The 57671-nt window shown below is 73.6% G+C and carries 41 protein-coding genes and 1 tRNA gene (1 of these 42 running past the window's edge); 29 read left to right on the forward strand and 13 right to left on the reverse strand.

The window, feature by feature from the left end; genetic code table 11:
* Positions 1–221: 221 nt before the first annotated feature.
* From ACIRS1_RS32150 to ACIRS1_RS32170, 5 genes are all read right to left on the reverse strand, one after another.
* Positions 222–401 (reverse strand): DUF6104 family protein, encoded by a 180-nt coding sequence (locus ACIRS1_RS32150; protein ID WP_360204474.1) that lies wholly within the window; start codon positions 399–401, stop codon positions 222–224.
* 47 nt (positions 402–448) lie between these two features.
* Positions 449–2464, reverse strand: coding sequence for a serine/threonine-protein kinase (locus ACIRS1_RS32155; RefSeq protein ID WP_402845670.1), 2016 nt, complete (start codon positions 2462–2464; stop codon positions 449–451).
* A 261-nt stretch (positions 2465–2725) separates the two neighbouring features.
* Positions 2726–6457 (reverse strand): multifunctional oxoglutarate decarboxylase/oxoglutarate dehydrogenase thiamine pyrophosphate-binding subunit/dihydrolipoyllysine-residue succinyltransferase subunit, encoded by a 3732-nt coding sequence (locus tag ACIRS1_RS32160; RefSeq protein ID WP_402845671.1) that lies wholly within the window; start codon positions 6455–6457, stop codon positions 2726–2728.
* Between the two features lie 318 nt (positions 6458–6775).
* On the reverse strand, positions 6776–7909 hold the full coding sequence (locus ACIRS1_RS32165) for a HAMP domain-containing sensor histidine kinase (protein ID WP_360204482.1): 1134 nt from the start codon (positions 7907–7909) through the stop codon (positions 6776–6778).
* A 93-nt stretch (positions 7910–8002) separates the two neighbouring features.
* The gene (locus tag ACIRS1_RS32170; RefSeq protein WP_360204484.1) at positions 8003–8740 is read right to left on the reverse strand and encodes a response regulator transcription factor; all 738 of its coding nucleotides are present in this window, start codon (positions 8738–8740) and stop codon (positions 8003–8005) included.
* 561 nt (positions 8741–9301) lie between these two features.
* Here ACIRS1_RS32170 and ACIRS1_RS32175 point away from each other — a divergent pair.
* The 5 genes from ACIRS1_RS32175 to ACIRS1_RS32195 all read left to right on the forward strand — a co-directional run bounded on the left by ACIRS1_RS32175 (position 9302) and on the right by ACIRS1_RS32195 (position 16264).
* Positions 9302–10090: a rhomboid-like protein gene (locus ACIRS1_RS32175; RefSeq protein ID WP_360204486.1), complete on the forward strand. Its 789-nt coding sequence runs from the start codon at positions 9302–9304 to the stop codon at positions 10088–10090.
* Between the two features lie 146 nt (positions 10091–10236).
* Positions 10237–12630, forward strand: coding sequence for an endopeptidase La (gene lon, locus ACIRS1_RS32180; protein WP_402845672.1), 2394 nt, complete (start codon positions 10237–10239; stop codon positions 12628–12630).
* 273 nt (positions 12631–12903) lie between these two features.
* Positions 12904–14340 (forward strand): hypothetical protein, encoded by a 1437-nt coding sequence (locus ACIRS1_RS32185; RefSeq protein WP_402845673.1) that lies wholly within the window; start codon positions 12904–12906, stop codon positions 14338–14340.
* Positions 14341–14377: 37 nt separating this feature from the next.
* Positions 14378–14980: a GtrA family protein gene (locus ACIRS1_RS32190; RefSeq protein WP_402845674.1), complete on the forward strand. Its 603-nt coding sequence runs from the start codon at positions 14378–14380 to the stop codon at positions 14978–14980.
* A 51-nt stretch (positions 14981–15031) separates the two neighbouring features.
* Positions 15032–16264: an ROK family protein gene (locus tag ACIRS1_RS32195; RefSeq protein ID WP_402845675.1), complete on the forward strand. Its 1233-nt coding sequence runs from the start codon at positions 15032–15034 to the stop codon at positions 16262–16264.
* 117 nt (positions 16265–16381) lie between these two features.
* Here ACIRS1_RS32195 and ACIRS1_RS32200 read toward each other — a convergent pair whose 3' ends face one another.
* Positions 16382–17419: an ABC transporter permease gene (locus tag ACIRS1_RS32200; protein WP_387902303.1), complete on the reverse strand. Its 1038-nt coding sequence runs from the start codon at positions 17417–17419 to the stop codon at positions 16382–16384.
* Positions 17420–17531: 112 nt separating this feature from the next.
* Here ACIRS1_RS32200 and ACIRS1_RS32205 point away from each other — a divergent pair, with 112 nt between their 5' ends.
* Positions 17532–17981 (forward strand): MarR family transcriptional regulator, encoded by a 450-nt coding sequence (locus tag ACIRS1_RS32205; RefSeq protein ID WP_360204498.1) that lies wholly within the window; start codon positions 17532–17534, stop codon positions 17979–17981.
* Positions 17982–18124: 143 nt separating this feature from the next.
* Positions 18125–19672 (forward strand): MDR family MFS transporter, encoded by a 1548-nt coding sequence (locus tag ACIRS1_RS32210; RefSeq protein ID WP_360204500.1) that lies wholly within the window; start codon positions 18125–18127, stop codon positions 19670–19672.
* Positions 19673–19787: 115 nt separating this feature from the next.
* Here the strand turns inward: ACIRS1_RS32210 and ACIRS1_RS32215 are convergent, their stop codons facing one another.
* The gene (locus ACIRS1_RS32215; RefSeq protein WP_360204502.1) at positions 19788–20036 is read right to left on the reverse strand and encodes a hypothetical protein; all 249 of its coding nucleotides are present in this window, start codon (positions 20034–20036) and stop codon (positions 19788–19790) included.
* 26 nt (positions 20037–20062) lie between these two features.
* On the reverse strand, positions 20063–21238 hold the full coding sequence (locus ACIRS1_RS32220; protein ID WP_402845676.1) for an anion permease: 1176 nt from the start codon (positions 21236–21238) through the stop codon (positions 20063–20065).
* Positions 21239–21571: 333 nt separating this feature from the next.
* Between ACIRS1_RS32220 and ACIRS1_RS32225 the strand changes: the two genes are divergently transcribed.
* Positions 21572–23197, forward strand: coding sequence for a C40 family peptidase (locus ACIRS1_RS32225; protein WP_402845677.1), 1626 nt, complete (start codon positions 21572–21574; stop codon positions 23195–23197).
* A 132-nt stretch (positions 23198–23329) separates the two neighbouring features.
* On the opposite strand, the gene ACIRS1_RS32230 is transcribed toward ACIRS1_RS32225, so the two are convergent.
* Positions 23330–25609, reverse strand: a complete 2280-nt coding sequence (locus ACIRS1_RS32230; RefSeq protein WP_402845678.1) for an FdhF/YdeP family oxidoreductase — start codon at positions 25607–25609, stop codon at positions 23330–23332.
* Positions 25610–25772: 163 nt separating this feature from the next.
* On the opposite strand from ACIRS1_RS32230, the gene ACIRS1_RS32235 reads away from it, so the two are divergent.
* Positions 25773–27716: a protein kinase gene (locus ACIRS1_RS32235; RefSeq protein ID WP_402845679.1), complete on the forward strand. Its 1944-nt coding sequence runs from the start codon at positions 25773–25775 to the stop codon at positions 27714–27716.
* Between the two features lie 35 nt (positions 27717–27751).
* Here ACIRS1_RS32235 and ACIRS1_RS32240 read toward each other — a convergent pair whose 3' ends face one another.
* Together ACIRS1_RS32240 and ACIRS1_RS32245 are read right to left on the reverse strand one after the other, a co-directional pair.
* The gene (locus tag ACIRS1_RS32240) at positions 27752–29671 is read right to left on the reverse strand and encodes an FAD/NAD(P)-binding protein (RefSeq protein ID WP_360204515.1); all 1920 of its coding nucleotides are present in this window, start codon (positions 29669–29671) and stop codon (positions 27752–27754) included.
* Positions 29668–30651: an amino acid ABC transporter permease gene (locus tag ACIRS1_RS32245; protein ID WP_402845680.1), complete on the reverse strand. Its 984-nt coding sequence runs from the start codon at positions 30649–30651 to the stop codon at positions 29668–29670. The genes ACIRS1_RS32240 and ACIRS1_RS32245 overlap by 4 nt, the downstream gene beginning before the upstream one ends.
* A 695-nt stretch (positions 30652–31346) precedes the next feature.
* Here ACIRS1_RS32245 and ACIRS1_RS32250 point away from each other — a divergent pair.
* From ACIRS1_RS32250 to ACIRS1_RS32285, 8 genes are all read left to right on the forward strand, one after another.
* On the forward strand, positions 31347–32519 hold the full coding sequence (locus tag ACIRS1_RS32250; protein WP_360204521.1) for an LLM class flavin-dependent oxidoreductase: 1173 nt from the start codon (positions 31347–31349) through the stop codon (positions 32517–32519).
* Positions 32516–33037 carry a GNAT family N-acetyltransferase gene (locus ACIRS1_RS32255; RefSeq protein ID WP_402845681.1) on the forward strand — a complete coding sequence of 174 codons (522 nt, stop codon included), beginning with the start codon at positions 32516–32518 and terminating at the stop codon, positions 33035–33037. Before ACIRS1_RS32250 ends, ACIRS1_RS32255 begins: the two co-directional genes overlap by 4 nt.
* Positions 33038–33047: 10 nt before the next feature.
* Positions 33048–33992, forward strand: coding sequence for an ABC transporter substrate-binding protein (locus tag ACIRS1_RS32260; protein WP_360204527.1), 945 nt, complete (start codon positions 33048–33050; stop codon positions 33990–33992).
* Positions 33993–34041: 49 nt separating this feature from the next.
* A complete protein-coding gene (locus ACIRS1_RS32265) occupies positions 34042–35115 on the forward strand; it encodes an amino acid ABC transporter permease (RefSeq protein ID WP_402845682.1) in 1074 nt (357 codons plus the stop codon).
* Between the two features lie 62 nt (positions 35116–35177).
* Positions 35178–35930: an amino acid ABC transporter ATP-binding protein gene (locus ACIRS1_RS32270; protein ID WP_360204858.1), complete on the forward strand. Its 753-nt coding sequence runs from the start codon at positions 35178–35180 to the stop codon at positions 35928–35930.
* A 90-nt stretch (positions 35931–36020) separates the two neighbouring features.
* Positions 36021–37007 (forward strand): ABC transporter substrate-binding protein, encoded by a 987-nt coding sequence (locus tag ACIRS1_RS32275; RefSeq protein ID WP_402845683.1) that lies wholly within the window; start codon positions 36021–36023, stop codon positions 37005–37007.
* 84 nt (positions 37008–37091) lie between these two features.
* The gene (locus ACIRS1_RS32280) at positions 37092–38312 is read left to right on the forward strand and encodes a serine/threonine-protein kinase (RefSeq protein WP_360204536.1); all 1221 of its coding nucleotides are present in this window, start codon (positions 37092–37094) and stop codon (positions 38310–38312) included.
* 206 nt (positions 38313–38518) lie between these two features.
* Positions 38519–39370, forward strand: a complete 852-nt coding sequence (locus ACIRS1_RS32285; protein ID WP_402845684.1) for a fumarylacetoacetate hydrolase family protein — start codon at positions 38519–38521, stop codon at positions 39368–39370.
* 244 nt (positions 39371–39614) lie between these two features.
* On the opposite strand, the gene ACIRS1_RS32290 is transcribed toward ACIRS1_RS32285, so the two are convergent.
* Positions 39615–40370, reverse strand: a complete 756-nt coding sequence (locus ACIRS1_RS32290; RefSeq protein WP_402845685.1) for a TetR/AcrR family transcriptional regulator — start codon at positions 40368–40370, stop codon at positions 39615–39617.
* Positions 40371–40533: 163 nt separating this feature from the next.
* Here ACIRS1_RS32290 and ACIRS1_RS32295 point away from each other — a divergent pair, with 163 nt between their 5' ends.
* From ACIRS1_RS32295 to ACIRS1_RS32310, 4 genes are all read left to right on the forward strand, one after another.
* Positions 40534–42240 carry a DUF885 domain-containing protein gene (locus ACIRS1_RS32295; RefSeq protein ID WP_360204545.1) on the forward strand — a complete coding sequence of 569 codons (1707 nt, stop codon included), beginning with the start codon at positions 40534–40536 and terminating at the stop codon, positions 42238–42240.
* Positions 42241–42434: 194 nt separating this feature from the next.
* Positions 42435–44021: an MFS transporter gene (locus tag ACIRS1_RS32300; RefSeq protein ID WP_387902273.1), complete on the forward strand. Its 1587-nt coding sequence runs from the start codon at positions 42435–42437 to the stop codon at positions 44019–44021.
* Between the two features lie 79 nt (positions 44022–44100).
* The gene (locus ACIRS1_RS32305) at positions 44101–45009 is read left to right on the forward strand and encodes a carbohydrate kinase family protein (RefSeq protein WP_402845686.1); all 909 of its coding nucleotides are present in this window, start codon (positions 44101–44103) and stop codon (positions 45007–45009) included.
* 104 nt (positions 45010–45113) lie between these two features.
* Complete coding sequence (locus ACIRS1_RS32310) at positions 45114–46166, forward strand: trypsin-like serine protease (RefSeq protein ID WP_402845687.1); 1053 nt, start codon at positions 45114–45116, stop codon at positions 46164–46166.
* Positions 46167–46297: 131 nt separating this feature from the next.
* Here the strand turns inward: ACIRS1_RS32310 and ACIRS1_RS32315 are convergent.
* Positions 46298–46369, reverse strand: a tRNA-Arg gene (locus ACIRS1_RS32315).
* 199 nt (positions 46370–46568) lie between these two features.
* Between ACIRS1_RS32315 and ACIRS1_RS32320 the strand changes: the two genes are divergently transcribed.
* From ACIRS1_RS32320 to ACIRS1_RS32355, 8 genes are all read left to right on the forward strand, one after another.
* The gene (locus tag ACIRS1_RS32320) at positions 46569–46988 is read left to right on the forward strand and encodes a response regulator (protein WP_402845702.1); all 420 of its coding nucleotides are present in this window, start codon (positions 46569–46571) and stop codon (positions 46986–46988) included.
* Between the two features lie 84 nt (positions 46989–47072).
* Positions 47073–48734 (forward strand): arginine--tRNA ligase, encoded by a 1662-nt coding sequence (gene argS / locus ACIRS1_RS32325; protein WP_360204560.1) that lies wholly within the window; start codon positions 47073–47075, stop codon positions 48732–48734.
* Positions 48735–48820: 86 nt separating this feature from the next.
* The gene (gene lysA / locus ACIRS1_RS32330; RefSeq protein WP_402845688.1) at positions 48821–50212 is read left to right on the forward strand and encodes a diaminopimelate decarboxylase; all 1392 of its coding nucleotides are present in this window, start codon (positions 48821–48823) and stop codon (positions 50210–50212) included.
* A 138-nt stretch (positions 50213–50350) separates the two neighbouring features.
* Positions 50351–51643 (forward strand): homoserine dehydrogenase, encoded by a 1293-nt coding sequence (locus ACIRS1_RS32335; protein WP_360204566.1) that lies wholly within the window; start codon positions 50351–50353, stop codon positions 51641–51643.
* A 9-nt stretch (positions 51644–51652) separates the two neighbouring features.
* Complete coding sequence (thrC, locus tag ACIRS1_RS32340) at positions 51653–52750, forward strand: threonine synthase (RefSeq protein ID WP_387902265.1); 1098 nt, start codon at positions 51653–51655, stop codon at positions 52748–52750.
* 361 nt (positions 52751–53111) lie between these two features.
* A complete protein-coding gene (gene thrB / locus ACIRS1_RS32345) occupies positions 53112–54050 on the forward strand; it encodes a homoserine kinase (RefSeq protein WP_360204572.1) in 939 nt (312 codons plus the stop codon).
* A 593-nt stretch (positions 54051–54643) separates the two neighbouring features.
* Positions 54644–56734: a transcription termination factor Rho gene (gene rho / locus ACIRS1_RS32350; RefSeq protein ID WP_360204575.1), complete on the forward strand. Its 2091-nt coding sequence runs from the start codon at positions 54644–54646 to the stop codon at positions 56732–56734.
* A gap of 140 nt (positions 56735–56874) precedes the next feature.
* Positions 56875–57671, forward strand: partial view of an LCP family protein gene (locus ACIRS1_RS32355; RefSeq protein ID WP_402845689.1) — the 5' portion only. Its footprint extends 313 nt past the window's final position; the window shows 797 of its 1110 coding nt (coding positions 1–797); the start codon lies at positions 56875–56877; its stop codon lies beyond the right edge, outside the window.

A 57671-nucleotide genomic window follows, 5' to 3' on the forward strand; every position in this document is an offset into this window, starting at 1 on the left:
TCGCGAGGGAGTCCAGATCAGGCGTCACAACCGATCTTTGGACTCCCTCGCTTCATGTCATGCGCGCCAGCGAGCCCTTGGCATCAATCATCTAGGGCCCGGGGCCCGGGAGCCGCCGGCAGGGAGCCGCCGGGCGGACCCCGGGCGGGAACGCCGGAGGCCCGGGAGGCGGTTGCCTCCCGGGCCTCTCGGCTCCGGCCACGGGTCGTCGCGTCAGCCGGTCAGTCGTCGTCCTCGTCGTCGAGCCGGGCCAGCCAGGTGGCCAGCCGCTCGACCGGGATCTCGAAGTCCGGGTTGAGGTCGACGAACTCGCGCAGGCGCTCGGCCAGCCACTCGAAGGTGACCTCCTCGTCGCCGCGCCGGTTCTGCAGCTCCTCGATGCCGCGGTCGGTGAAGTACACGGTTCGCTCCGGTCAGATGGGGATTGACCCGGTCAGGATAGTCCGGGTCAGCTGGCCCGCCAGGTGCTGACGGTGAGCTTGGCGGCTCCGGTGGTCGGGTCCGCGGTCTCGATCGCGGCGACGGCGATGTTCCGGGTGACCCGGTCGCGGACGCAGAGCAGGCGGCCGGGGGCGACCCGGTTGTAGGAGAGGTCGGTGTCCGGCCGGGAGTCGATCGCGGCGGCGCACTGCTCGGCGGTCACCGAGGACTCGGTGATCACCGCGAAGTCCGAACGGTTGTCGCCATAGCTGGTGAAGGCGTTGGCCTTGCTGCTGCCGCCGCCGACGTTGGTGACCCCGAGCCCCCACTTCAGGTCGTTGGAGCGCGGCACCACGGTGCCCGAGTCCAGGTCGATCCGGTAGGCGTCGGAGGAGTAGTCGGCGCCGGGGATGGCCAGCGACTTCTTGTCGAGCATCGGGGTGTAGCCGGCCGGCCGGGCCGGGGCCGAGACGGTGCCCTGGGCGGACTTCGAGGGGGCGGCCGTCACCGGCGCGCTGGAGGCGGTGGCGCCCGACCCGGTGCTCGACCCGGTACCCGCGGCGGCGCTCGGGGAGGTGCCGCCGGTGGTGGCCGGCTGGGGAGCGGGCTGGGCCGGGGGCTGCTGGGAGGCGGTCGCGGCGGAGTCCTTCTTCTTGCCGTCGTCCAGCTTCTTCATCAGCACCACGCCGCCCGCCGTGCCGCCGACCGCCATCACCAGGGCGACGGTGAGCAGCACCTTCCAGGACACCCCGCCCTTGCGCCGGGGCGCGGGCTCCGGCTCGGCGGCCGGCGGGTCCGTGAAGGCGGGCGCGGGCGGCGGGGTGTCGTGGCCCGCGGGCTCCTGGCGCAGCTGCACGGTGGGCGGCGCGGACAGCACCGGGGCGGTCGGCGTCTCGGTGGGCTGCTGCGGGGCGCCGTAAGCCCCGAGCGGGGGCGGCGCGAAGCCCGGCGGGGGGCCGGCCGGCTGCTGCGGCGAGGGCGGCGGGGTCAGGGTGAGCGCGGTCGCCGGGTGGGTCGGCGCGCCGAGCGGCGGCGGGGGCGCGGTGGGCGCCGCGGCCGGTGCGGGCGGCGGGGTGGCGGGCGCGGCCGGCAGCGGGGTGGGCGGGGTCTTCGGGAGGTCCGAGCGGCGGGTGATCTCGGTGTTGACCTGCCGCGGCAGCCAGTCGTCGCCGAACCGGAGCTGGCCGCCGACCTCCGGGTGGTTGCGGGCGACCTGGATGATCTCGGCGGGCGTCGGGCGGTCCTCCGGGGACTTCGCCAGGCAGCGCTGGACCAGCTCGCGCAGGTCCGCGGGGACGCCCGACAGGTCGGCCTCCTCGTGCACCACCCGGTAGAGCACCGCGGTGTCCGGGCCGTCGCCGAAGGGCGCGGTGCCGCCGGCCACGTACGCGGCCAGCGCGCCGAGCGCGAAGACGTCGGTGGCGGGGGTCACCGCGCCGCCCTGGGCCTGCTCGGGGGACATGAAGGCGGGGGAGCCGATCCGGTAGCCGGTACCGGTCAGCGCGGTGGCGTCGGCGGCCCGGGCGATGCCGAAGTCGATCACCCGCGGGCCGTCGCCGGCGACCAGCACGTTGGCGGGCTTGAGGTCGCGGTGGACCACCTCGACGCTGTGGATCGCCTGCAGCGCCTCGGCGATGCCGCCCATCAGCAGCAGCACGGTGCGGACCGGCAGCGCGCCGTTCTCCCGGACCACCTGCTGCAGGGACGGGCCCGGGACGTAGGCGGTGACCAGCCAGGGGGCGTCCGAGTCCAGCCCGCCGGAGTCGATCACCTGCGCGGTGTAGAGGCCGTGGATCCGCTGCGCGTTGCTGACCTCCTGCGCGAAGCGGCGGCGGAACTCGCCGTCCTCGGCGAACTCCGGGCGGACGACCTTGAGCGCGACCGGGCGCCCGCCCGGCGTGTAGGACAGGTAGACCCGGCCCATGCCGCCGGCGCCGAGCCGGGCGAACAGCCGGTAGCCGCCGACCTCCCGGGGGTCGTCGGGGAGGAGGGGCTGGAAGACCGGCGGGAGCTTGCTGGCGTCCCGCGGCGTGTCGGCGGTCATGTGGTGATCCCCCTGGGAGTGCGGTGAGGTCGTACGGCCGGTGCCGGGGGCGCGGACGGGCGCCCGGGCGGCGGACCGGCGAGGCATAACCTATCGATCCGTCAGGTGGGCGTGCAGCGAGGCCCCGGATTGGTTGCAGAGCTGCGACCTTGACATGGCACCACCGTGAACCCGGGGCGGCCGGGAACGCCCGCGGCCCCCGTCCTCCGGTGGGGAGGGCGGGGGCCGCGGGCGTCAGGCGTCAGGGCCTCGACCGGTCGCTCAGAGCGAGTAGACCTCTTCGATCAGGGCCTGCTGCTCGGCGGCGTGCCGCTTGGCCGAGCCGACCGCCGGGGACGAGGCCGTCGTGCGGGCGACGCGGCGCAGGCGGGAGCCGCCGGCGCTGCGGCCGATGACGACCTGCAGGTGGTCGACCAGGTTCATCGCGATGAACGGCCAGGCACCCTGGTTGTCCGGCTCCTCCTGCGCCCAGACGAACTGGACGTCGTCGCCGTAGCGGGCCAGCTCCTCCTGGAGCTCGGCCACCGGCAGCGGGTAGAGCCGCTCGACCCGGACGATCGCGGTGTCGGTGACGCCGCGCTCGGTGCGGGCCGCCTCCAGGTCGTAGTAGAACTTGCCGGCCGTGATGACGACCTTGCGGACCTGCGCCGGGTCGACGGTGGTGTCGCCGATGACCGGGCGGAACGAGCCGGACAGGAACTCCTCGGTGGCACTCGCCGCGGCCTTGAGACGCAGCATCGACTTCGGGGTGAAGACGACCAGCGGCTTGTGGTGCGGGTTGTGCGCCTGCCAGCGCAGCAGGTGGAAGTAGTTCGACGGCAGGGTCGGCATGGCGACCGTCATGTTGTTCTGCGCGCACAGCTGCAGGAAGCGCTCCGGGCGGGCGGACGAGTGGTCCGGGCCCTGGCCCTCGTAGCCGTGCGGCAGCAGCAGGGTGACGCCGGAGTGCTGGCCCCACTTCTGCTCGGCGGAGGCGATGTACTCGTCCACCATGGTCTGCGCGCCGTTGACGAAGTCGCCGAACTGCGCCTCCCACATGACCAGCGCGTTCGGGCGGGTCAGCGAGTAGCCGTACTCGAAGCCCATGGCCGCGTACTCCGACAGCAGGCTGTCGTAGACGGTGTAGCGGGCCTGGTCCTCGGTGAGGTACTGCAGCGGGGTGTAGTCCTCGCCGGTCTTGCGGTCGATCAGGACGGCGTGCCGCTGGCCGAAGGTGCCGCGGCGGCTGTCCTGGCCGGCCAGGCGGACCGGGTGGCCCTCCATGAGCAGCGAGCCGATGGCGAGGGTCTCGCCCGTCGCCCAGTCGATGGTGTTGTCCTCGACCGAGCTGGCGCGGCGCTGCAGCTGCGGCAGCAGGCGCGGGTGGACGGTCAGCCAGTCCGGCAGGTTGACCTGGGAGGCGGCGATCCGCTTGACCATCTCCTGGGAGATGCCGGTCTGGATGTTGACCGGGAAGTCGGCGACGGGCTTGCCGTTGGTGGTGTCGGCCGGCGCCTGGGCCGCGTCGCGGACCTCGGCGAAGACCTTCTCCAGCTGGCCCTGGAAGTCCTGGAGCGCCTGCTCCGCCTCTTCCATGGTGATGTCGCCGCGACCGATCAGGCCCTCGGTGTACAGCTTGCGCACCGAGCGCTTCTTGTCGATCAGGTCGTACATCAGCGGCTGGGTGAACGACGGGTTGTCGGCCTCGTTGTGACCGCGGCGGCGGTAGCAGATGAGGTCGATCACCACGTCCTTGTGGAACTCCTGGCGGAACTCGAAGGCGAGCCGCGCGACGCGGACCACGGCCTCCGGGTCGTCGCCGTTCACGTGGAAGATCGGGGCCTCGATCATGCGGGCCACGTCGGTGCAGTACATCGAGGAGCGCGAGGACGCCGGGGCGGCGGTGAAGCCGACCTGGTTGTTCACCACGACGTGCACGGTGCCGCCGGTGCGGTAGCCGCGCAGCTGCGACATGTTCAGGGTCTCCGCGACGACGCCCTGGCCGGCGAAGGCCGCGTCGCCGTGGATCTGGATCGGCAGCACCGGGAAGGTGGTGCCGCCCTGGTCCAGGATGTCCTGCTTGGCGCGGGCGATGCCCTCGACGACCGGGTCCACGGCCTCCAGGTGGGAGGGGTTCGCGGCGAGCGAGACCTTGATGGTCTCGCCGTCCAAGCCGGTGAAGGTGCCCTCGGCGCCCAGGTGGTACTTGACGTCGCCGGAGCCGTGCATCGACTTCGGGTCGAGGTTGCCCTCGAACTCGCCGAAGATCTTGCCGTACGGCTTGCCGACGATGTTGGCCAGCACGTTGAGGCGGCCGCGGTGGGCCATGCCGATGACGGCCTCGTCGAGGCGGTGCTCGGCGGCGGAGTCGATGGTCGCGTCCAGCAGCGCGATCAGCGACTCACCGCCCTCCAGGGAGAAGCGCTTCTGCCCGACGTACTTCGTCTGCAGGAAGGTCTCGAAGGCCTCGGCGGAGTTCAGGCGGCGGAGGATCCGCAGCTGCTCCTCGCGCTCGGGCTTGGCGTACGGCTTCTCCAGGCGGTCCTGCAGCCACTTGCGCTGCTTCGGGTCCTGGATGTGCATGTACTCGATGCCGACCGTGCGGCAGTAGGTGTTGCGCAGCAGGCCGAGGATGTCGCGGAGCTTCATCATCTTCTGGCCGCCGAAGCCGCCGACCGCGAACTCGCGCTCCAGGTCCCACAGGGTGAGGCCGTGCTGGACGACGTCCAGGTCGGGGTGCTTGCGCTGCTTGTACTCCAGCGGGTCGGTGTCGGCCATGAGGTGGCCGCGGACCCGGTAGGAGTGGATCAGCTCCATGACGCGCGCGGTCTTGTTGACCTCGTCGTCGTGGGTGGTGGCGACGTCGGTGGCCCAGCGGACGGGCTCGTACGGGATCCGCAGCGACTCGAAGATCTCGTCGTAGAAGCCGTTCTCGCCGAGCAGCAGGCGGTGGATCTCGCGCAGGAACTCGCCGGACGCCGCACCCTGGATGACGCGGTGGTCGTAGGTCGAGGTCAGCGTCATGATCTTGGAGACGCCGAGGCGGGCCAGGGTCTCCGGGGCGGAGCCCTGGAACTCGGCCGGGTACTCCATGGCGCCGACGCCGACGATGGTGCCCTGGTTCTGCATCAGGCGCGGCACGGAGTGCACGGTGCCGATGCCGCCGGGGTTGGTCAGCGAGACCGTGACGCCGGTGAAGTCGTCCATGGTCAGCTTGTTGGCGCGGGCCCGGCGGACGATGTCCTCGTAGGCCTGCCAGAAGCCGAAGAAGTCGAGGGTCTCGGCCTTCTTGATGGCCGCGACGACGAGCTGGCGGTCGCCGTTCGGCTTGACCAGGTCGATGGCCAGGCCGAGGTTGATGTGCTCGGGCTTGACCAGGTAGGCCTTGCCGTCCTCCACCTTGTAGCTGTGGTTCATCCCCGGGCTGGCCTTGATGGCCTGGACCAGGGCGTAGCCGATCAGGTGGGTGAAGGAGACCTTGCCGCCGCGGGCGCGCTGCAGGTGGTTGTTGATGACGATGCGGTTGTCGATCAACAGCTTCGCGGGCACCGCGCGGACCGAGGTCGCGGTCGGCACCTCCAGCGAGGCGTCCATGTTGGTGGCGACGGCCTTCGCCGGGCCGCGCAGCTGGACGAGCTCGGGGCCGGCCGGCGCGGCCGCGGCGGGCGCGGCCGGGGCGGCCTTGGGGGCCGGCGGCGCGGCGGGGGCCGCGGCGAGCGGCACGGGGGCCGGGGCCGGCGCGGCCGGAGCGGCGGCGGGTGCGGCCGGTGCGGCAGCAGCGGGCGCGGGGGCAGCGGCAGGGGTCGGCGTGGGGCCGGCCTGGGTCGCGGCCTGGGTCACTGGGGTCACCTCGGTACCGGGCTTGTAGTCGGCGAAAAAGTCCCACCAGGCTCGGTCGACCGAGTTCGGGTCCTGGAGGTACTGCTGGTAGATCTCATCGACGAGCCACTCATTGGGGCCGAAGCCAGTGGAGCTTGCCGAGCTATTGGGGGTTTCAGGGGACTGTGGCGACACGGCGGCAACCGCCCTCTTCCGCTTCCTTTTGGGATGTTTGGACAGCGGGGATTAAGGCTACGCCCCTGACCGGTGATCGCGCAGTCCCCGGGGCTCAGGCGTCGCCCAGATCACAGTCCTGACCTGCAGATTGGCTGAAAATGTGCGTTAGAAAGCCATATCTGAGGGGAACTGACCGCCCCGTGCGGGACTCATACCCGGACGAAACCGGACAAACCCCTGTTCGGATCATCGAACGATCTTCGTGTACGTCTGTGTCGCTTCTGTGACACAACGGCCCCCGTCGGGGCGCTGGAGGATCCGACGAAGCGGCCCGGCTCAGCGCTGCCCCGGCAGCCGGACCTCGATCCGGCAGCCGCGCGGCGACTCGGCGACCGCGATCCGCCCGCCGTGCAGGTCCACCGCCCACCGGGCGATGGCCAGCCCGAGGCCGGTGCCGCCGTCCGAACCGGGCCCCTGGGCGGTCGCGGTGCCGCTGCGGCTGAACCGCTCGAACACCCGGCTGCGGTCGGCCGGCGGGATGCCCGGGCCCTCGTCCTCGACCTCCAGCAGCAGGCCGCCGGGCTCGCCGTCGGGCCGCGCGCGCACCGTGACGGTGCCGCCGGGCGGGGAGTGCTTGCAGGCGTTGTCGACCAGGTTGGCGACCACCTGGTGGAGCCGTTCCGGGTCCGCCACGCCGGTCAGGCCGGTCGGGCTGACCTCCAGGGCCAGCCGGACGTCGCCGCGCCGGGAGAACGCCCCGCCGGCCGTCGCGCCGTCCACGGTGACCCCGCGCAGCACGCCGTCCAGGAACTCGCGCACCTCGAAGGGGCGGGCGTCCAGGTCGACCACGCCGTCGTCGATCTTGGAGAGGTCCAGCAGGTGGGTGACCAGGCGACCGAGCCGCTCGGTCTGCTCCAGGGCGGCCCCGAGGGTCGCCGGGTTGGGCTGGACGACGCCGTCCACCACGTTCTCCAGCACGGCGCGCAACGCGGCGATCGGCGTGCGCAGCTCGTGAGAGACGTTGGCGACCAGCTCGCGACGGTGCCGGTCGGCGGCGCCCAGGTCGGCCGCCATCTGGTTGAAGGCGGCCGCCAGCTCGCCGATCTCGTCGCGCGAGTTGACCTCGACCCGGCGGCTGTAGTCGCCGGAGGCCATCGCGCGGGCGGCGGCCGTCATCTCGCGCAGGGGGGCGGTCAGCCCGTGCGCGAGGAACTGCATGAAGAGCAGCGAGGCGATCATGGAGAAGACCATGATGATCCGGATCTGGGTCTCGGACCGGATCGCCACGACCACCATGCCGGTGGCCAGGAAGACGGAGACGATCACCAGCAGGGCGAGTTTGCCCTTGATCGAGCGGACCGGGTCGAGCGGCCGGATGTCGGCCCAGACCCGGCGGGCGGCGCGGACGGCCAGCGTCTGTGGCCGCGTGCCGTCGGTGTCCCCGTTGTTGCGTTGCTGCGGAAAGGTCATTGGTTTTTCCTGTGATCCCCGCGTACGTCCCGCGCGTGCCTGCGCGGCGGTCCGGGACACGGGCCCCCCGGAGGCCCGTCGCCCGAGGCGCCGCTAGGAGAGCGGGGCCTCCAGCGCGTACCCGACGCCGTGGACGGTGCGGATCCAGCTCGCGCCGATCTTCCGGCGCAGGGCCTTCACGTGGCTGTCCACGGTGCGGGTGCCGGACGCGTCGGTCCAGTCCCAGACCTCGGCCAGCAACTGCTCACGGGTCAGCACCGCGCGCGGCTGGGCGGCCAGGCAGGCGAGCAGGTCGAACTCGGTGGGCGTCAGGTGGACGTCCCCCGAGGCCAGCCGGACCCGGCGCTGCACGTGGTCGATCTCCAGCTCGCCGAAGCGCAGCGAGCCGAGCGCGGGCGTGCGGGCGGCCTGCTGGGCGCGCTCGACGCGGCGCAGCAGCACGTTGACCCGGGCGGCCAGTTCGCGCATCGAGAAGGGTTTCGTCATGTAGTCGTCCGCGCCCACGCCGAGGCCGACCAGCAGGTCCGTCTCGTCGTCGCGCGCGGTCAGCATCAGCACCGGCACCGGGCGCTGCGCCTGGATCCGGCGGCACACCTCGAGGCCGTCGAATCCGGGCAGCATGATGTCGAGGACGACCAGGTCGGGCTGCCAGGTGTGGAAGCCGTCGACCGCTCCCGGTCCGTCGTGGGCCACGGCGACCTTGAAGCCCTCCGCGCCCAAGCGGGCCGCGATCGACTCCGCGATCGTGGGCTCGTCCTCCACCACCAGCACTCTGCGCTGGCTGCTCACCGTGCCGCCGCTGTTGTTGTGGTCCTGCTGAAGTTCTGTCACGGTCACGCCACCGCCCCCAGGGCTGCGGGCCGGCCACCTGTGGGGATGGCGGGGCTCCGCTCGTAGTCTTGTTCCGTCGTGGACTGTGCCGGGTCCGCCGTCCCGTCGCGCTCGGATCGGAGGACGGACTGTAGGCCACCCACCCGCTCCCGCGCACCTCGCAGCGTACGGACAGTGGGTGCTTCCCGGCAGGCGGACCGGACGTTTCCGGCCCGTGGGCCGGCTGTCCGCCGCCCTCTGAACCCACTGCACGAGTGGGCACGGGCCGATACCTTACCCGCCGAATTTTCACTGCGTAACGGTACGTATGCAGTCGAGTTGACGCCAAGTCGCCGGTCAGAGGGCCTACTGACGCGTTAATCGGAAGTAGGTCTGGACCAATGCCGGGAAATCCGGTCGGCCGGTTTACCGATGGTCTTCACGGGCAATTCCCAGCTGCCTCTCAGAACCCCGACGTAACGTGGCCACGACAACACCCTGCCGGGCGGGATTCACCGCGCGCGCCGGTACGTTGGGCACCTGTGACGGGCCGGTGGCTGCGGGTGTGGAGCGGGAGGCGTCATGGCTGGAGTGCGGCGCGGGGCCGGACGGGTCGGGCCGCCGCCGACGGGCGTGCCGTACGGGATGCTCCGGTTCGGCCTGCGCGCGAGCGCCGTCGACCGGCTGCTCGCCCTGGTGCCGACGCCCCGGCGCACCCCTTTCACCCTCGGCTACCTCGCCGTGGTCGGCGCCACCACCACGTTCGCCAAGCTCGCCGATCCGGAACTCGTGCAGCGGTTGCAGGAGGCTTCCAGTTCCGACGGCCACAACCTCCTGCAGCATCCCCTGCGCGCTCTGCTGCTGAGTGGTTTCTGGGTGGCCGGTGACGTGTGGATGCCCTACCTGTGGGGATTCGCCGTCACCCTCGCGCCGCTGGAGCGGCGGATCGGCCCCGCCCGCGCGGCCGCGGTGTTCGCGACCGGCCACGTCGTCGCCACCCTGCTCTCCCAGGGTGTGGTGATCGCGGCGGTGGAGACGGGGCGGATGGAGCCCGGGGCGCTGGACTACCTGGACATCGGCGTCAGCTACGGCGTGCTCGCCTGCCTGGGCGCGGTGGCCGGGCTGCTGCCGCTGCGCGGGCGGGTGGTCGCGCTCGGCGGCGCCGGGCTGCTGATCGCCGAGCAGATCCTCACCGAGCGGGACGTGGTCACCGCGGTGGGCCACCCGGCGGCGGTGCTGACCGGCGTGGCGCTGTGGCGCTGGGCGCGGCGCGTCCGGGCGAGCCGGCCCGGGCCGGCCCCGCGCCGGGCCGAGGCGGTGGCCGGCGGTGCGCCCGCGACGGGTGGCGCCCGGGTCCTGGACGCCCGCTGACACCTTCGGGTGCATCTTCCGGACGGGTTTTGACGGACCCCGCGCGGCCCCACGGTGTTCGCTCATGGCGAACAAGACGCCGGGAACATCCGGCGTCCGCCGAGCCTTAGTCAGGTCGGCTCAACTTCACTGACTGGGGAGAGATCATGGCATCGACGTCCACACCGCTCACCCTGCCCGTGCTGCCGCTCGACGACGAGGTCGTCCTGCCGGGCATGGTCGTCCCGCTGGACCTGAAGGACACCGAGGTGCGCGCCGCCGTCGAGGCCGCCCGCGCCGCGGCCACCGGCGCCGGCAAGCCGCAGGTCCTGCTCGTCCCGCGGGTGGACGGCTCGTACGCGGCGGTCGGCACGCTGGCCACCGTGGAACAGGTCGGCCGGCTGGCCGACGGCGATCCGGCCGCGCTGGTCCGCGCCGTGCGCCGGGTCCGGATCGGGGTCGGCACCACCGGCCCCGGCGCCGCCCTCTGGGTGGAGACCACGCCGTTCCGGGAGTCCTCGGTGGGCACCCCGGTCGCCGGCCGGGCCGCCGAGCTGGTCAAGGAGTACAAGGCGCTGTCCACCCAGTGGCTGCGCCGGCGCGGCGCGTGGCAGATCGTCGACCGGGTGGCGCAGATCGAGGGCGTCGGCGAGCTCGCCGACAACATCGGCTATGCGTCCTTCGTCACCGCCGAGCAGAAGCTCAAGGTGCTGCTGGAGGCCGACCAGGTCGCCCGCCTGGAGTACGCGCTGACCCTGCTGCGCGACCACCTCGCCGAGGAGGAGGTCAACGACACCATCCGCAAGGACGTCGAGGAGGGCGTGGCCAAGCAGCAGAAGGAGTTCCTGCTCCGCCGCCAGCTGGAGGCCGTCCGCAAGGAACTGGCCGAGCTGAACGGCGACCCGGCCGACGAGGAGGGCGACTACCGGGCCCGGGTCGAGGCCGCCGACCTGCCCGAGAAGGTCCGCGAGGCCGCGCTCAAGGAGGTGGACAAGCTCGAACGCGCCTCCGACCAGTCGCCCGAGGGCTCCTGGATCCGCACCTGGCTGGACACCGTCCTGGAACTGCCCTGGAACGAGCGCAGCGAGGACACCTACGACATCGCCGGCGCCCGCGCGGTGCTGGACGCCGACCACGCGGGCCTGGCGGACGTGAAGGACCGCATCGTCGAGTACCTCGCGGTGCGCAAGCGCCGCGCCGACCAGGGGCTCGGACTCGTCGGCGGGCGGCGCGGCGGAGCGGTGCTGGCGCTGGTCGGCCCGCCCGGGGTGGGCAAGACCTCGCTCGGCGAGTCGGTGGCCCGCGCCATGGGCCGCAGCTTCGTCCGGGTCGCCCTCGGCGGCGTCCGGGACGAGGCCGAGATCCGCGGCCACCGGCGCACCTACGTCGGCGCGCAGCCCGGCCGGCTGGTGCGGGCGATCAAGGAGGCCGGCTCGATGAACCCGGTCGTCCTGCTCGACGAGATCGACAAGGTCGGCTCCGACTACCGCGGGGACCCGGCCGCCGCCCTGCTGGAGGTGCTGGACCCGGCGCAGAACCACACCTTCCGGGACCACTACCTGGAGGTCGAGCTCGACCTCTCCGACGTGGTCTTCCTCGCCACCGCCAACGTGCTGGAGGCCATCCCCGAGCCGCTGCTCGACCGGATGGAGCTCGTCCGGCTGGACGGCTACACCGAGGACGAGAAGGTCCTCATCGCCCGCGACCACCTGCTCCCGCGCCAGCTCGAGAAGGCCGGACTGGGCGACGGCCTGGTCTCCGTCGACGAGCCGGCGCTGCGCCGGCTGGCCGGTGAGTACACCCGGGAGGCCGGGGTGCGGACCCTGGAGCGTTCGATCGCCCGGGTGCTGCGCAGGATCGCCGCGCAGGCCGAGCTCGGCGAGCGCGAACTCCCCGTCACCATCGGCGCGGACGACCTGCGCGCCCTGATCGGCCGCCCGCACCACGTGCCGGAGGCCGCGCAGGAGCCGGCCGAGCGGCGCACCGCCGTGCCCGGGGTGGCCACCGGCCTCGCGGTGACCGGCGCGGGCGGCGACGTCCTCTACATCGAGGCCTCGCTCGCCGACTCCGAGACCGGCGGGACGGGCCTCACCCTCACCGGGCAGCTGGGCGACGTGATGAAGGAGTCCGCGCACATCGCGCTCTCCTTCCTGCGCTCGCGCGGCGCCGAGCTGGAGCTGCCGGTCACCTCGCTGCGGGACCGCGGCGTGCACCTGCACGTCCCGGCCGGGGCCGTCCCCAAGGACGGGCCGAGCGCCGGCATCACCATGACCACGGCGCTGGCCTCGCTGCTGTCGGGGCGCCGGGTGCGCACCGACGTGGCGATGACCGGCGAGGTGTCGCTGACCGGCCGGGTGCTGCCGATCGGCGGGGTGAAGCAGAAGCTGCTCGCCGCCGACCGGGCCGGGGTCACCACGGTGATCATCCCCAAGCGCAACGAGGCCGACCTGGACGACGTCCCGGCCGAGGTGCTGGAGCGGCTCACCGTCCACCCGGTGGCGGACGTGCGCGAAGTGCTGAAGCTGGCGCTGGAGCCGGCGGAGGTGCTGGTCGCCGCCTGACGGGCGGTCACCCGGAGGGGTGCGGGGCCGGATCGGCGGCCCCGCACCCCTCCGGGCCTTGTGCAACAAACTGTCAGTAGGCCATGCTGGCCCCATGCATCGCCACGCGTACCTGAGCCGTCGACTCGACGTCGACCTGGCGTACGCCTGCTCCGCGATCTGTCACCGCGCGCTCTGACGCGGTGATCCGCCCGGCCGCCCCCTGCCGGGAACCCCCTCCGGGTGGAGTGCACCGCCACGCCGTCCACTCCTGCCACCGATGGGGACTCCTCCATGCGCTTCGCCCTGACCTCCCGCGCCGCGGCCCTCGCCGCCGCCGCCCTGCTCGCCCTGGCGGCCCCCGCCCAGGCCGACACCCCGTACGGGCCGCTGCCGCCGCACAACCCGTACGCCGGGCCCGACGGCACCGCCACGATGCACGGCGACACCGGCTCCTCCGACGCCACGCCACTGCCGGGGCCGGGGGCCGGCGCGCTCGACTCCGAGCGGATCGCCCTGCAGTCCGCCTGCCCGACCGTGCTGGTCGGCTCCGACGGCCGGCCCGTCGCGCTCTGCACCACGATCTTCGGACTCACCCCGACCGTCCACCTGCTGGACCCGGCCGACGGCGGCTCGGTCGCCGAACTCCCGCTGGCCAAGGGCTCCCTGCTCGGCGGCGTGTACGCCTACCTGGACCAGGACGACCGGCTGGTGGTGGTGGACGGCAACCGCGACCTGCTGCGGATCGGCCACCACCGCACCGCCGCCGGCGCCTGGGCGCTCACCGTCGACAGCCGCCTGCCGCTGGCCGGCGCGGTGCCCGAGGGCGACGCCGTCACCGGGCTGTCCCCCGACTGGCAGGGCCGGGTCTGGTTCGCCACCGGCGGCGGTGTGGTCGGCACCGCCGACGACCGCACCGGCGCCGTCCGCGCGCTCACCCTCCCGACCGGCGAACGGATCGCCAACTCGATCTCCACCGCCCCCGCCGGGACGGCCGTCGCCACCACCCACGCGAGCTACCTGCTCACCGCCGCCGCCGACGGCACCCCGCGGATCGCCTGGCGGCAGCCCTACGACCGCGGCCCCGGGCGCAAGCCCGGCCAGCTCAGCTGGGGCACCGGATCCACGCCCACCTTCTTCGGACCGCGCACCGGCACCGACTACCTGACCATCGTCGACAACGCCGCGCCGACCGTGAACCTGCTGGTCTACCGGACCTCCGACGGCTCCCCGGTCTGCGCCGTCCCGGTCCTCCGGGCCGGCGGCAGCGGCAGCGAGAACTCGCCGGTCGCGGCCGGCAACGCGGTCTTCGTCGCCAGCACCTACGGCTACCCGTACCCCAAGCTGCCCGCCGACGCCGGGCCCGCCGTGCCCGCCTCGGACCGGTTCCGGGGCGGGCTCAGCCGGGTCGACGTCCGGCCCGACGGCTCCGGCTGCGACCTCGTCTGGGACACCACCGTGCGCTCCGCCGCCGTCCCGCGGCTCTCCACCGGCGACGGGCTGATCCACACCGTGCTGCGCCGCCCGGTCATCCCCGGCACCTCGGCCACCTCGGTCCTCGACCCCTACTACTACGCCGAGATCGACCCGCGCACCGGTGATGTCACCCGAACCGCCTACCTGGGCGCCGGGTTCCTCTTCGACACGCTGCAGATGGTCGGGTCCATCGCCCCCGGCGGGGTGGTCTACCAGGGCACCACCACCGGGATCCTGCGGATCACCGCGCAGTGAACGGGAGGGACGGCACCGCCCGTGCGAGACTGCGGAGATGCCGTCCCCCACGCAGCGCGCCCTGGCCCGGGTGCCGGTCCGGCTGCGGCCGTTCCTGGTCCGGCACCGCAGGCTGGTGAAGTTCCTGCTGGTCGGCGGCCTCTGCTTCGTGCTCACCCTGGTGGTCGACGTCCAGCTGAAGGCCACCGTGCTGGAGCACAAGCCGGTGGTCGCGCTGACCGTCGCCACGGTGATCGGCACCGCCGTCTCCTACGTGCTGAACCGCTGCTGGTCCTTCCGGGCCGACGGGCACCGGCGCGAGGCGCTGCTGTTCCTCCTGGTCAGCGCGGTGGCGATCGCGGTGAACGACGTGCCGCTGGTGGTCTCGCGCTACGTCCTGGACCTGCGCGAGCCCTTCGTGGGCCCGGTCGCCCAGGAGGCCGCCGACTTCCTCAGCGGGATGGTCCTCGGGACCTTCGTCGCCATGCTGTTCCGGTACTGGGCGATGCGCCGGTGGGTCTTCACCCGGCCCGCCGCGCGCCCCGGTGCCGGCCCGGCCGCCGCCCCGACGGCCGGCTCCGCCCTGCTCAGGACGCCGCCCCCGGAACCCGGTTACCCTGCAACGGAGGTGCCCCGCGGGATGCCACCGGACATGCCGTAGCCCGGCGACGGACCCGGCGGCGCCCGTCGGCACGCAGGCGGGAGTGGGTGCATGAGCGCGAGTGCGATGCGCGAGCCGGAGGGCGTCCTGCCCGGGCCCGCCAGCCAGCGCGGGATGCGCCGCGCCAACCTGGCCCTGGTGCTCGGGGTGATCGCGCTCGCCCCGCGCTCGCGCGCCGAGGTGGCCGCCGAGACCGGCCTGACCAGGGCCGCCGTCTCCTCGCTCGCCGAACAGCTGATCGCCGCCGGCCTGGTCGTCGAGGCGGGACCGGCCGCCCCCAGCGGGAAGGTCGGCCGCCCCGGCACCGCACTCGGGCTCAACCCGCTCGGGCCGGGCGGCCTCGGCGCCGAGATCGGCGTCGAACACCTCGGGGCCTGCGTGGTCGACCTGCGCGGCGAGGTCCGGGCCTGGCGCCGCCGGGAGGTCCGCAACCGCGGCCGCCGGCCCGCCGCCGTGATGGCCGACCTCGCCGAGCTGCTCGGCTCGGCCGTCGCCGAGTCGGGCCTGCGACCGGCCGGGATCACGCTGGCCGTCCCCGGGCTGGTCGGCATCTCCGGCGGGGTGCTCCAGCGGGCCGCCAACCTGGGCTGGGAGGACGTGCCGCTGGCGGCGGGGCTGCGCCCCGAGCTGCGCGCGGCCGGCGCGGCGGACCTCGCCGAACTGCCGGTTGAGGCGGACAACGAGGCCAATCTGGGCGGCCTCGCCGAGCGCTGGCTGGGGGAGGGGCCGGAGCACTTCCTGTACGTCTCCGCCGAGGCCGGCGTCGGTGCGGCGATCGTCGTCGGCGGGCGGCTGCTGCGCGGGGCGCGCGGCTACGCGGGCGAGTTCGGCCACCTGCCGGTCCACCCGGACGGCCCCCGCTGCGCCTGCGGCGCGAACGGCTGCCTGGAGCAGTACGCCGGCGAGGCCGCGGTGCTGCGGGCGGCCGGGCTGACCGGGCTGCCCGGCGACTGGGTGGCGCTGCTCGCGGAGCGCGCCGAGGCCGGGCGGGAGAGGGTGCTGGCGGCGCTGGCCGGGGCCGGTACGGCGCTCGGCACCGCGGCCGCCGGGGCGGTCAACCTGCTGGACCCGGAGCGGGTGGTGCTCGGCGGGGGCTACGCCCGGCTGGCGCCCTGGCTGCTGCCGGCGATGCAGGCCGAGCTGGCCGCCCGGGTGACGGTGCGCCCCTGGTCGGACGCTCGGCTGACGGTCTCCCGGCTCGGCCGGCGCGGGCCGCTGCTGGGCGCCGCGGTGGGCGTGGTGCGCGCCGTCGTCGCCGATCCGGGGAGGCTGGCGGCCGGCTGACGGATTGGCCGGAAGCTGGCCCTGAGGCGTGGTGCGGGCCGCGCACGGCGACGCCCGTGCGCCGGCCGGGAGGGCCGGGGCACGGGCGTGGGGGCCGGAACGGCGGGGCCGGGAGGCTCAGGCCTGGTCGACCAGCTCGCGGCCGACGGTGCGCGGGCGGCGCAGGACGGCCAGGAAGGTGACGGCGACGCCGAGCACCGCCCAGACCAGCAGCACCACGATCGGCAGCAGCAGGTTGGTGGAGCCGAAGTAGGCGATCGAGCGGGCGGCCGAGGTGCCGGCACCGTTCGGGATCCAGGAGCCGATGGCCCGCCAGAACGGCGGCATCATCGGCGGCGGGTAGACGCCGCCGGCGCTCGGGTTGCCCAGCACGACGAAGACCAGCACCGCGACGCCGATGCCGACGATGTCGAACAGGCACTGCAGCGCCATGGTGAACGCGCCGACCGTGAACACCACCAGGGCGCCGAGGGCGGACAGGCCGAGGATCGAGCCGGGCAGCGCGTCCAGGACGGGCCCGGCGATCACCGTGCCTCCGATGCCGGCCGCGATCGAGTACAGCGCCAGCACGCCGAGCCGGATCGTCGCCCGCTGGGCGTTGGCGGGCTTGGAGCCGGCGCTGATGCCGAGGATCGAGGCGACCAGGTAGCCGCCGACGCACCAGCCGATGACCAGGTAGAAGCCGGAGAGGCCGTTGGTGTCGCCCTTGGCGAGCGGCACGACGTCCTCGACCTTGACCGTGCGGTTCTGGGACTTCTCCAGCGCCGTGGTGATGCTCTCGGCGGCCTTGGCGGCGGACGGGCCGCGGGCGCCGCCGACCAGCAGGGTGTCCTCGGTGCCGGCGGTGTTCACCACCAGCGCGGCGTAGATCTTCTGGTCCTTGATCTGCTGGGTGGCGGTCTCGGCGTCGGGGGCGGTGACGGCCTTGACGGCGTCGTCCGGGACCGACTCCAGCGCCTGGACGAACTTGGGGGAGACCTGCGGCGGGGCGACCACCGCGATCGACAGGTCGTGCGGGGCCGGGTGGTGCAGCGCCCCGACGTACGAGGTGATGAAACCGAGTTGGAGCAGCAGTACGGCGATCACGAGCAGCGCGGCGCGCGGGGTGACCGCTCCCTTCAGTTCGGCGACGAAACCCTGCCCCGGGGCGGCCATCCACATCTCCTTGCGTATAGGGGAAAAACGGATACTTCATACCATGAAGTAGTTGGGTTGTCGTACCCCACGCGCCGCATTCCGGCCGGTGCGGCTGCGGGATACTGGCGCCGTGAGTGACGAGGACGCCCTGCTGGCGGTGGAACGCGAGGTCGCGCTGATGTTCCGGCGGGGCCGGGCCAGAGTGGCGGAGCTCTCACGCCGGGTGCACCCCGAGCTGGAGGGTGCGGCGTACAGCATGCTCGGCTACATCGAGCAGGCCGGGCGGGTGCGGGTGACGGACGTCGGCGCCCACTTCACGGTGGGCAAGGCGACGGTGAGCCGGCAGATCCGGGCGCTGGAGGAGCTGGGTCTGGTGTCCCGGGAGGCGGACCCGCTGGACCGGCGGGCTGCGCTGGTCTCGCTGACCGCGGACGGGCGCCGGCGCTACCTGGCCGCCCGGGACGTCCGGATGCGGCGGGTGAGCGAGCTGCTGGGCGACTGGTCCCGGGAGGACGTCGACCGTTTCGCGGAACTGCTGCACCGCTTCAACGACGTGCTCGACGAGCCCACGGTGGAGTGACCCGGCCGCGGCCGGAGCGGTGGTGAGCCCGGCGGGCCCGCAGGAGGCGGGTTCCGGCCGGGCTTTACTTGTCCTTGAAGAAAGTTGCCTTAGTCAACCATTAGCCCTATGGTTGCTTAAGGCAACGATATTTAAGGATCCAGATGACCATGACCACCGAGGCCGCGACCGGCGCCGCCGCCGTCGACGACCGACCGATGACCCACCGGCAGGTGATGGAGGCGCTGTCCGGCCTGCTGCTCGGCCTCTTCGTGGCCGTGCTCTCGTCGACCGTCGTCTCCAACGCCCTGCCCCACATCCTCACCGACCTGCACGGCGGCCAGTCCGCGTACACCTGGGTGATCACCGCGACGCTGCTCACCCTCACCGCCTCCACCCCGATCTGGGGCAAGCTGTCCGACCTCGCCAGCAAGAAGCTGCTGCTGCAGATCGCCCTGGTGATCTACATCGCCTCCTCGGCGCTGGCCGGCCTCTCCCAGAACACCGGCCAGCTGATCGCCTGCCGCGCCCTCCAGGGCATCGGCGCCGGCGGTGTCACCGCGCTGGCGCAGATCTGCCTGGCCGCGATGGTCCCGCCGCGCGAGCGCGGCCGCTACAGCGGCTACTTCGGCGCGGTCTTCGCGCTGGCCACCATCGGCGGCCCGCTCATCGGCGGCGTCATCGTGGACACCTCCTGGCTGGGCTGGCGCTGGTGCTTCTACGTCGGCATCCCGTTCGCGATCGCCGCGATCCTGGTGGTCCAGCGGACCCTCAAGCTGCCGGTGGTCCGGCGCAAGGTCAGGATCGACTACCTCGGCGCGCTGGTCATCACCGCCGCGGTCAGCCTGCTGATGATCTGGATCACGCTGGCCGGCAAGAACTACGACTGGGTGTCCTGGCAGACCGCCGCGATGGTCGGCGGCGGCCTGCTGCTGGGCGCGCTCGCCGTGGTGATCGAGCGCCGCGCCGCCGAGCCGATCATCCCGCCGGACCTCTTCCGCTACCGCACCGTCACCCTCGCCGCGCTCGCCAGCGTGCTGGTCGGCGTCGGGATGTACGGCGCGACCACCTTCCTCAGCCAGTACTTCCAGCTGGCCCGCGCCAAGTCCCCGACCATGGCCGGCCTGATGACCCTGCCGATGATCCTCGGCCTGGCGCTCTCCTCCACCGTCGCCGGCCGGCTGATCACCAAGTACGGCAAGTGGAAGGCCTACCTGGTCTCCGGCACCTTCCTGCTCGCCGTCGGCTTCGGCCTGCTCGGCACCGCCCGGGTCGACACGAGCTACGGGCTGCTCTCCGTCTACATGGCGATCACCGGTGTCGGCCTCGGCCTGACCATGCAGAACCTGGTGCTCGCGGTGCAGAACACCGTGCCCCGCCACGAGCTCGGCGCGGCCAGCTCGGTGGTCACCTTCTTCCGCACCATGGGCGGTGCGATGGGCGTCTCCGCGCTCGGCGCGCTGATGAACAACAAGGTGACGCACTACCTGGCGGAGAACCTCGCCGCCGCGCACGTCCCGGCCGGGCCCGCGGCCGGCGGCGGGGGCATCCCGGACCTGCACCGGCTGCCGGCCCCGGTCGTCCCGCTGGTGACGGACGCCTTCGGGCACGGCGTCGGCGACGTCTTCCTGGTGGCCGCGCCCTTCTCGCTGCTGGCCTTCGTCACCGTCCTGTTCATCCGGGAGACCGCGCTGAAGACCCGACAGGGCTGACCGGCGGCGCCCACGCACGCGAACGGGCCGGGGAGTGTCGATGCACTCCCCGGCCCGTTCGGGCTCACCCGGCGGTCACGTCCCGCCGGTCACGCGGTCGGTCGGGTCCCGCCGGTCACTTCCCGGCGATCAGCGTCAGCCCGTAGACGACGGCCGCGGCGCAGAGGCCGAAGCAGGCGTAGGCGCCGACCAGGGCGAGCCGGCCGCCGCCCGGGCCGCCGGAGGCCTCGCCCTCGCGGGCGGCCAGGGTGGCCTCGCGGCGGGACAGGGCCAGGATGCCGAGCGCGAAGACCGCGACCACGGCGACGGTGATCCCGAAGCTGGCACCGGCGGTCTGGGCCAGGGCGTTCCACTTGATGTGCATGGCGTGTGCTCCTCAGCCTGCGGCGCTCAGGCCGCGACCGTGGTCGAGGCGGGGGTGGGGGCGTTGGCGGTGGGGACGGCCTGCGGGACCTCCACCGGGGCGGCGTCGTTGACGTTGTCCGCGCCGACGGGCTGGCGGCGGGAGATCAGCCACATCGCACCCGAACCGGCCACCAGCACGGCGCCGACCAGGACGACGCCCCAGGTGCCCTGGCGCGCCAGCAGCGCGGCGCCGCCGGAGACCAGCGCGGCGGCCGGCAGGGTCAGCGCCCAGGTGTAGACCATGCGGCGCACCATGCTCCAGCGCAGCTGGGCCTTCGGGCCGCCGAGGCCGGCGCCCATGATGCCGCCGGAGCAGACCTGGGTGGTGGAGAGGCCGAAGCCCATGTGCGAGGAGGTCAGGATGACGGTCGCGGCGGCCGACTCGGAGGCGAAGCCCTGCGGCGCCTGGATGTCCGCCAGGCCCTTGCCCATCGAGCGGATGATCCGCCACCCGCCCATGTAGGTGCCGAGCGCGATCGCGGCACCGGCCGAGACGATCACCCAGGTGGGGGGCAGCGCGCCCTTGGGCAGGGCGCCGACCGAGACCAGGGTCAGGGTGATGATGCCCATCGTCTTCTGGGCGTCGTTGGTGCCGTGCGCCAGCGAGATCAGCGAGGACGAGAAGATCTGGCCGGTCTTGAAGCCCTTGGTGGCGATCTCGGAGTCGCCCTTGCGGGTGATCGCGTAGGCCAGCTTGGTGGCGCCCCAGGAGGCGAGGCCGGCGACCAGCGGCGAGGCGATCGCCGGGATGAGGATCTTCGACACGACGGTGTCGAAGTTGACGCCGTTCATGCCGACCCCGACGACGGTGGCGCCGATCAGACCGCCGTACAGCGCGTGCGAGGAGCTGGACGGCAGGCCGCGCAGCCAGGTCAGCAGGTTCCACAGGATCGCGCCCGCCAGTGCGGCGAAGATGATCTCGGGGTGGACACCCGTCTTCTCGTTGACGATGCCGCCGGAGATGGTGGTGGCGACCTTCACGGACAGGAACGCGCCCGCGAAGTTGAGGACGGCCGCGATGGTGACCGCGACCTTCGGCCGGAGGGCTCCCGTCGCGATGGAGGTGGCCATCGCGTTGGCGGTGTCGTGGAACCCGTTGGTGAAGTCGAAGGCGAGCGCCGTGATGATCACAACGGCCACCAGGAACGAGATGTGTTCCATACCCAAACAATCGTCGTAGTTGTCGCACGGACGTTGGTGTCGTCGCGACCGTAGGTCGGCTTGGTAAACGGAAGGTGAACTGGACCGGGAATCGTGGTTCCGATGGTGGCCCCGCGGTGTCCAGCAGCTTTCGTGAGGGTGTCCCGGGCCGTGCTGAGCTGGGCATCGGCGAAGAACGCCCCGGTTCGCTCCGGTTTGCTGAGACCTGTCTCACACATCAATCGAGAATTAACCTCCCAGTCCGGGTGCGCCCTGTTTCCGGCGAGTAACCCGTGGGAGGATCGGCGGGATCCGGGGAACCCGGGGCACGGGCGGGGCGGGGAGGACGAACCCATGGGCGGGGCTGCACAGCGCACGGAGTCGGCGGGCGTACGGCCCTGGGTGCGGGCGGCACTGCGCTGCGGAGCGGCCCTGGCCGCGGCCGCGCTCGCGCTCCCGTTCGCCGCGCAGGCCGCGTACGCCGCCCCCGACCCGGGCGCGCCGGTCATCGCGGCCAGCCCCGGCGAGGACCCGCTGGCCGCCGCCAAGGCCACCCTCGGCCCGCTGCTCGACAAGCTGCACGGGCTCTACCAGAGCGCCGAGGCCGCCACCGAGCAGTACAACGGCGCCGTGGCCAAGGTCGCCGAACAGCAGGCCGCGCTCACCGACCTCCAGGGCCGCCTCGACCGCCAGCAGAAGCAGGTCGACGCCGGCACCGACATCGCCTCCCAGCTCGCCGCCGCCCAGTACCGCAACGGCGCCAGCTCCGCCTACGCCGAACTGCTGCTGTCCAAGGACCCGTACGAGGCCGTCACCATCGCCGAGCTGCTCGCCGCCGCCAGCCGCTCCCAGTCCGAGTTCCTCGACCGGCTGAAGAGCGACCGCGAGGCCCTCACCGGCCTGAAGCAGCAGACCGAGGAGGCCCTCAAGACCTCCCAGACGCTCGTCTCCGAGCAGGACGCCGCCAAGGCCAAGGTCGCCGCCGACCTCGCCTCGGTCGAGCAGCTGGTCTCCTCGCTCACCGGCGCCCAGCGCACCGAACTGGAGAAGCTGGAGAAGGAGAAGGCCGACGAGGCCCAGCTCGCCTTCCTCGCCTCCGGCGCCCTCGGCCAGGGCGAGCGCACCCCCTCGCTGGAGGGACGCGCCGCCGTCGCCTTCGCCCTCGCCCAGCTGAACAAGCCCTACCTGTGGGGCGGGACGGGCCCGGAGGCCTACGACTGCTCGGGCCTCACCTCGCAGGCCTGGCTGCACGCCGGCCGCCCGATCCCGCGCACCAGCCAGGAGCAGTGGGCCCAGCTCCCGCACATCCCGCTGAACCAGCTGCGCCCCGGCGACCTGATCATCTACTTCGAGGGCGCCACCCACGTGGCGATGTACATCGGCGGCGGCCTGGTCGTCCAGGCGCCCCGGCCGGGCGCCGTCATCAAGGTGTCGCCGATCGGCTCGATGCCGATCCTCGGGGCCGTCCGGCCCGACCCGTCCGGCGCGGCGGACGAGGCCGGCGGCGCCTGGAAGGTGCCCGCCCTGCCCGCCGGCTGGGACGCCGTCACCCCGATCGCGCCCAGCCCGGCCAACCAGGCCCCGGTGACCCCGGCCTCCGGCACGCCCGCCACCCCGCCCGGCGCCACCCCGGGCACGCCGTCCACCGGCCCGGGCACGCCCACCGGCACCGGCACGCCGTCGGGCACGGGGACGCCCACCGACCCGGGCACGCCGAGCGGCACCGGGACCACCACGCCCACCCAGACGCCCACCGGAACGCCGACCACCACGCCCACCCAGAGCCCGACCGGCACACCGACCACGACGCCGACCGGCACCCCGACGCCCACCGGCACGGGCACGCCGACGCCCACCGGGACGCCGACCGGCACCGGGACCGGCGCCCCGAGCTCCACCGGCACCGCCACCACCAGCGGCTCGGCCAGCGCCCCGGCCCCGGGCAGCGCCAGCGCGACGCTCCCGCTCGGCGGCCACTGAGCTCGGCGGCCACTGAGCACGGTGGTCCACCGGCGGGACGGTCCGGGGAACGGGACGCTTCGAGGAACGGGACGGCCGCCCGGCGCAGCGTGCGCCGGGCGGCCGTCCCGTTCCGTTCCGGGGCCTGCGCCGCTACTCCCCGCTGTCGGGCTCGAAGCGGACGACCACGGCCTTGGACGTCGGGGTGTTGCTGATGTCGGCCGTGGAGTCCAGCGGGACGAGCACGTTGGTCTCCGGGTAGTAGGCCGCCGCACCGCCGCGCGCGACGGGGTAGTGGACGACCCGGAAGTGCGGGGCGCGGCGCTCGACGCCGTCCTTCCACTCGCTCACCAGGTCCACGAACGCGCCCTCGGTCAGCCCCAGTTCGGCGGCGTCGGCCGGGTTCACCAGGACCACCCGGCGGCCTCCCTTGATGCCGCGGTAGCGGTCGTCCAGGCCGTAGATCGTGGTGTTGTACTGGTCGTGCGAGCGCAGCGTCTGGAGCAGCAGCCGGCCCTGCGGGACCTCGGGGGCGGTGAGCGGGTTGACGGTGAAGTTGGCCTTGCCGGTGGCGGTGGGGAAGCTCCGGGAGTCGCGCGGGCCGTGCGGGAGGGTGAAGCCGCCGGGGCGGCGCACCTTCTCGTTGAAGTCCTCGAAGCCCGGCACCACCCGGGCGATCCGGGCCCGCAGCGTGTCGTAGTCCGTCGCGAAGTCCTCCCACGGCAGGCTGTCCTGCGGGCCCAGCACGGCGCGGGCCAGCCGGCAGACGATCGCCGTCTCGGAGAGCAGGCCCGGCGCGGGCGGGCGCAGGCCGCCGCGCGAGGAGTGCACCTGGCCCATCGAGTCCTCGACGCTGACGAACTGGGCGCCGGCGCTGGTGACGTCCCGGTCGGTGCGGCCCAGCGTGGGCAGGATCAGCGCGCGGGCGCCGGTCACCACGTGCGAGCGGTTGAGCTTGGTGGACACGTGCACGGTGAGCCGGCAGCGGCGCATCGCGGCCTCGGTGACCTCGGTGTCCGGGGTCGCCGCGACGAAGTTGCCGCCCATCGCGAAGAACACCTTGACCTTGCCGTCGCGCATCGCGCGGATGGTGTCCACCGAGTCCAGGCCGTGCTCGCGCGGCGGCGCGAAGCGGAACTCTTTCTCCAGCGCGTCGAGGAAGGCCTTCGAGGGCCGCTCGAAGATGCCCATCGTCCGGTCGCCCTGGACGTTGCTGTGCCCGCGCACCGGGCAGACGCCGGCGCCCGGGCGGCCGACGTTGCCGCGCAGCAGCAGGAAGTTGACCACCTCGCGGATGGTGGGCACGGCGTGCTTGTGCTGGGTGAGGCCCATCGCCCAGCAGACGATGACCTTCTCCGAGGCCAGCACCAGCCGGCCCAGCTCCTCGATCTGCTCCCACGGCAGGCCCGTCGCGGCGAGCACCTCGGCGCGCTCCGTCGCCCGGACCTGCGCCTCGAAGTCCTCGTAGCCGTGGCAGTGCTCGGCGACGAAGTCGCGGTCCACGCCGTCCTGCTCCACGATGATCCGGTTCAGCGCGCGGAACAGCGCGAGGTCCCCGCCGAGGCGGATCTGCAGGAACAGGTCGGTCAGCTTGGTGCCGTGGCCGACCAGGCCGCGGGCGTTCTGCGGGTTCTTGAACCGCTCCAGGCCCGCCTCCGGCAGCGGGTTGACGCTCACGATCGTGGCGCCGGCCCGCTTGGCGCGCTCCAGCGCGGACAGCATCCGGGGGTGGTTCGTCCCCGGGTTCTGGCCGGCCACGATGATGAGGTCGGCCTGGTAGAGGTCCTTGAGGCTGACGCTGCCCTTGCCGACGCCGAGGGTCTCGGAGAGCGCCGAGCCGGAGGACTCGTGGCACATGTTGGAGCAGTCCGGCAGGTTGTTGGTGCCGAGCCGGCGGGCGAACAGCTGGTAGGCGAACGCGGCCTCGTTGCTCGTCCGGCCCGAGGTGTAGAAGGCGGCGCCGTCCGGGGTGTCCAGGGCGCGCAGCTCCTCGGCGATCAGCGCGAAGGCGTCGTCCCAGGAGACCGGCGTGTAGTGGGTGGCGCCCTCGTCGAGCAGCATCGGCTGGGTGAGCCGGCCCTGCTGGCCCAGCCAGTAGCCGGAGCGCCCGGCGAGCTCGGCGACCGGGTGGGCGGCGAAGAACTCGGCCCGGATCCGCCGCTCGGTGGCCTCCTCGGCGACGGCCTTGGCGCCGTTCTCGCAGAACTCCGCGGTGTGCGTCTTCCCCGGCTCCGGCCAGGCGCAGCCCGGGCAGTCGAAGCCGTCGGGCTGGTTGACCTTGCGCAGCGTGGCCAGGGTCCGGCGCGGGCCCATCTGCTCGGCCGCCATCCGCAGGCTGTGGCCGACCGCGGGCAACCCGGCCGCGGCGTGCTGGGGCGCGGACACTTCGGGTGCGTCCTGCGCCGGGTCGCTCTGCGGGGCCTGCTTGGCCATGACCGCTTCTCCTCGGCTCTGCTCGTCCGACGGCCGTGCCGCCGTGGCCGCCGCGCCGTCGCGGGGGCCCGGTGCCCATCCTTACACCTGGTCGAAGCCGGGGGGAGGGGCGGCCGCCGGCGTCGGTAGAGTCGGGGGGTCCAGGAGGGTGGGGGAGGGGCGCGTGCGAGTCGGTGATGTCCTCGACGGCCGGTACGAGCTGGTGGAGAAGCTCGGCCAGGGCGGCTTCGGCGTGGTGTGGCGGGCGCTCGACAACCGGATGCGGCGGCCGGTGGCGGTCAAGGTCATCGGGCACCACGGCGGCGACCGGGCGAAGGCGGCGCTGCGGTTCGTCCGGGAGGCCTGCGCGGCCGGGAACCTCTCGCACCCGCACATCGTCACGGTGCACGACCTCGGCGAGAGCGCGCTCGGCGACCAGCAGGTGACCTTCCTGGTGATGGAACTGCTGACCGGCCGCACCCTGACCGAGGTGCTGCGGGCCGGCCTGCCCGACCCGGAGGAGAGCCTGCGCTGGGCGCGGCAGCTCTGCGAGGCGCTGGCGGTGGCGCACGACGCGGGCATGGTGCACCGGGACGTCAAACCCGACAACATCATGATCACCGACGCCGGGCACCTCAAGGTGCTGGACTTCGGCATCGCCCAGCTGGACACCGGCGCGGGCGGTCTGACCACCACCGGGACGATCGTCGGCAGCCCCGCCTACATGGCGCCCGAACGCTGGACCGGACAGCGGGTGGACGGCCGGACGGACCTGTACGCCCTCGGCTGCGTCCTGGTCGAACTCTTCACCGGGGCAAGGCCGTTCGGCGGGGACTCGACGCCGGTGCTGATGTACCAGCACCTCAACGAGCCGCCGCCGGCGCTGGACCCGGTCCGGTTCGGGCTGCCGGCGGAGGTCGCCGGGCTGGTCGCCGAGCTGCTGGCCAAGGACCCGGCCGACCGGCCGGCCGACGCGCGGACCGTCGAGCGCCGGCTCCGCGAACTGGCCGGGCGCCCCGTCGGCGCGGCGGCCGGGCCGGCGGTGGTGCCCACGGTGCCGGACCGGCCGGCCCCGGCCGAGCTCCCGGCGCCGCCGAGTGCGCCGCCGAGCGTGCCGCCGAGTGCTCCGCCGGCCGGAGCGCCGAGTGCGCCGCCCGTCGCACCCCCGCCCGTGCCGGCGACCGCCCCGCCCGTGCCGCCCGTCGTGCCGCCCGCCGTCGTGGCACCGCCCGTCGATGCACCGCCCGTCGTCCCGGCCCCGCCCGCGCCGGGGGCGCCGGTGCTGTCCCCGCTCACCACGCCGCCGGTGGTCGCCGCGGCCGTGCCCGACGCCGTCCGGGCCGCCCTGCGCGAGCGGCGCTCGGCGGCCTTCCGGGCGGCGACCGCCGGCGAGTCGGTGATCCAGCTCCAGGCGGTCGCCCAGGAGTGCGTCGCCGTCCTCGGCGCCGCCGACCGCGACACCCTCTGCACCTGGCGGGACTTCACCTGGTACCTCAGCCGGGCGGGCGACCTGGACGGCGCGATCCGGCTGCTGTCGACCCTGGTGGAGGACATGCGCTCCGCGCTCGGCCCGGCCGACCCGGACACCCTCGGCGCCCGCTACCACCTGGCGTGGTGCGTCGGCGAGAGCGGCGCGACGGTGACCGCGATCCGGCTGCTCTCCGAGCTGCTGCCCGACCTGCACGTCTCCTGGGGGCCGCAGGACACCCGGGTCCTGAAGGCCCGGCACGACCTCGCGCTCCACCGGGCCAACCGGGGCGACCTGCAGGGCGCCGTCCTCCAGCTGCACGGGCTGCTGCCGGAGCTCGTCCAGGCGCTCGGCGAGCGCCACCCCAGCACCCTGCAGGCCTGGCAGGACCTGGCCGGCTACCAGCAGCGGCTCGCCCAGGCGGGGCGGCATCCGGGGTCCGGCCCGCGCCGGGGCCGGACGCCGCGGATCAGCCCGATGGAGGCGCTGGTGCTGGTGCGGCGGCTGCGGCTGTGGGACTTCGCCGACGACCGGCAGGCCCGCGCGTGCATGGACGCGCTGGACCGCGGGACCGGCCTGAAGGGCGTCGCCGACCTGGTCTTCGAAGCTCCGGACCATGTCTCCGACGAGGACCTGGTGGAGGAGATCTTCGGGCCCTGACCCCGCGGCGCCCGGAGCCCCGTCGGACAACACACCTAGGCCGCCAGCGCCGCCGCCGGCAGGGCGGCCAGCGCCCGCAGCAGCGCACGGGCGGCGGCGTCGTTCTGCCGGAACCCCGGGGAGTCGGTGCGCGGGCGGGCGAAGGCGGCGGCGGCCCGCAGGCTGGTGTGCGGGCCGAGCGCGGTGCGCCGCGGGTGCGGGGCGCCGCCCAGGGCCGGATCGAGCAGTCCGCTGTCGCCGGGGGCGATGGTGACGAGCCCCGAGCGGTGGGTGAACTCCTCGTCCGCGACCACCTCCTCCACGATCCGGCCGGCGCGGTGCAGCCCGCGCAGCACCGGGTCGAGGGTGCGGGACAGCTGGTGCTTGGGCAGGTAGGCCTCGATCAGCGCGGTGGCCGTGACGGTGTGGCCGGGCACGGTGGCGCCGGAGGCCCGCCAGGTGCCGGTCGGTTCGTCCCGCACGACCCGCACGCCCGCGCCGAGGAAGCGGACCACCCCGGCCTCGGAGAGGGCGAGCAGCTGGCGCAGTCGGAAGCCGGGCGGGCCGGAGGCGAGGTGGCTGAAGTAGCCGAAGAACCACTCGTCCACCTCCTCGGCGACCGAGCGGGCGGTGAGCCGGCCGGTCGCGAGGATCCGGGGGAGCTGGCCGAACAGCGAGAGCAGGGCGAGGAAGGCGCCGAGGTCGGCGCTGTGCGCGGGATCGGCGCGGCGGTCGGCGTCGGCGGTGACGTAGTCGCGCAGGTGCTGCTGGAGCTCCTCGGCGGAGCCGAGTTCGAGACCGGCCAGCGGGTGGTCGAGCCGTTCGAAGTCGATCCGGTCGGCCGGGTCGGGGACGGCCTCGGCGACCAGCGCGGCGAGGCCGGGGGAGTACCAGTCGAGCCGGTCGAGGCGTTCCAGGAAGACCGGCCAGGGCAGCGCGGTGCGCTCGGGGTGGGCGTGGAACAGCTCGTGGTAGTGCCCGAAGGCGATCTCCTTGGCCATCGACGGCCAGAAGTCGCGCCGGAGTTCGAGCGGGCCGTCGGTGGCGAGGACGGCGTCCACGGCGGCCGCGTCGAAGTACCGGGGGAGCGGGGCGCGCGGCCCCCGGAGCCGGTAGCCGGTCTTGGAGTGGTAGGGCACGCCGCGCCGGGAGCCGAGGTGGAGCACCGGCTCGCGGCCGGACGGGCGGTAGCGCAGCCCGCCGCCCGCGGGCTCGAAGCGGCCGCCGCGCCCCTCGGTGAGCAGGGCCACCAGGTCGACGGAGGCGAGGCCGAGGCCGCGCAGCACGACGTGCTCGCCCGGGGCGACGCCCGCCAGCCGGGCCTCCGCGTCGGCCGAGTAGGCGGGCGGGAGGTGGAAGCGGCCGTGCCGGGCGGCGAACGCGGCGTCGGCGGCGTACCGGGGGTGCGGGGCGGAGTCGAGGTGGCCGAGGGTGAGGGCGACGTGGTCGGCGGTGAGCGTGCGGTCGCTGAGCCGGACGGTCTGCGGGCCGTCCGCCGGGCCGTCGACGCCCTGGACGGTGTCCCGGTGGACGGTGACCGTGACGTGCGGCGGGAGGTCGGCGACCGCGCGGCGGAACACCCAGTCCAGGTAGGCGCTCTGGGCCCGCCGGGTGGGGAAGTCGGTGGGCGCGAGGGTGGCCAGTTCGTCCCGTACGGCGGGGTCGGCGACCTCCCGGTACGGTGCGAACTCCTCCTGCCGGGGCGCCCATTCGGCGAGCGAGGGGCCGGGGCGGACCGGGCCGTCGATGGTCGAGCGCTCGTCGGTGAACATGGTGACGTCCTCGGCCATCGAGTTCATCCGCAGCAGCGGGGACTGCTCGCTGCGCCAGATCCGGCCCGCACCGGGCGGGTGCGGGTCGACCAGGTGGACGTGCAGGGGCCTTTCCCGGGGCAGGAGTTCGGCGGCGTTGGCGGCGATCCGCTCCAGCAGGCCGGTCCCGCGCGGGCCGGCTCCGACGATCACCAGCGCCGTCATGCCGCCACCTCGCGCAGCCGGCGCAGGGCGGCCCGGGCCCGCTGCAGCGGGGTGGGCGGCAGGGCCTCCCGGCTGGCGCCCCTGGCGTAGTGCCGCTCGACGTAGTACTGGCCGACGGACAGCAGGGTGGTGATCACCAGGTACCAGAGGGTGGCGACCACCAGCATCGGGATGACCCGGTACGACTGGAGGTAGACCAGCTGCACCGAGTAGAGCAGGTCCGAGACGGCCAGCACGCTGACGATGCTCGTCCCCTTGAGCGCGCTGATCAGCATGTTCCCTGCGGTCGGCACGATGGAGCGCATCGCCTGCGGGATGACGATCCGGCGCAGCACCCGCCACCGGCCGAGCCCGAGCGCGGCCGCCGCCTCCAGCTGGCCGCGGTCGACGGAGAGGATGCCGCCGCGGATCACCTCGGCGGCGTACGCGCCCTCCAGCAGGGTGAGACCGATGACGGCGGTCAGCGTGGGGCCGATCAGGTTGACCGTCCGCACGGTGACGAACTCGGGGCCGAAGGGGATGCCGAGGCCGAGCGTCGGGTACAGCGCGCCGATGTTGAAGAAGAACAGCAGCTGGACCAGGGGCGGGGTGGCGCGGAAGACCCAGACGTAGCTCCAGCCGAGGGCGCGCAGGACGGGGTTGGCGGACAGCCGCATGGTCGCGAGGCCGGTGCCGAGCACGAAGCCGAGGGCGAGCGTGACGGCGGTGAGCCACAGGGTCAGGGTGAGGCCGTCGAGCACCGACCGTGCGGTGAACCAGTCGGCGACCACGCCCCACTGGAAGGCCTCGTTGCGGGCGATCGAGTTGACGGCCATGGCGGCCAGCAGCAGGGCGACGCCGGCGGCGAGCCATTGGCCGGGGCGGCGGCGGGCGACGATCCGCGCCCCGGGGTCGGGGCCGGGGTCGGGGTCCGGTGGCGTGGCGGGGCGGCCGGGGGCCGTGCGGTCGGGGGCGGGCAGGACGTCCGGCGGGGTGGCCATGGCGGAGGCTCCTGGCGGGAGTGCGGGCGGGCGGGGAGGTACGGGTGTGGTCACGTACGGCCGTCGCACCGGCCCGCGTCCCTCAACACGGCCGGCGCTGTGCACTGCACTCCGCGGTGATCGTACGCACGCGCGATCGACGGCTGTCAAGGGTGGGACGGGCCCGCCGGGCCGCCCGCCGGGACCGGTCGCAGGGCGACAGGAGATCGCAACAGAGCGGCAATGATGGATGGTTGACGGACCGATCGGCCGACTGCTCAACTTGAGGCCATGTACGCCGAGCAGCCCCTGGTCACCCGCGACCACATCGACTTCGGTCGGGTGTGGTCCGCGGCGTGTCACGGCTGACCCGGCAGCGGGCCGCACGTCCCCGGCCCTGATCCCTTCGGGGGACCATCCCTCGGTCCGCCCCGTCGCGGGCCCGGACCGCCGCCCCTGACCGGGCGCCCCGGGTGCCGGCCGCCGCCGTTGACCCCGCCCTGCGCTCCGGCAGTCCCCTCCCCGCACCACCGTCACGTACCCGTGCTCCCGGCCGCCCGTGCCGCCCCGCGCCCGGGCCGGCTCCGGTCTGCCCGGCCGGCCGGCCGTCCGTCCGTCCGCCCGCCCGCCCCGTCTGCCCTGCCCGTCTGCCTGCCCGGCCGCCCCGGCCGCCCATCTGCGGTCCGGGCGTTCCACCCACCCCGAAAGGTTCCGCCATGCCCGTCGAGTTCCTCGGCATCGCCGCCACCGGCGACGGTTCGGAGACCACCGCCCGCACCACCGCCGCCTTCGACCGCGACTACACCCTGCGGCTGGCCCGCGCCCACGAGGACCACGGCTGGGACCGCGTGCTCTTCGCCTACGGGGCCGGCTCCCCGGAGCCCGCGGCCGCGGCCGCCTACCTCGCCGCGCACCTCGACCGGCTGCAGATCCTGCTCGCGCACCGGCCGAACGTCTCCTACCCGACCTTCGCCGCCAAGACCTTCGCCACCCTGGACCAGATCAGCGACGGCCGGCTGACCGTGCACTTCATCACCGGCGGCAACGACCACGAGCAGCGGCGGGAGGGCGACTTCCTGTCCAAGGACGAGCGCTACGAGCGCACCCGCGAGTACATCGGCATCGTGAAGAAGGCGTGGACCAGCCGGGAGCCCTTCGACCACGAGGGCACCCACTACCGCTTCCACGACTTCGTGTCGGACGTCTTCCCCGTCCAGCAGCCGCGCCCCGGGGTCTCCTTCGGCGGCTCCTCGGACGCCGCCTACGCGGCCGGCGGCGCCGAGGCGGACGTCTACTGCCTCTGGGGCGAGCCGCTGGCCCGCACCGCCGAGCAGATCGAGCGGGTGAAGGAGGCGGCCCGGGCCGCCGGGCGCACCGACGTGCCGCGGATCCAGGTGGCGTTCCGGCCGATCATCGCACCGACCGAGGAGCTGGCCTGGGAGAAGGCGCACCGGACGGTGGACGCGATCAAGGCCCGCCGGGCCACCGGGGAGGCCCGGCGGCGCGGCCGCCCGCTCGGCGACGCCCCGGCGGCGGCCCCCGAGAACACCGGCTCCCGGCGGCTGATCGAGATCGCCGAGGCCGGCGAGCGCTACGACCGGGCGCTGTGGACCCCGACCGCCGCGGCCACCGGCGGGGCCGGCAACTCCAACGCCCTCGTCGGCACCCCGGAGACGGTCGCCGAGGCCCTGCTCGACTACTACGACCTCGGCGTCGACATCCTGTCCGCCCGCGGCTACCACCTGCTCGACGACGCGATCGACTTCGGCCGCCACGTCATCCCCCTCGTCCGTGCGGAGGTCGCCCGGCGGGACGCCGCCAAGGCCGCCGCGGAGGCCGCCGAACGGGCCGAGCGCGACCGCCACCAGCTGATCGCGGTCCAGGCGTGAGCGACCCCGCCCCGGTGCAGGAGTTCCGCCGGGTCGACGTCGACGACCCGCTGGTCGAGCCGCTGCTGCGCGAACTCACCCACGAGTACGTCAGCCGCTACGGCCCCGAGGCGCACCAGGAGATGACCCGCTACCCGCGGGACGCCTTCGCCGAGCCGCACGGCGTGCTGATCCTCCTGCTGGAGGACGGCGAGCCGGTCGCCGGCGGTGCGTACAAGTGGTACGACGAGCGCACCGCGGAGCTGAAGCGGATGTGGACGCACTCCGCGCACCGCCGCCGCGGCCTGGCCCGCCGGGTGCTGGCCGAGCTGGAGCGGACGGCCGCCGCCGCCGGCTACGCCCGGATCCACCTGACCACCGGCCCGCGCCAGCCCGAGGCCAGGGGCCTCTACCTGGCAGCCGGCTACACCCCGCTGTTCGACCTCGCCGCCGATCCGCTGACCATCGGCCCGCTCCCCTTCGAGAAGCACCTGCCGGTGCCGTCCGAGCAGCACCTGCCGGTGCTGACCACCACCTGAAAGGCCCCCCGTGAGAACCACCACCGCCCGCCGCCTGTCGGCCGCCGCCGCCCTGCTGCCCGTCCTGGCGCTGGCCGCGTGCGGCTCGGACCCGGGCACCACGGGCCCGGCGGGCGCGGGCGGAGCCGTCACGGCCGCCGCCCAGGACGTCGTCTCCGGCGTTCCGAAGTCGGACGCCGCCGCCGCGCTGCTGCCCGAGGAGGTGCGCGCGGCGGGCACCCTGACGTTCGGGGCCTCCTTCGGCGCGCCGCCCACCGCCTTCTACGCCGACCAGGCGACGAAGAAGCCGGCCGGGATCGACGTGGACTTCACCGACGCGGTGGCCAGGGTGCTCGGACTGACCGTGCAGCGCGAGGAGGCCGCCTTCGAGACCATCCTGCCCGCCCTGGACAGCGGCAAGTTCGACGTGGGCACCGGCAACTTCGGCGTCACCACGGCCCGGTTGAGGACCATCGACTTCGTCACCTACATCGACGACGGCCAGGGCTTCGCGGTCCGCAGGGACGACACCCGGACCGAGCCGGTCACCGACCTGGTCCAGCTCTGCGGGCTGACCGTCGGCACCGGTGCCGGCACCACCTTCGAGACCACGCTGAACGCCAGGAAGGACGTCTGCGCCGCGGCCGGGAGGAAACCGTACGAGGTGAAGGCGTTCAGCGACAGCGGCGCCGTGCTCACCAGCCTCCAGCAGGGCCGGGTGGACGTGCTGATGTCGACCATCAACGGCCTGCGCTACCAGGCCGCGCAGGAGGCCTCCGGGACGCGCTTCCTCGGCGAGTTCCACCGGCTGGACGTCGGCTTCGCGTTCAGGAAGGGCTCGAAGCTCACCCCGGCCTTCCAGGCGGCGGTCAACCAGCTGATCAAGGACGGGACGTACGAGCGCATCCTCCGCAAGTGGGGGGTCGCCGACTCCGCCGTCAAGGAGTCCCTGATCAGTCCGCCCGAACACCCGTGACCCGCCGGCCCGCCGGACCCGCTCCCCGGGCCGGTCGAAGGAGCCCCCGATGACCGTCACCACCGAGCCGCCCGCGCCCCCGCACCGCGGCAGACCCGATGCCGACCCGGCAGCCCCGGCAGCCCCGGCAGAAGCCGTCGCCGACGCGACAGCCGGAGCCCCGGCCCCGGCCCCCGACCTGGACGGACTGGCCGGCCTGCGGACCGTCCCCGCCCGGCACCCCTGGCGCTGGGCGTTGGGGATCGCCGCCCTGGTCGTGCTGGCCCAGTTCGCCCACGGCCTGGCCACCAACCCCGGCTGGGACTGGGCCACCTTCCGGATCTACTTCACCGCCGACACGATCGTCCAGGCGGTCGGCCGCACCCTCCAACTGACCTTCTACGGGACGGTGCTGGGCTTCCTGCTGGGTGCCGTGGTGGCCGCGATGCGGCTGTCCCGCAGCCCGATCCTGCAGTCGATCGCCTGGGCGTACGTCTGGGTGTTCCGCTCGATCCCGCTGATCGTCCAGCTGGTGTTCTGGTTCAACCTGTCGTACCTGTACAAGCGGTTCGGGTTCGGCATCCCGTTCGGCCCGACCTTCGGCGACTTCGAGACGGTCGGGGTGCTGAGCGCGCTCGGCGCGGCCGTTCTCGGCCTCGGCCTGCACCAGGCCGCCTTCGCCGCCGAGATCATCCGCGGCGGCGTCGTCGCGGTGGACGCCGGGCAGCGGGAGGCCGCCGCCGCGCTGGGCATCCCGCGCTGGCGGCAGGCCTGGCGGATCGTGCTGCCGCAGGCCATGCGCGGGATCCTGCCGGCTGCCGCCAACGAGGTGATCTCGCTGCTCAAGGGCACCTCGGTGGTCTACGTGATGGCCATCGGCGAGCTCTTCTACCAGGCGCAGGTGGTCTACGGCCGGACCGGCCGGGTGGTGCCGCTGCTGATGGTCGCCACCGTCTGGTACGTGCTGCTGACCACCGTGCTGTCGATCGGCCAGTACTACGTCGAGCGCTACTTCTCCCGCGGCTCGCAGCGCAGCCGGCCGCCCACCCCGCTCCAGCGCGCCCGGGCCTTCGTCCGGAGCCTGCCGGCCCGCCCGGCGCCCGCCCGCACGCCCGACACCCGCACCACCGGAGGACGCCCGTGACCACGCTCGCCAAGACCGACCCGGCCGCGCGGCCCGCCGGGCCCGACCCGGCGGCCGCACCGGTGGTGCGGGTCCGCGGCCTGCGCAAGAGCTTCGGGCAGCTGGAGGTGCTGCGCGGGGTCGACCTGGACGTCCCGGCCGGCTCGGTGACGGTGGTGCTAGGCCCGTCCGGCTCCGGCAAGTCCACCCTGCTGCGCGCGATCAACCACCTGGAACGGCTGGACGGCGGCCACGTCTCCATCGACGGCGAGCTGATCGGCTACCGCCGGGTCGGCGACCGGCTGCACGAGCTCAGGGAGCGCGAGGTGCTGCGCCAGCGCACCGGCATCGGCTTCGTGTTCCAGAACTTCAACCTGTTCCCGCACCTCACCGTGCTGGAGAACCTGGTCGAGGCGCCGATCGCCGCGCTGCGCCGGCCCCGGGCCGAGGCCAGGGCGTCGGCGCTGGCGCTGCTGGAGCGGGTCGGGCTGGCCGACAAGGCCGCCGCCTACCCCCGGCAGCTGTCCGGCGGCCAGCAGCAGCGGGTGGCGATCGCCCGGGCGCTGGCGCTGGAGCCGAAGGTGCTGCTGTTCGACGAGCCCACCTCGGCGCTGGACCCGGAGCTGGTCGGCGAGGTGCTGGACGTCATCAAGGACCTCGCCCGCACCGGCACCACCATGATCGTGGTCACCCACGAGATCGGCTTCGCCCGCGAGGTCGCCGACACCGTGGTCTTCATGGACGGCGGCGTGGTGGTCGAGCAGGGCCCGCCGGCCGAGGTCCTGGACCACCCCCGGCACGAGCGCACCAGGGCCTTCCTCGCCAAGGTCCTCTGAATCCCCCGGGCGGCGGACCTCCCGCACCGCCGACCCCTCGAACCACCCCGCGAACCGCCGAACGACCCCTTCACGAGCAGGAGTTCCGCCATGTCCCTACCCCGTCGCGCCCTGGTGGCCGCCGGCGCCGTCACCGCCGCCCTCGCCCTCGCCGCCTGCGGCAGCGGTGCCACCGGGGCCTCGGCGGAGCTCGCCCCGGCCAAGGGCAGCACCGCGCCGAACGGCGCCGTGGTCAACCTGACGGCCGACCAGAAGCGGGTGACCACGCCCAAGGTCGACGCCGTCGCGGCGCTCGTTCCGGAGGAGATCAGGAAGCGGGGCACACTGACCGTCGTGGACGCCATCGGCACCACGCCGCCGCTGGACTTCTACGCGAACGACGACAGGACGATCATCGGCGTCGAGCCCGACGTCGCCTCGCTGATCGGCGACGTGCTCGGCCTCAAGGTCGAGTTCAACCCGGTCTCCTGGGAGAACATCTTCGTCGGCCTGGACAGCGGCAAGTACGACGTCGGCATCTCCAACATCACCGTCACCGAGGCCCGCAAGGAGAAGTACGACTTCGCGACCTACCGGCTGGACGTGCTCGGCTTCGAGGCCCGGAAGGGCAGCGGCCTCAAGGTCGCCGGCGCCAAGGACCTGGCCGGCCGGTCGGTGGGCGTCGCCTCCGGCACCAACCAGGAGAAGCTGCTGATCTCCTGGAGCGAGGAGAACGTCCGCAACGGTCTCAAGCCGATCGACATCAAGTACTTCCAGGGCACCGAGTTCTACCTGGCGCTCTCCTCCGGCCGGATCGACGCCTACGTCGGCCCCAACCCCAGCCTGTCGTTCCACGCCGTGCAGACCGGCGAGACCGAGGTGGTCGGCACCTACTCGGGCGGCGGCGCCGACGTGCTCGGCAAGATCGCGGCGACCACCCGGAAGGACAACGGGCTGGTCAAGGCGTTGAACGGGGCGCTCAACGAGGTGATCGGGAACGGGACGTACGCCCAGGTGCTCAAGCGCTGGGGCCTGGACAACGAGGCCGTGCCGACCTCCGAGGTCAACCCGCCCGGCCTGCCCAAGCCCAAGCCCTGATGCCCCGAACCCGTTCACCCGCCGGCCTCCCCCCGCCGCTAAGGTGACCCCGCCGACGGCGAACGCCGTCCGGAGGAGCTGGAGTTGGGGGAGGCCATGCGCGAGGGGGAGGTGCTCGACAGCCGCTACCGGCTGGAGGCGGGGCTGGGCCGGGGCGGGTTCGGCGTGGTCTGGCGGGCGACCGATCTGCGGCTCGACCGCGCGGTCGCGGTCAAGGTGCTGCTGGAGGAGCACGCCACCGACCGGGAGGCGGTGAGCCGGTTCGTCCGCGAGGCCCGGACGGCCGGCGGCCTCTCCAACCCGCACATCGTCACCGTGCACGACTACGGCCGGGTCGCGGCCGGATCCGGGGAGACCCACTACCTGGTCCTGGAGCTGGTCCGCGGCCGGGCCCTGTCCGACATCCTCAAGGACGGCCTGCCCGAGCAGGAGGCCGCGCTCAAGTGGATGCGCCAGGTCTGCAAGGCGCTGGACGCCGCGCACAGCTGCGGGGTCGTGCACCGCGACATCAAGCCCGAGAACGTGATGATCGACGAGGGCGGCAAGGCCAAGGTGCTGGACTTCGGCATCGCCCGGCTGCTCTCCCAGTCCGCCGTGCTCACCTCCACCGGGAACGTCGTCGGCACCGTCCCCTACCTGGCGCCCGAGTGCTGGTCCGGCGCCACCGTGGACGGCCGGGCCGACCTCTACGCGCTCGGCGTCATGCTCTACCAGCTCTGCGTCGGGCGCCGGCCGTTCCGCGCCGCCTCGGCCGCCGAGTACATGTACAAGCACCTGGAGGAGGTCCCGCCCCGGGTGCGCACCGCCGACCCGGCGCTGGCCGACCTGATCGCCCGGCTGCTCGCCAAGCGCCCGGAGGACCGGCCCGCCACCGCCGCCGAGGTGCTGGAGCGGCTGCGCCGGATCCGCCCCGGGGTGCTGCGCCCGGACGACCCGAGCCCGGAGCAGCTGCGCCGCCGGGCGGACCGGGCCTGGCAGTGCGGCGCGCAGGGCGCCCCCGGGGAGGCCGTCGGGATGCTGACCGCGCTCGTCCCCGATCTCGCCCGGATCTGCGGTCCGGGTGACCCGCGCACCCTGCGCACCTGCCACGACCTGGCCCTCTGGCTGGCCGAGGACGGCAGTCCGGGTGCCGCCGTCGCCCTGCTGCGGGAGCTGGTCACGGCGCTGGCCGCCGAGCCCGGCGCGCGGGCCGACGTGCTGCGCGACCTCGACCGCTGGCACCGGGTGGTCACCCGGTCCGGTCCGGGCGAGCCGCGGGCGCTGAGTCTGGCCGGCCTGCTCGGAGGCGGGCCGCAGCACGGCTGAGGCGGGCGGGCCGCCGCCCCGGCCGGGGGCTGTCAACCGTACGGCTCGCCGATTCGGGGCGTCCTGGGGCTGTGCGAATTGATAGGAATCCGCCCACCGGGACGGTCTGGTTCCACGGCCGTCGGCGTTGATATACCTCGTTGCCAGACTCGGGTGCGGTGTCTGCCGCCCCCGGTGAGCTGCGACGAAAGGCTGGTGACGGATCGATGAAGCTCCTCCGTGTCGGACCCCCGGGCGCCGAGCGCCCGGTCGTGCTGGGCCAGGACGGCACCGGGTACGACCTCTCCGGGCGCGCCCGGGACATCGACGGGGCCTTCCTGGCCGGGCTGGACGCCGCCGCGCTGGCGCGCGAGGTGGCCGCGGGGCTGCTGCCCCGGGTGGACCTCGCCGGCCTGCGGGTGGGCGCGCCGGTCGCCCGCCCGGGCAAGGTGGTCGGCATCGGGCTCAACTACCGCGACCACGCCGCCGAGGCCGGGGCCGTGGCACCGGACGAGCCGGTGATCTTCCTCAAGCCGAGCTACACGGTGGTCGGCCCGTACGACGAGGTGCTGGTGCCGCGCGGCGGCGAGAAGACCGACTACGAGGCCGAGCTGGCCGTCGTGATCGGCCGGACCGCCCGCTACCTGGGCGGTCACGAGGAGGCGGCGGCGGTGATCGCCGGTTACGCGATCGCCAACGACGTGACCGAGCGGGCCTTCCAGTTCGAGCGCGGCGGCCAGTGGGACAAGGGCAAGTCGGCGGAGACCTTCACGCCGCTGGGGCCCTGGCTGGTCACCGCGGACGAGGTCGCCGACCCGCAGCAGCTGCCGCTGCGGCTCTGGGTCAACGGCGAGCTGCGGCAGGACGGCAACACCGCGAAGATGATCTTCCCGGTGCTCGAACTGGTCCGCTACGCGAGCCAGTTCATGGTGCTGGAGCCGGGCGACGTGATCGTCACGGGCACTCCGGCCGGCGTCACCCTGGGCCACCCGGGGACGCCGTTCCTGACCGCGGGCGACATCGTCGAGATCGAGATCGACGGTCTCGGCCGCCAGCGCCAGGTGTTCGGCAAGGCCTGAGCCGCCCGACGGGCGCCCCCGGCCGTTCCCCGGCCGCCCGCCCGCCGACCACCGCGGCGTTCCGGCCGCCCCGACCCCGGGCACGGGGGTCGGGAGGGCCCGCGCCGCCCGAGGCCGGCCACGCCGTCCGTCCGGCACCCGCGCACCCGCGGGGCCCCGGCAGCACGCCGGTCGCAGGCCCCCGGCAGCACGTCGTCGCAGGCCCCTGCGGAACGCACCCGCAGGCCCCGGCGGCACTCCCGCGCTACCGCGCCGCCAGCACCTCGCGCAGCCGGTCCGCCCGCTCCGCCCGCGGCCCCTCCAGCGCCAGCAGCGTGGCCAGCACCCCCGCGGTCTGCGGATCGTGCAGCGCCGTCGCCGCCGCCATCGCCGTGAACTGGTCCACCAACCAGTCGCGCAGCTCGGTGACCGGCAGTGCGCGCCCCTCGTCCAGCCAGCTCAGCGACGCGCCCTCGACCACCGCGATCCAGGAGCGCACCAGCAGCGTCAGTCGCGGCCCGGCCTCCCGTACCCCCAGGTGCCGCAGGGTCCGCTTCAGCGCGGCCCGCCGGACGTCGTCCACGATGGCCGAGGTGCGGGCCGTCTCCACCACCGAACCGCCGCGCAGCAACGCCGAGTAGCCGGCGTCGTGCTCGGCCACGAAGGCGAAGTAGCCGTCCAGGACGGCTGCCAGCTGCTCGGACGGCGTTCCGGCCAGCGGGACGGCGAAGCGGCTGGTCAGCTCGTCGGCGGCGGTGCGCAGGGCCGCCTCGTACAGCTGCTGCTTGCCGCCGGCGAAGTAGCGGTAGACCAGCGGGCGGGAGGCCCCGGCGGCCTCGGCGACGTCGTCCAGGCTCACCTCCTCGGGCGGCCGGACGGCGAACAGTTCCAGGGCGACCGCGATCAGCTGGTCGCGCCGCTGCTGGACCGGCAGCCGCCGGTAGCCGGCGCGCCGCGGGCGCGGGTCGGGTGCGGCCGGTTCGGGCAGCGGGCCGGTTGCCGTGGTGGGGCGGGCTTCCATGGCGGTCAGCGTAATGGGCGTCGACCCGATCGGATCCTGTCGCGCGCGGCGGTTCGCCGAACGCGCGTTTGACCGGGCGGCCTGTGACGAACATTCGACCGGTGCATGTCACCGATCTCGGTCAAGGGCTTGCAATCCCCCCGTGCCACGAAATGATGTCCGAATGGTTGAAGAACTGATCACCTCCGACGGCACCACCCCGCGCCGGATCGCCGACGGTTACGTCCACGCCCTGGCCGAACTCAACCCGCTCGCCGCGGTCTACCTGGGACTCAACCCCGAGGACGACCGCCTCCCCGACCTTTCGCCCGCCGGTGCCGAGGCGATCGCCGACCTCGCCCGCCGCACCCTGGCCGCCCTCGACGGGGCGGAGCGGGCCGGGGCCGCCGAGGACGAGGCCGAGCGCCGCTGCGCCCGACTGCTGCGCGAGCGGCTGACCGCCGAGCTCGCCGTCCACGAGGCGGGCGAGCACCTCCGCGCGGTGCGCAACCTGGGCTCGCCGGTGCACGAGCTCCGCGACGTCTTCACCCTGATGGCCACCGGCACCGAGGACGAGTGGCGGGTGGTCGGCCGCCGGCTGGCCCGCGTGCCGGTGGCGTTCGCGCAGTACCGGGAGACCCTGGCCGCCGGCATCGCGAGCGGCCTGCTCTCCGGCCCCCGCCAGGTCTCCACCGTGGTCGGGCAGTTCGGCGAGTGGCTGGCCGGGGACGTGCCCGGCGGCTGGTTCGGCGAGTTCGTCCAGGACGCGCCGGAGGGCGTGCGCGCCGAGCTGACCGGGCCCGCGGTGGCCGCCGCCGAGGCGCTCGCCGAGCTGCGCGATTGGATGCGCGACGTCTACGGACCCGCGGCCGCCGACACCCCCGACACCACCGGCCGGGAGCGCTACCGCCGCCTCGTCCGCCTGTGGACCGGCGCCGACCTGGACCTGGACGAGGCCTACGCCTGGGCCTGGAGCGAGTTCCACGACCTCGCCGCGCAGATGGAGGCGGAGGCCGAGAAGGTGCTCCCCGGCGAGGGCCCGATGGCCGCGATGAAGTGGCTGGAGGTCGAGGGCCCGGTCGTCGAGGGCGCCGAGGCGACCCGGCTGTACCTGCAGGGCCTGATGGACCAGGTGATCCGGGACCTCCAGGGCACCCACTTCGACCTGGCCGAGCCGGTCACGCGCGTCGAGTCGCGGATCGCCCCGCCCGGCAGCGCGGCCGCCCCGTACTACACGGCGCCCTCGCTGGACTTCACCCGCCCGGGCCGGACCTGGCTGCCGTCGCTCGGCCGGGAGCGCTTCCCGGTCTGGGACCTCGTCTCCACCTGGTACCACGAGGGCGTCCCGGGCCACCACCTGCAGCTCGCGCAGTGGAACTACGTCGCCGACCGGCTCTCCACCTACCAGGTCAGCATCGGCGGGGTGAGCGCCAACCTGGAGGGCTGGGCGCTCTACGCCGAGCGCCTGATGGACGAGCTCGGCTACCTCACCGACCCGGGGCACCGCCTCGGCTACCTCAACGCCCAGATGATGCGGGCGCTGCGGGTCATCGTCGACATCGGCATGCACGCGGACATGGACTTCCCCGCGGACTCCCCGTACAAGCCGGGCGAGCGGGTCAGCCCGGAGGCCGCCCGCGAGTTCTTCGGCCTCTACTGCGGCCTCACCCCGGACTACCTGGACAGCGAGCTGGTCCGCTACCTGGGCATGCCCGGCCAGGCGATCGGCTACAAGCTGGGCGAGCGCGCCTGGCTGCGCGGCCGGGCGGCGGCACGGGCGGCGCACGAGGCCCGCGGCGAGGAGTTCGACCTCAAGGCCTGGCACATGGCGGCGCTCTCGCAGGGCTCGCTCGGCCTGGACGACCTGGTCGAGGAGCTCTCCGCGCTCTAGGACCGTCCGTGCGCCGGGACCGCCCGTGCTGCAGGACCGTAGGGCCCCGGGTCTCGTCCGCGAGACCCGGGGCCCTAGTCCTTTCGTCCCGAAAATGTCGATTTGGTGAGGTTTTTCCTTGCCAATCGCCCGCCCGGGAGTTTGGCTGGAAGGCGACTGCGTGACCTCTCCGTCCCCTCCGGAAGGCTCGACCAGTGTCTGCGCAACCTGCCACCGGTCATGAGAACGCGGACAGCCGCCGTTGGTGGGCCCTGGCGGTCATCGCCATCGCCCAGCTCATGATCGTCCTCGACATCACCATCGTGAACATCGCACTGCCGTCGGCCCAGCGGGACCTGGGCATATCCGACGCCGACCGGCAATGGGTGATCACCGCCTACACGCTCGCCTTCGGCGGCCTGCTGCTCCTCGGCGGCCGGCTGGGCGACCTCTTCGGCCGAAAGCGCGTCTTCACCATCGGCCTGCTGGGCTTCGCCCTGGCCTCCGCCCTCGGCGGCGCCGCGGCCGACCCGGCCATGCTCTTCGGCGCCCGCGCCCTCCAGGGCGCGTTCGGCGCCCTGCTCGCCCCCTCCGCGCTGGGGCTGCTCTCCACGACCTTCTCCGACCCGAAGGAACGCAGCACGGCCTTCGGCATCTTCGGTGCGATCGCCGGTGGCGGCGCCGCGATCGGCTTCATCGCCGGCGGCCTGCTCACCGAGTACCTGAACTGGCGCTGGTGCCTGTTCGTCAACACCCCGATCGCCATCGCCACCGCCTTCGCCGCGTTCTCCGTGCTCCAGCGCGACCACGTCGCCAAGGGGAACCGGATCCGACTCGACCTCCCGGGCGCCCTGCTCGGCTGCGGCGGCCTGCTGGCGATCGTCTTCGGCACCTCCGAGGCCGTGACCCGCGGCTGGGGCGACGCCCTGGTGCTCGGCTCGCTGGTCCTGGGCGTGCTGCTGCTCGCGGCGTTCGTCCTGGTCGAGCGGCGCAGCGCGCACCCGCTGCTGCCGATCCACATCGTCGCCGACCGCAACCGCGGCGGTGGCGCGCTCTCGGTGGGCCTGGCGATGGTCGGCATGTTCGGCCTGTTCCTGTTCCTGACCTACTACCTGCAGGCCATCAAGCACTTCTCGCCGATCGTGTCCGGCCTCTCCTTCCTGCCGATGACGGCCGCCATCGTGATCAGTTCGACGGGCATCGCGGCCCGGCTGATGACCAGGGTGCCGTCCCGGAACCTGATCGGGCCCGGCCTGCTGCTCGCCGGGGCCGGCATGGCCTGGCTGACCCAGATGAAGGTGGACAGCCCGTGGGCCGGCATGGTGCTGCCCGCCGAGCTGCTGCTGGGCTTCGGCATGGGCCTGGTCTTCATGCCGTCGATGAGCCTGGCCACCCTCGGGGTCGCCCCGAACGAGGCCGGAGCGGCCTCGGCCACGATCAACTCGGCCCAGCAGGTGGGCGGTTCCTTCGGTACGGCGCTGCTGAACACCATCGCGGCCAGTGCCACCGCGAGCTTCCTCGCGACCCGGATCGCCTCCGACCCGGCGGTCCAGGCCCAGGGCGCGGTGCACGGGTACGTGGTCGCCACCTGGGTGGCGATGGGCATCCTGCTGCTGGCCGCGCTGGTCGCCTTCCTGATGATCGACCACCGGCCGGCGCCCGGTGAGGCCACCGCCGTCGAGGGCGGGGCGTCGCGGCCCGCCGAGGAACCGGCCGCCGCCGCGCGCTCCGCGGACGCGCAGTCCGGCCCCGCCGCCGGCGCCGGGGCGACCGCCCCGACGGAACGCCAACGGGCCACCTGAAACCCTTCAGCAAGGTCTTGCAGTCGACCTCCGGCGCCTGCTTGACTCCTGGCCACTGCCCAGGGATCAAGGAGGCGCCGTGGCGCTGCCCGAGTTCGACCTGCTCGTCGTCGGCGGGGCCGGCGTGGACACCATCGTCCGGGTGGAGCGCCTGGAGGTCCCGCCCGGCGACTCCCTGTCCGTCGGACCGGTCCACGACCATCTCGGCCACACCGGCAACGGCGTCGCCCTCGGCGCCCACCACCTCGGCCTGCGCACCGCCCTCCTCGACTTCCTCGGCGACGACCCGCAGGGCGACCTGGTCCGCGCCGCCCACGAGCGCCACGGCCTGCACCTCGCCCACCTGGTGAGCCCGCACGGCACCCCGCGCGGGGTCAACCTGGTCGACGCCGCCGGCCGCCGGTTCTCCTTCTACGACGGCCGCCACCCCGCCGACCTGCGGCTGCCGCGCGCGTTCTACCTCCCCTACGCGGAGCGCAGCCGGCACGTCCACCTCTCCATCACCGGCGTCAACCGGGACATGTACGCCGACCTGCACCGGCTCGGCCGCACCACCTCCACCGACCTGCACGACTGGGACGGCGCCGACCCGCACCACCTCGACTACGCGCTCGGCTCCGACCTGGTGTTCCTCTCCACGGCCGGCTGCCGCGGCCGCCACGAGGAGGTGATGCGCCGGATCCTCGCCGAAGGCCGCGCCACCGTCGTCACCGCCACCGCGGGCGCCGACGGCTGCTACCAGCTCACCCGGGGCGGGAGCGCGGTGCACCACCTGCCGGCCGTCGACCCGGGCCGCCCGGTGGTGGACACCAACGGCGCCGGCGACGCCTTCGTCGCGGGCTTCCTCGCCGCCTGGTTCCGGGGCCTCGGACCGCTGGACTGCGCCCGGGTCGGCACGGCCGCCGGCGCCTTCGCCTGTACCCGGGCCGGGACGCACAGCGCGTTCCTCGGACCCGCGGACCTGGAGCGCCTGTTGGGCGAGGGGTGACGGATTCTCATCCTGCTCCCAGACACCGGTAACGACGTTTCGAGGCGGAGGCGTCATAGTCGTTGACCGGTACACCGCCACCGACACCGGTAGGAGACACGGGCATGGCTCAGCACCGCCGCCACACGAAGCGCCACCGCCTGCTGGCCCCGACCCTGTTCACCGCGCTCTCGGCGGTGGTGGTGGCCGCCGTGGTGACCGGCACGCACGGGCTGAGCCTGTCCGACGCGACCGCCGCGGGGAAGGCGGCCCGCAGCCCCCGGGCCGCCGTCGCGGAGGCCACCGCCTCGCCCGGAGCGCTCGACGCCGCGGCGCCGACCGACGGCACCGACCCGGCCCAGGGCCCGACCGGGAGCCCGGCCGCGAGCCCCGCCGAGTCCCCGGAGCCGGCGCCGACCGGGACCGCGAGCGAGACCCCGACCGACTCCCCGAGCGAGGACGCGGCGCCCGCCGGGACGCCGACGGCGTCCGCCGGTGCGAAGGCGAGCACCCGCACCGCCGTCCTCGGCACCACCGCGGTCGCCGCGTCCACGGACCCGGAGGCCGCCACCGTCGGCGCCCTGTTCAGCGGCGGCATCGCGGCCGGAAACCACTTCTGCACCGCCAGCGTCCTGCACAGCCCCACCGGCAACCTGCTGCTGACCGCCGCGCACTGCCTCAACAGCGCCGACGGCGTCACCTTCGTCCCGGGCTACCGCGACGGCTCCGCCCCGTTCGGCAGCTGGCGGGTCACCGCCGTCCACACCACCTCCGGCTGGTCCGGGAAGGGCGACCAGGACGAGGACTTCGCGATCCTGGAGACCGCCCCCAGCAACGGCCGGAACGTCGAGGACGTGGTCGGCGGCAACCACCTCGGCACCGACGAGCCGTTCGGCGCCACCGTCCACCTGTACGGGTACCCCGGCGACGCGGAGACGCCCAGCCTCTGCACCAACAGCACCGGCAAGCAGAGCACCTACCAGCGCGTCGTCTCCTGCCCGGCCTACCCGGCGGGCACCAGCGGCGGCCCGTGGATCGACGTCGCGACGGGTGACGTGGTCGGTGCCATCGGCGGCTTCCAGCAGGGCGGCGACTCCGACGACGTCTCCTACAGCGCCTACTTCGACCACACCATCGCCGCGCTCTACGCCGAGGCCGAGGCCGCCGCGGCCTCCTGACCGGCCCGGCCCCGCGCCTGGCCGCCCGGCGCGTCCGGCGCGTCCGGCCCCACCCGGGGCCGGACATGACGAAGGCCCAGATCCGTGGATCAACTCCACTGATCTGGGCCTCAGTTGCACTTCCTGCGAAGTGCCCCCGGTAGGATTCGAACCTACGCACCCGCCTCCGGAGGGCGGTGCTCTATCCCCTGAGCTACGGGGGCCTGGCTGGTGTCCTCGGCGCTGGCGCCTCCGACGTGAAGAACACTACCAGGCTCCGGGCGTGCTCCGTGCACGGGTTTCCCGGGGAGCCGTCGCGGGCGGTGCGGAGGAGCCGAGGGGGAGGGGTGCCGGGGGCGGTGGAAGTGCCCAAAGGCCGGACGGGGCGGCGGGGGCGCCGATACCCTCGGTGAGGTGTCGGGAGTGTCCGGGCGGGTCCTCGTGGTGGACGACAGCGAGGTGATCCGCCAGCTGATCAGGGTCAACCTGGAGCTCGAGGGCTTCGAGGTGGTGACCGCCGCCGACGGCGCCGAGTGCCTGGAGGTCGTCCGCCGGGTGAAGCCGGACGTGGTGACCCTGGACGTGATGATGCCGCGGCTGGACGGCCTGCGGACGGCGGCCCGGCTGCGGGCGGCCCCGGCGACCAGCGGACTGCCGATCGCTATCGTGAGCGCCTGCACCCCGGCGGACCTCGACCTGGGCGAGGCGGTCGGCGTGGACGGCTACCTCGGCAAGCCCTTCGACCCGGCCGACCTGGTCGCGCTGGTGCGGCGGTTGATGGAGCTCGGCGGCCGGCCGAGCGAGTTTCGCCCTGAGCGAACAGAGCGCACCGATCGCGGCTGACACCCCGGCCCGGACGGCGCGACGGCGTCTCAACCGGTAAACCGGGTGGCGGGCGGGCACCCCGTCTCGCCTACGCTTGGCGTCGTGACCCCCGCAGAGCTTTCCCAGGCAGTCCAGGCCGCAGTGAGCGCCGCCGTCGAGGCGGGCGAGCTGGCCGTCGCCGTGCCCGAGCACGTGACGGTCGAGCGGCCCAAGAACAGGGACCACGGCGACTACGCGACCAACGTGGCCCTCCAGCTCGCCAAGGCGGCCGGCAAGCCGCCGCGAGCCGTCGCCGAGCTGCTGGCCGACCGCCTGCGAGGGATCACCGGCGTCGCCAAGGTCGACATCGCCGGCCCGGGCTTCCTGAACATCACCCTGGACACCGCCACCGCCGGTGCGCTGGCCCGCACCATCGTCGAGGCCGGCGAGGGCTACGGCCGTAACCGGGACCTCGCGGGCCTGAAGATCAACCTGGAGTTCGTCTCCGCCAACCCGACCGGCCCGATCCACATCGGCGGCGTCCGCTGGGCGGCCGTCGGCGACTCCCTGGCGCGCGTGCTGCGGGCCTGCGGCGCCGACGTCACCACCGAGTACTACCTGAACGACGCCGGCGTGCAGATCTCCAAGTTCGCCGCCTCGCTGCAGGCCGCCGCGAACGGCCGGGAGGTGCCGGAGGGCGGGTACGTCGGCGAGTACATCGTCGACATCGCCAAGGCGCTCACCGACGCCGTCCCGGGCGTGCTCGACCTGCCCGAGGACGAGCAGCTGCAGGTCTTCCGCACCGAGGGCCTGAAGCTCATGGTGGCCGAGATCCAGCGCTCCATGGACGAGTTCGGCACCCACTTCGACGTCTGGTTCTCGGAGCGGTCGCTGCACGAGTCCGGCGCCGTCGGGCAGGCCATCGACCGGCTGCGCGAGCAGGGCCACGTCTTCGAGCAGGACGGCGCGGTCTTCCTGCGCACCACCGACTTCGGCGACGACAAGGACCGCGTCCTGATCAAGGCCGACGGCGACACCACCTACTTCGCCGCCGACGCCGCGTACTACCTGTCCAAGCGGGACCGCGGCACCGAGGTCGCGCTCTACATGCTGGGCGCCGACCACCACGGGTACGTCAACCGCCTGAAGGCCATCTCGGCCTGCGCGGGCGACGACATGAACCACAACATCGAGGTGAAGATCGGCCAGTTCGTGAAGATGCTTCGCGACGGCGAGGAGGTCCGCATGTCCAAGCGGGCCGGCAACATCATCACGATCGACGACGTGGTCGAGTGGATCGGCGTCGACGCCGCCCGCTACACCCTGGCGCGGTCCTCCACGGACTCCACCATCACGCTCGACATCAACGTCCTGACCAGCCAGACCAACGAGAACCGGGTGTACTACGTCCAGTACGCCCACTCCCGGATGTGCGCGGTCCAGCGCAACGCCGACGACCAGGGCATCTCGCGCGGCGCGGCCGAGGACTTCAAACCGGAGCTGCTGGCCACCGACTGGGAGTCCGACCTGCTCGGCCACCTCGGCGAGTTCCCGCGCGTGCTGGCCTCGGCCGGCGAGCTGCGCGAGCCGCACCGCGTCGCCACGTACCTGGAGGACCTGGCGGCCAAGTACCACCGCTTCTACGACAACTGCCGCATCCTGCCGCGCGGCGACGAGGAGGTCACCGACCTCACGCGCGCCCGGCTGTGGCTGGCCGACGCGACGCGCACGGTCGTGGCCAACGGGCTGACGCTCCTGGGCGTCACGGCGCCCGAGCGGATGTAGGCACCACCCCCATCGCGCACAGCGGGGGCGGCTGACGGTCAACGGGGACCGTCGCCGCCCCTCGCCATAGGTCAAGGAACAAGGACATGTCTCGCTCAGCACACCCCGCGGGCCCCCGTCACGGCGACGTCCTGCCCGAGGGCCACTACCAGGCCCCGCCGGCGGACCTCAACGCGCTCGACCCCAAGGTCTGGTCGCGCACCGTCGCCCGGGACGCCGCGGGTGCGGTCACCGTCGGCGGCATCGACGTGCGGACGCTGGCGGCCGAGTTCGGCACGCCGGCCTACGTGCTCGACGAGGAGGACTTCCGGACCCGGGCCCGCGCCTGGCGGGACGCCTTCGGCACCGGGGCGGACGTCTACTACGCCGGCAAGGCGTTCCTCTCCAAGGCGGTCGTGCGCTGGCTGCACGAGGAAGGCCTGAACCTCGACGTCTGCAGCCCGGGCGAGCTGGCCGTGGCGCTGGCCGCCGGCATGCCGGCCGAGCGGATCGCGCTGCACGGCAACAACAAGTCGGTGGACGAGCTCGAGCACGCGGTGAAGTCCGGGATCGGGCACGTCGTGGTCGACTCCTACGAGGAGATCGAGCGGCTGGCCGCGATCGCCGCCCGCCACGGCGTCCGCCAGCAGGTGCTGATCCGGATCACCGTCGGCGTCGAGGCGCACACCCACGAGTTCATCGCCACCGCACACGAGGACCAGAAGTTCGGGCTCTCGCTGACCGGCGGCGCGGCCGCCGAGGCGGTGCGCCGGGTGCTCGCCCACGACAGCCTGGAGCTGCGCGGCATCCACTCGCACATCGGCTCGCAGATCTTCGACACCGCGGGCTTCGAGGTGGCCGCCCGCCGGGTGGTCGGCCTGCTGGCCGGCATCCGCGACGAGCACGGCGTCGAGCTGCCCGAGATCGACCTGGGCGGCGGCCTCGGCATCGCCTACACCAGTGACGACGACCCGCGCGAGCCGGCCGAGATCGCGGCGGCGCTGGGCGAGATCGTGCGCCGCGAGTGCGCCGCCGCGGACCTGCGGGCCCCCCGGCTGAGCGTGGAGCCCGGCCGGGCGATCGTCGGCCCGACGGCGTTCACGCTGTACGAGGTCGGCACCGTCAAGCCGCTGGAGGGCCTGCGCACCTACGTCAGCGTGGACGGCGGGATGTCCGACAACATCCGCACCGCGCTGTACGACGCCGAGTACTCGGTGGCCCTGGTGTCGCGCCGCAGCGACGCGGAGCCGATGCTGGTGCGAGTGGTCGGCAAGCACTGCGAGTCCGGCGACATCGTGGTGCGGGACGCCTTCCTGCCGGCCGACCTGGCCGCGGGCGACCTGATCGCGGTGCCCGCCACCGGCGCGTACTGCCGCTCGATGGCGAGCAACTACAACCACGCCCTGAAGCCCCCCGTGCTGGCCGTCAGGGACGGTGCGGCGCGGGTGATCGTCAGGCGCGAGACGGAGGAGGATCTCCTGCGTCTCGATATCGGATGACGAAATTCTCGTCTCAGATCATGGAACGACCGTAGATCCGTGCGGAAAGTCCCCGAGACTGGTACGGACCGAAGTTCCCGGCGGCCCCGAGAATCCCGCCGGAATTACCGAAGCACGATGAATGCAGAGCGGAGTCGGATGATGCGTACGCGCCCGCTGAAGGTGGCGTTGCTGGGCTGTGGTGTGGTGGGCTCCGAGGTGGCGCGCATCATGACGACGACGGCCGACGACCTCGCCGCGCGCATCGGTGCCCCGGTGGAGCTCGCCGGCATCGCGGTCCGCCGGGCCGGCCGGACCCGCCCGGGCGTCCCCGAGCACCTGATCACCACCGACGCCGAGGCCCTGGTCAACCGGGGCGACATCGACGTCGTGGTCGAGGTGGTGGGCGGCATCGAGCCCGCCAAACACCACATCCTGTCGGCGTTCGCGCAGGGCGCCTCGGTGGTCAGCGCCAACAAGGCGCTGCTCGCCCAGGACGGCGCCGAGCTGCACGCCGCGGCCGCCGCGGCCGGGGTGGACCTGTACTACGAGGCCGCCGTGGCGGGCGCGATCCCGCTGCTGCGGCCGCTGCGCGAGTCCCTCGCGGGGGACAAGGTCAACCGGGTGCTGGGCATCGTCAACGGCACCACCAACTTCATCCTCGACAAGATGGACACCACCGGCGCCGGCTACTCGGAGGCGCTGGAGGAGGCCACCGCGCTGGGCTACGCCGAGGCCGACCCGACGGCCGACGTCGAGGGCTTCGACGCCGCCGCCAAGGCCGCGATCCTGGCCGGCATCGCCTTCCACACCAAGGTGACCGCCGCGGACGTCTACCGCGAGGGCATCACCGAGGTGACCGCCGCCGACATCGCCTCCGCGAAGGCGATGGGCTGCGTGGTCAAGCTGCTCGCGATCTGCGAGCGGGCCGCCGACGGCGCCTCGGTGACCGCCCGGGTCCACCCGGCGATGATCCCGCTGTCGCACCCGCTGGCCTCCGTCCGCGAGGCCTACAACGCGGTGTTCGTCGAGGCCGAGGCGGCCGGTCGGCTGATGTTCTACGGCCCCGGCGCCGGCGGCTCGCCGACCGCCTCCGCGGTGCTCGGCGACCTGGTCGCGGTCTGCCGCAACAAGCTCGCGGGCGCCCCCGGCCCCGGTGACTCGGTGTACACGCAGCTGCCCGCCAAGCCGATGGACGAGGTGGTCACCCGCTACCACGTCAGCCTGGACGTGGACGACCGCGCGGGCGTGCTCGCCCAGGTGGCGTCCGTCTTCGCCGAGCACGGCGTCTCCATCGACACCGTGCGCCAGCAGGGCCGCGACGGCGACGCCTCGCTCGTCGTGGTCACCCACCGTGCCACCGACGCCGCCCTGTCGGCGACGGTCGACAAGCTCCGCGCGCTGGACAGCGTGCGGGACGTGGCCAGCATCATGCGGGTCGAAGGGGAGTAAGGAACAGCCATGAACGCCGTTGCCGAGAACGTCGTCCGAGGCGCGCACACCCACCAGTGGCGCGGCCTGATCGAGGAGTACCGGGACCGCCTGCCGGTCACGGACTCCACCCCGGTGGTCACCCTGCTCGAAGGCGGCACGCCGCTCGTCCCCGCCCAGGTGCTCTCCGAGCGCACCGGCTGCGAGGTCTACCTCAAGGTCGAGGGCGCCAACCCGACCGGCTCCTTCAAGGACCGCGGGATGACGATGGCCATCTCCAAGGCCAAGGAGGAGGGCGCCCAGGCCGTCATCTGCGCCTCCACCGGCAACACCTCGGCCTCCGCCGCCGCGTACGCGGTGCGGGCCGGGATGGTCTCCGCGGTGCTCGTCCCGCAGGGCAAGATCGCCCTCGGCAAGATGGGCCAGGCGCTGGTGCACGGCGCCAAGATCCTGCAGGTGGACGGGAACTTCGACGACTGCCTCACCCTTGCGCGTGAACTGTCCGAGAAGTACCCGGTGGCCCTGGTCAACTCGGTGAACCCGGTGCGGATCGAGGGTCAGAAGACCGCCGCGTTCGAGATCGTCGACATGCTCGGCGACGCCCCGGACATCCACGTCCTGCCGGTCGGCAACGCGGGCAACATCACCGCGTACTGGAAGGGGTACCGCGAGTACGCCACCGACGGCCTCGCGGCGCGCACGCCGCGGATGTGGGGCTTCCAGGCCTCCGGCTCGGCCCCGATCGTCGACGGCGCGCCGGTGCTCAAGCCGCAGACCATCGCCACCGCGATCCGGATCGGCAACCCGGCCTCGTGGGACTTCGCGCTCGCCGCGCGGGACGAGTCGGGCGGCCTCATCGACAAGGTGACGGACCGTCAGATCCTCGCGGCCTACCGGCTGTTGGCCTCACAGGAGGGCGTCTTCGTGGAGCCCGCCTCGGCCGCCTCGGTGGCCGGCCTGCTGGCCAAGGCGGAGGCCGGCCTGGTCGACCCGGGCCAGCGCATCGTCTGCACCGTGACCGGCAACGGCCTCAAGGACCCGGACTGGGCGGTGGCGGGCGCGCCGCAGCCACAGGTCGTCCCGATCGACCCGGAGGCCGCGGCCCGGCGCCTGGGCCTGCTCGACTGACCCGGGACCGGGCCGGTCACCGGGTCTGACGCTTCGACGGGCCTACCCTTTCGGGGGTCGGCCCGTCGACGTTCTCCGGTGACACTTTTGTGTCAATTACGCTTCGCATTCCGAACCGAATCCGGTACGCATTCCGGCCAGAAGCGGCAACACACCAGATCGAAGGCCCATGGGGTGTACCACTGGGGAACCTCTCTTCGATACTCTGGGTTCGGCCGTGTGGCACATGCCCCGGGTCCTGGCCCTCCGGGCCGAACCGACGACCGTGACCGCCCGCCCCGGACGGGGCCCGCGGTCCGTTCCCGCCCCTGCACCGACGACGCGCTCCGCGCCGCCCGATTTCCCCAGGAGAGTCCACCGCATGGCCGGTCCCGCGTTCCGTGCCGCCGCCGTCCGGGTCCGGGTTCCCGCGACCAGTGCCAACCTCGGCCCGGGCTTCGACGCCTTCGGGCTCGCGCTGGGCCTGTACGACGACGTCGTCGTCCGGGTCTCCGACTCCGGCCTCTCGGTCGACATCGCCGGCGAGGGCGCCGAGACGCTGCCCCGCGACGAGCGCCACCTGCTGGTCCGCTCGATGCGCGCCGCCTTCGACCGCCTCGGCGGCCAGCCGCGCGGCCTCGAAGTGGTCTGCGCCAACCGGATACCGCACGGCCGCGGCCTGGGCTCCTCCTCGGCCGCCATCTGCGCCGGCATCGTGGCCGCCCGCGCCGTCACCATCGGCGGCCCGTCCGCCCTGGACGACGACGCGCTGCTGGCCCTCGCCTCCGAGCTGGAGGGACACCCCGACAACGTCGCGGCCTGCCTGCGCGGCAGCTTCACCATCGCCTGGACCGACGAGGAGTCGGCCAAGGCCGTCACCCTGGAGCCCTCCGGCCAGGTCGTCCCGATCGTCTTCGTGCCCGCCGGCGAGGTGCTCACCGAGACCGCCCGCGGCCTGCTGCCGAAGACCGTCCCGCTGACCGACGCCGCGGTCAACGCCGGCCGCGCCGCGCTGCTGGTGGAGGCGCTGACCCGGCGGCCCGAGCTGCTGCTCGCCGCCACCGAGGACCGGCTGCACCAGGACTACCGCTCCTCCGCGATGCCGGACAGCGCCGCGTTGGTGGGCGCGCTGCGCGCGGAGGGCGTCCCGGCGGTCATCTCCGGGGCCGGCCCGACCGTCCTCGCCCTCACCGACGAGGCGGGTGCCGACAAGGTGCTCTCCTTCGCCGGGCACCACGGCCACGGCGGGGACCCGGCGTTCGCCGCGCACCGCCTGGAGCTCGACCGGACCGGGGCCACCGTGCTCCCGCTGGACGTCTGAGCAGCCCGTTCGGGCCGCTCGCCGGGGCTCGGCTCGGCACCGCGCCGAGCCGGGTGCTCCGGACACGATTGGCAAGCGCAAGGCTGGGGAATGTCTGAGGGGGTCGGTAGTGTTAACCTCATTGCTGCACCAGGTGCCCTCCGGGGCTCGGTGCGCCGCGTCCCGATCCCAGCTCTCCACTGCCGTGGAGTCGCGGCGATGCACGGGGCGACGATTCTCCGGGAGCCCACCGCAGCGCGTACGCAGCCTGCCTGCGCGACATGCGGCCGCATCCCGAAGCCGTGACGGCACCTGACTCCCACCCGCGGCCTCCCACCTCGAGGCCAGGACGGGCGGAGCGCGGGCCACCGTCACGCGACGGGGGCCCGGGATTCGCAGGCAGCGTGGGGGTACGCCCGGTCGGCACACGACCGGCCCACCGCGCCACTCAGCACCACCGTGCTTCAAGCACCGCACCTCGCAGCTCTCCCTCGACCGGCTTCCGCCTTTCGGGGGATCACCGCCTCGGACCGACGCAGTCGAGCGTTGGTCAGGACAGCACAACCGGTCGCCGAGCCAGACAGGCCGACGTCCGCTCCAGGGAAGGACCCTTAGTGAGCGACTCCACCGATCTGATGGGCGCGCGCCCGGACGCCGAAGCGTCGGACGCAGCCGCCGCACCCGCGGCCCCGGCGCGGCGCCGCCGCACCGCCGCCGCGGGCCTGGACGGCATGGTCCTGGCCGAGCTGCAGAAGCTCGCCGCGGACCTGGGCATCACCGGTACCGGACGCATGCGCAAGAGCCAGCTGATCGAGACCATCAAGGAGAAGAGCGGCGGGGACCCGCTGCTCGCCGCCGGTGGCGCCCCGGCCGCCGCCAAGCGCACCGCCGCCAAGGCGGACGCCGAGGCGCCGGCCGAGAAGCCCGCCCGCCGCACCAAGGCCGCCGCCGCGGCCGAGGCCAAGGCCGCCGAGCCCCAGGCCCAGATCGACATCCCGGTCCAGGCCGCCGCGGAGACCGCCGCGCCCGCCCGCGCCGAGCGCACCCGCCGCCGCGCCACCTCCGCCGCCGGCGCTCCGGTCGCCGAGGCCGCCGCCGCCGACGCCGCGGTGGTCGTGGCCGAGCCCAAGCAGGCCGAGCCCAAGCAGGCCGAGACCCGCGCCTTCGAGGGCCGCGAGGAGGGCCGCACCGAGACCCGTCGCGACCGCCGCGACCGTCGTGACCGCCGCGAGGCGGGCGAGCGCCCCGAGCGCACGGACCGCCAGGAGACCGGCGAGGCCCAGGACGGCGAGGGCCGCGAGTCGCGCCGCGACCGCCGCAACCGCCGTGAGCGCGCCGACCGCCAGCCCCAGCAGGGCGGCGGCCAGCAGCAGGGCGGCCAGGCCGAGGGCCAGCAGAGCCGCCAGGGCGGCCAGCAGACCCAGCAGCCGCAGGCCCAGCAGGGCGGCTACGAGGACGACGAGTTCGGCGACGGCCGTCGTGGCCGTCGCGGCCGCTACCGCGACCGCCGTGGCCGCGGCCGCCGCGAGGGCTTCGAGGCCGGCCCCGCCGAGCCGCAGATCGGCGAGGACGACGTCCTGATCCCGGTCGCGGGCATCCTCGACATCCTCGACAACTACGCGTTCGTGCGCACCTCCGGCTACCTGCCGGGCCAGAACGACGTCTACGTCTCGCTCGCCCAGGTCCGCAAGAACGGCCTGCGCAAGGGCGACGCCATCACCGGAGCGGTGCGCCAGCCCCGCGACGGCGAGCGCCGCGAGAAGTTCAACGCCATGGTGCGGCTGGACTCCGTCAACGGCATGGACCCGGAGAGCGGCCGTGGCCGCCCCGAGTTCAACAAGCTCACCCCGCTGTACCCGCAGGAGCGGCTGCGCCTGGAGACCGACCCGGGCGTGCTGACCACCCGGATCATCGACCTGGTGTCGCCGATCGGCAAGGGCCAGCGCGGTCTGATCGTCGCGCCGCCGAAGACCGGCAAGACGATGGTGCTGCAGGCGGTCGCCAACGCGATCACCCACAACAACCCCGAGTGCCACCTGATGGTCGTCCTGGTCGACGAGCGTCCGGAGGAGGTCACCGACATGCAGCGGTCGGTGAAGGGCGAGGTCATCTCCTCGACCTTCGACCGCCCGGCGGAGGACCACACCACCGTCGCCGAGCTGGCCATCGAGCGCGCCAAGCGCCTGGTCGAGCTGGGCCACGACGTGGTCATCCTGCTGGACTCGATCACCCGCCTCGGCCGCGCCTACAACCTGGCGGCGCCGGCCTCCGGCCGCATCCTGTCCGGTGGTGTCGACTCGACCGCGCTGTACCCGCCGAAGAAGTTCTTCGGCGCCGCGCGCAACATCGAGAACGGCGGCTCGCTGACCATCCTGGCCACCGCGCTGGTCGAGACCGGCTCGCGCATGGACGAGGTGATCTTCGAGGAGTTCAAGGGCACCGGCAACATGGAGCTCAAGCTCGACCGCAAGCTCTCGGACAAGCGCATCTTCCCGGCCGTCGACGTGGACGCCTCCAGCACCCGCAAGGAGGAGATCCTGCTCGGCAGCGAGGAGTTGGCCATCGTCTGGAAGCTCCGCCGGGTGCTGCACGCGCTGGACTCGCAGCAGGCGATCGAGCTGCTCCTGGACAAGATGAAGCAGACCAAGAGCAACGCCGAGTTCCTGATGCAGATCGCCAAGACCACCCCCGGCTCCAGCGACTGACGGTAGCCGGACGGCAGTCGGACACGGAACCCCGGATCGCGCGAGCGGTCCGGGGTTCCGTGCGTCCGGCCGGGCCTTTGTTCCAGGATGGGGACATCCTGGGGTCTTTGGATCATCTTGTCCGATTTACTCTGGACCGTATGGCCGAACACAAGAGGGTCCTGACCCGCCGCCGCAAGGTCCTGCGGGCGGCGGCCTGCGCGTTCGCCGCACTCGTCGTCCTCGGTGCCGGAGCGGCCGGGTACGCGTACTACAAGCTCAACGGCAACATCAAGAGCGTCGACATCAACGCCCGGCTCGGCGACGCCCGCCCGCCGGGGGCCACCGACGGGTCCTTCAACATCCTGGTGCTCGGCTCCGACTCGCGGAACGGCCGGAACGGCGACCTGGCCGGCGGCGACACCGGCGACACCGCCCGCTCGGACACCGCGATGGTGGTGCACGTCAACCAGGACCACTCGCGCGCCGAGGTCGTCTCGATCCCGCGCGACACCCTCGTCAACCGGCCCGACTGCACCGACGCGGCCGGCCGGACGGTGCCCGGTGCCAAGCGCGCCATGTACAACAGCGCCTTCGAGACCGGCGGCGCCGCCTGCGCGGTCAAGACCACCGAACAGCTCACCGGGCTGCGGATGGACCACTACGTGCAGATCGACTTCGCCGGGTTCGCCCGGGTCGTGGACGCGCTGGGCGGGGCCACCGTGACCACCACGGTGGCCATCCACGACAAGGACAGCGGCCTCGACCTCGCCCCCGGCGAGCACCACCTGGACGGCCAGCAGGCCCTGGCCTTCGTCCGCACCCGGCACGGCGTCGGCGACGGCAGCGACCTCGGCCGGATCGAACTGCAGAAGCAGATGGTGCGGTCGCTGCTGCAGCAGGCCGGCGGGCTCGGGCTGTTCTCCAACCCGGTCAAGCTGTGGTCGATCGGCGACAC

The organism is Kitasatospora sp. NPDC101176 (assembly GCF_044768035.1).
In the GTDB taxonomy this organism is placed as follows: Bacteria; Actinomycetota; Actinomycetes; order Streptomycetales; family Streptomycetaceae; genus Kitasatospora.

Coding starts and splice junctions, on each gene's coding strand:
- lysA (WP_402845688.1), top strand. CDS start 48,821: ATGTCTCGCTCAGCACACCCCGCGGGCCCCCGTCACGGCGACGTCCTG.
- thrB (WP_360204572.1), top strand. CDS start 53,112: ATGGCCGGTCCCGCGTTCCGTGCCGCCGCCGTCCGGGTCCGGGTTCCC.
- ACIRS1_RS32290 (WP_402845685.1), bottom strand. CDS start 40,370: ATGGAAGCCCGCCCCACCACGGCAACCGGCCCGCTGCCCGAACCGGCC.
- ACIRS1_RS32200 (WP_387902303.1), bottom strand. CDS start 17,419: ATGGCCGCCCCGGGGCAGGGTTTCGTCGCCGAACTGAAGGGAGCGGTC.
- ACIRS1_RS32175 (WP_360204486.1), top strand. CDS start 9,302: ATGGCTGGAGTGCGGCGCGGGGCCGGACGGGTCGGGCCGCCGCCGACG.
- ACIRS1_RS32295 (WP_360204545.1), top strand. CDS start 40,534: ATGGTTGAAGAACTGATCACCTCCGACGGCACCACCCCGCGCCGGATC.
- ACIRS1_RS32215 (WP_360204502.1), bottom strand. CDS start 20,036: ATGCACATCAAGTGGAACGCCCTGGCCCAGACCGCCGGTGCCAGCTTC.
- thrC (WP_387902265.1), top strand. CDS start 51,653: ATGAACGCCGTTGCCGAGAACGTCGTCCGAGGCGCGCACACCCACCAG.
- ACIRS1_RS32250 (WP_360204521.1), top strand. CDS start 31,347: ATGCCCGTCGAGTTCCTCGGCATCGCCGCCACCGGCGACGGTTCGGAG.
- ACIRS1_RS32245 (WP_402845680.1), bottom strand. CDS start 30,651: ATGGCCACCCCGCCGGACGTCCTGCCCGCCCCCGACCGCACGGCCCCC.
- ACIRS1_RS32195 (WP_402845675.1), top strand. CDS start 15,032: ATGAGCGCGAGTGCGATGCGCGAGCCGGAGGGCGTCCTGCCCGGGCCC.
- ACIRS1_RS32240 (WP_360204515.1), bottom strand. CDS start 29,671: ATGACGGCGCTGGTGATCGTCGGAGCCGGCCCGCGCGGGACCGGCCTG.
- ACIRS1_RS32165 (WP_360204482.1), bottom strand. CDS start 7,909: ATGACCTTTCCGCAGCAACGCAACAACGGGGACACCGACGGCACGCGG.
- ACIRS1_RS32285 (WP_402845684.1), top strand. CDS start 38,519: ATGAAGCTCCTCCGTGTCGGACCCCCGGGCGCCGAGCGCCCGGTCGTG.
- ACIRS1_RS32220 (WP_402845676.1), bottom strand. CDS start 21,238: ATGGAACACATCTCGTTCCTGGTGGCCGTTGTGATCATCACGGCGCTC.
- ACIRS1_RS32275 (WP_402845683.1), top strand. CDS start 36,021: ATGTCCCTACCCCGTCGCGCCCTGGTGGCCGCCGGCGCCGTCACCGCC.
- ACIRS1_RS32185 (WP_402845673.1), top strand. CDS start 12,904: ATGCGCTTCGCCCTGACCTCCCGCGCCGCGGCCCTCGCCGCCGCCGCC.
- ACIRS1_RS32265 (WP_402845682.1), top strand. CDS start 34,042: ATGACCGTCACCACCGAGCCGCCCGCGCCCCCGCACCGCGGCAGACCC.
- ACIRS1_RS32310 (WP_402845687.1), top strand. CDS start 45,114: ATGGCTCAGCACCGCCGCCACACGAAGCGCCACCGCCTGCTGGCCCCG.
- ACIRS1_RS32155 (WP_402845670.1), bottom strand. CDS start 2,464: ATGACCGCCGACACGCCGCGGGACGCCAGCAAGCTCCCGCCGGTCTTC.
- ACIRS1_RS32210 (WP_360204500.1), top strand. CDS start 18,125: ATGACCATGACCACCGAGGCCGCGACCGGCGCCGCCGCCGTCGACGAC.
- ACIRS1_RS32225 (WP_402845677.1), top strand. CDS start 21,572: ATGGGCGGGGCTGCACAGCGCACGGAGTCGGCGGGCGTACGGCCCTGG.
- lon (WP_402845672.1), top strand. CDS start 10,237: ATGGCATCGACGTCCACACCGCTCACCCTGCCCGTGCTGCCGCTCGAC.
- ACIRS1_RS32190 (WP_402845674.1), top strand. CDS start 14,378: ATGCCGTCCCCCACGCAGCGCGCCCTGGCCCGGGTGCCGGTCCGGCTG.
- ACIRS1_RS32230 (WP_402845678.1), bottom strand. CDS start 25,609: ATGGCCAAGCAGGCCCCGCAGAGCGACCCGGCGCAGGACGCACCCGAA.
- ACIRS1_RS32335 (WP_360204566.1), top strand. CDS start 50,351: ATGATGCGTACGCGCCCGCTGAAGGTGGCGTTGCTGGGCTGTGGTGTG.